Raw genomic sequence first — 42,753 nt, forward strand, 5'->3', positions numbered from 1 at the left:
TTTCTCTGATCGTTCGACAGGAGTTTTCAACGGAAAATTTTTGGTAGAAAAAGAAGCTCAAAAAACAAATGCTTTCCAAAAAAGCAACAATATTTTATTTGTTTTATAATCTTTAAATCGAATATAACCTTCATTCTCGCAATCCGGGCCGTTGTCAAAAACGTACAGACTGTCACGACCGGTAATTTTTCCGGTTTTAGTTAAATAATAGCTCTTCCATTTTCCGTTTTCTTCTTCGGTAACGGCAATTATATTTTCGAATTTACGGGCAATTGTAAAGCCTGTAAATTTGGGTTCGATTTTGATATTACCACCTTTATCTTTAAATCCGGTTAGTGTAGTGTCTTTATCATAAAATGCAAGCCAGATATCGTTGCTTTGGGCAAATACTGAGCAATTTAGAATGAAAAATATAGAAAGGATAATAATCTTTTTCATGAAACGTTTTTATCTGATATGAATTTCTAATTCATTATTTTTTGCTTCTTCAAAACAATCGGAGCATAACATTTTAAAATCGGCCAGGTTTTGAAAAGCATCATTCCATTCTTCTCCATTATCCAAAAGATATTGTTCGCATTCTCCACACCAGGCAATTTGCGGGAGGTCTTCTTCTGCTTCTGAATAGAAAAAACCAACTTTTTCTTTTTGGTCTATTGCCATTGCAATGTGAATACAAGAAAAAGACATTTCTTTTGAGCCGTGTATATCACATATAATTTTCTCGATCATTTTGGTTGTTTTGAATTTAAAAGGCTTTTAATTTCAAATTTAAAGTTATAAACTAAAAAACCTGCAAATGTCTTGTTAAATTAAATCGTTTTTGATGTACGTGAGCGTGAGGGATAGGAGCAGGCTACCGAAGTAGCGCGGATAGCCCGACAGGATCCCGATAAGAGGGCGTATATGCGTAAAGTAAATTTGCCCTCTTATCGGGATGGTGGCACGCCGGGATTCTTTTTTGGTTTCAAGTTTCAAGTTTCAGGTTTTCGTACAACTTGAAACATGAAACCTGAAACAAAAAATAAACCCGACAGATTTTTAAAATCTGTCGGGTTTGAATATGTAATTCTAAATTCTAAAATTGATTTAGTATCTGTAGTATTCTGGTTTGAATGGGCCTTCAACTGGAACTCCAATATAAGCAGCCTGATCGTCACGTAAAGTCTCTAATTCAACACCTAATTTAGCTAAGTGTAAAGCAGCTACTTTTTCATCTAAATGTTTTGGTAACATATAAACGTCATTGTTGTAAGCAGCACTGTTTTTCCATAATTCGATTTGAGCCAAAGTCTGGTTAGTGAATGAGTTACTCATTACAAAACTTGGGTGACCTGTAGCACAACCAAGGTTTACTAAACGACCTTCAGCCAAAATGATGATATCTTTTCCGGCGATTGTATATTTGTCAACCTGAGGTTTGATTTCGATTTTAGATGCACCGTGGTTTTTGTTTAACCAGGCCATATCAATTTCGTTATCGAAGTGACCAATGTTACAAACAACAGTTTTGTCTTTCATTTGCTCGAAGTGCTCTCCAAGAACGATATCTTTGTTTCCTGTAGTGGTAATGATGATATCAGCATTAGCAATTACAGTGTTTAATTTTTTAACTTCATAACCGTCCATTGCAGCTTGTAAAGCACAAATTGGATCGATTTCAGTAACTGTTACAATAGATCCGGCACCTCTGAAAGAAGCAGCAGTTCCTTTTCCAACGTCACCATATCCACAAACGATAACTCTTTTTCCAGCTAACATTAAGTCAGTTGCACGACGAACTGCATCTACAGCAGATTCTTTACAACCATATTTGTTATCAAATTTAGATTTAGTAACAGAGTCATTAATATTGATTGCAGGCATTGGTAAAGTTCCGGCTTTTACTCTTTCGTAAAGTCTGTGAACACCAGTTGTAGTTTCTTCAGAAAGACCTTTAATTCCAGGAACCAATTCCGGGAAACGATCAATAACCATGTTAGTTAAATCTCCACCGTCATCCAAAATCATGTTCAATGGTTTTCTGTCTTCACCAAAGAATAAAGTTTGCTCAATACACCAGTCAAAAGACTCTTCGTCAAGACCTTTCCAGGCATAAACCTGAATTCCGGCAGCAGCAATAGCAGCAGCAGCCTGATCCTGAGTAGAGAAAATGTTACAAGAAGACCAGGTAACCTCAGCACCAAGGGCAATTAAAGTTTCGATCAAAACTGCAGTCTGGATTGTCATGTGTAAACATCCGGCGATACGAGCACCTTTAAGAGGTTGTTCGTCTTTATATTCAGCACGAAGCGCCATTAAACCTGGCATTTCAGCTTCAGCTAATTCAATTTCTTTTCTTCCCCAAGCCGCTAGAGAAATGTCTTTTACTTTGAAAGCCACATAAGGCGTAGTCGTTGTACTCATTTATAGTATATTTGTATTGTAAAATTTTTGCAAATTTAAGGAATAGCTTTTGAATTTTACTAATTTCTGTAAGATTTGTGAAATCTTTAATTTCTTAATCTTTAGAACATTAGTTTGAAAAACGATTTTAACCATATAAGTGATATATGTTCATTTCAAAAAGAATTGTGTGGAATGCTTTTTTAGACCATATAAGTTATATAAGTTCATTTAAAAAAGATTCTTAAACCAGTGCCTTTCCTACGAATTGCTTATATTTACTAATGCATTTTAAACCTGCAGTTATATTTTCTTAAATGACTTATATGGTTTAAATTATACCACGCATAATTTATAATTAACCATTCACAAATTCATAATTAAAAAAAATGCCTCTATTTCAGACTATACAATGCAATGAAAATACCCGAATTTTAATTTGGGAAATAACAGAATCTTTTGACGAACTGAGAAGCAAAGTTGTCTTAAAAGAAAAAACGCAACTGAGATTAAACGGGATGAAATCTGAAATGCATCAGCGTGCCTTTTTGAGTGTTCGGATGCTGATTCAGGAAATGGGTTTTACAGATAAGGATTTGCACTATGATGAGTTTGGGAAACCTTATTTTGATTGTCATAATTATATTTCTATAACACATTCCTATCATTTTGCAGCCATAATTATCAGCAATGAAACGGTTGGAATTGATATGGAATTACAGCGTGAAAAAATCATCCGTATTGGAGATAAATTTACGGACTATGAATGCAAATACCTGCAGCCTGATTTTTCTGAGGAATACATTAAAAAATTAACGGTGATCTGGGGTGCAAAAGAAGCAATCTTTAAAATCAGAAACGAGAAAGGAATAAGTTTTAAAGATCATATTCAGATTGAGCCTTTTTCTTTGGAAGAATCCCAAACTGATGCCAGCCTTCATTTTGATAATCTGGTTAAAGATTTTGAGGTACATTATAAGGAAATACAATCAGAGAATTCTGAAGATAAATTTACTCTGGTTTTTGCTTTTGAAAAATAAATTCAAAATTTCCGCATTAACACAAGGTATGTGATTTCTCGTTTACTCAAATAACATACTTTGCTTGCAGTAACGGGTTAAAAATTTAAACTTCGCTTTCTTTCTTGCGATGCTCAAACATACTCACAAAAAGAAAAGTTCCCATTTTTCTGGCACGTCTTTTAAGGGTTTCTACATTTTCGCCTTCAAAATGTTCTTCTAAAGTCTGAAACCAGTAGTTAAGCCAGATTCCGAATTCGTTTGACGTTATTTTACCCTCAAAATGTTCATCAACTTCATTGTGAACCGCATGCGGATTTCCTTTATATTTTTTTACGGCAAACAAATTGGTTTCCCAAAAATCGGTTAGTTTTTCCAGATGAGCGTCCCAGTCTTTTATCATAGTATTAAAATAAAAGCCGATTTCCTTATCGGCTCTTATTTTAGCATAAAAGGAATGAACCAGAACTTCGATGTCAGCTCTGTTTTCTATTTGCTTTTTCATATTAATGTGTTATTTAAAACGATGAACAAAATGCTGAAAAATACACTTGTCAGGATTAAATTAAAAACTGTTTTATGGCTCATTTGCGCAAGAATTGATGTGTTTGCAAACATATTAGTAAATACAATTATTGCCAATTGAATCATTTGTGTTACTGATGTTCCGTTAGACAATACAAACATTGCTGCGGTTGCGCCTAAACAGCTTTGTCCAATTACTGCCATTGTAGCAGAACCAATGTAACTTTTGTTGAAATTTTCGAATGTTGTGTTATAAAGTGTCATGATATATAGTGTTTTATAGTAGCAAATTTACCACCATAGCACACTAAGGTTTTATGACTTAAATCATAAAGCAAGAACTTTTTTAGCGGTATACTTTTCTGTTTATTATTTTTAAGACACCTTTTTTTTCCAGTGATTTAATAGTCCTGATAACAGTTTCTACACGCAAACCTGTCAGGTCGCCAATCTGTTGTCTGGTAAAATTGATGAGATAACCATTCTGATCTTTTTTAAAATTAAAATAAGCAATTCCGTGGTCAATCAATTTTAATACCCGATGCTCCGGTTCCTGTGTAGACATTTCTGCAGCCATAACCGACTTATAATACAAACGCTGGGCTAAGTTTTCGATTATTTTAATGCTTATCGCGGGATTTTCCTCAAGAAGTTTCATGAAATTTGATTTTGAAAGATACAAAACCTGAGCATCTTCAACCGAAACAGCACTAGCAGGATATTTTTGATTTAAGAATAATGGAGGCTCGCCAAAAGACTGGTCTTTATAAAAAATCCCCTGAATAAATTCCCGTCCGTCATCATTATAATTATTCATTTTTACTTCGCCCGAAACAATCTGATAGTAATGTGTAGGGAGATTCCCTTCTTCAAAAATAATTTCGTTTTTAGGGAAATATTTTTTTACTGCACCGTATTTTTCCAACAGATCAGTTGTAATCATAATTTGTCTTTTTGGTTATCAAAAGCCTTTAGACAAATATAATTCATTCCATATAGTTCTTCTGCATTAAAAAACTTTTACTTTTACGCCCGATTATGAGACCACAAATACCGCATATATATCAGCAGATTGTCAAGGCTAAAAACGAAAGTAAAAAGCTTCTGGCTATACTTTTGGACCCGGATAAAATTGTTTGGGAGAATTTAGAAGACCTTTTGCTTAAGATAAATCAATCTCCGGCAACTCATGTTTTTGTGGGCGGAAGTATTGTTAAGGCTACAATTTTAGAAGAATTAATTGCGGAATTAAAACAAAAAACAAATTTGCCTGTTATTATATTTCCGGGAGATCCTTCGCAGATTTCACCGCAGGCCGATGCTATTTTGTTTTTGTCCCTTTTGTCCGGACGTAACCCTGATTATTTAATAGAGTATCAGGTACAAGCGGCACCAATTTTAAGAAAAACAAATTTAGAGATTATTTCGACAGGATATATTTTAATAGAAAGCGGTAATGAAACAGCAGTGGCAAGAGTCAGTAAAACAGAGCCATTAAATCGTGAAAACCTTGATTTGGTGCTGGCAACTGCACAAGCAGGAGAAATGTTAGGAAATAAATTAATTTATCTGGAAGCAGGGAGTGGTGCAAAGCATTCTGTTCCCGTAGAAATGATTAGGCTAATTGCGCAAAATGTTGAAATTCCGATAATTGTTGGAGGAGGAATTGTAGATTTGCAAGGCATTCAGGAGGCTTACAAAGCAGGCGCAGATTTGGTGGTGATAGGAACAGCATTTGAAAATAACAGCCAATTTTTTGAATCTTAAATTTTTTAAAACCAGTTTATGATAGATTTTTTTCTGGAAAGTTATAAAAATGCTCCTCTTTGGCATATTGCTTTAGAATTCTTGGTATTTGTGTGCGGAATTTTGAGTGTATGGTTTGCCAAAAAAGAAAATATTTGGGTGTACCCAACCGGTTTAATCGCAACCGTTATTTCAGTTTACCTTTTGTATGTTGCCGGCTACATTGGAGATATGATTATTAATGGATATTTTTCTATTATGAGTATTTATGGCTGGTATGTGTGGGCAAAAGGAGGAACAGTTGAAGATAACCTGCCGATTACAAGAACGAATTTTAATGAAAAAATAATCGGAATCCTACTGTTCTTTGTGACCATTTTTGTAGTTTTCGGGATTTATAAATATTTTGATTATGAAATCAAAAATGACAATTATGTCGATATGATTTCGTCAGGGATATTTTTTGCGGGAATGTGGTACATGGCCAGGAAAAAAATCGAAAACTGGACACTTTGGATTATTGGTGATATTATTGTTGTGCCTCTTTATGCCTATCGTGGCTTAGGAATGTTGTCGCTTCAATATTTAATTTTTACAATTTTGGCTATTTCAGCTTATTTAGAATGGAGAAAAATCTTAGACAACAAAAAACATCAATAATAAAAATTGCTTTATTTGGGCCTGAAAGTACAGGAAAAACAACTTTGGCAAAACAACTCGCGGACTATTACGAAACGGAATGGGTTCCTGAGTTTGCACGCGATTATTTGCAGGAAAAATGGGAAGAGAATCAGCATATTTGTGTGGCTGATGACATGCTGCCTATTGCTTTCGGACAAACTGCGCTCGAAAACGAAAAACTTGATACTGCAAAAAAATACCTGTTTTGTGATACTAATTTAATGGTTACAAAGGTTTTTTCTGAAATATACTATGGTTTTTGCGATCCGCTTTTAGATGAAGCTGCATCACAACATGAATACGACCTCGTTTTTTTGACTGATATTGATGTTCCTTGGGAAAAAGATGATATCAGGGATACTCCTGACGGACGCGAAACGGTGTTTTCTACTTTTAAAGAAACTTTAATAAATACACAGAAACCGTTTATAACCCTTTCGGGAAATAAAGAAAGTCGTCTGGCACAGGCTGTATCCATTATCGATAATTTGACAATAGCGAAAGAGAAAGGTTTTACTTCTGCTGATTTTGTTGAAATTTATAAACATGGAGTCTCTTTTGAAAATGTTTTAAGGCAATTAAAAGCTTTTAAGAAAGGTATTGCAAAAAGTAATTTAATTAGTCCGGCTACCATAAATAATGGTATTTTAAGTTTGTCCCAATCTGAGTTTGAAGAGAAAGCAGCTTTTTACGATCTGGAAAAATCAAAATTAAAATTGAAAAAGTTTGTTCCGGCTTCTGGAGCAGCAAGCAGAATGTTTAAGTTTCTGACTGCTTTTTTAAATGATTTTAACATTAATAAAGAAACCATAAACGCTTACAGAAATAGAAAGCAAGACAGTGAACTTCCTATTTTTATAGTGGCAATGGAGAAATTCCCGTTTTTTAAAGCAGTAGATAAAAAGCTAAGAGAGATTTATCCTGATTTTGAATCTTTAGACAGAGATTACAAAAACTATTATTTCATAAAACTATTGTTGTCTTCAGACTATTTTGATTTTGCTAACAAGCCAAAAGCGGTTTTGCCATTTCATGAATATAAGACTCATATTGCCAACCCGATAGAAGAACATTTAAACGAATGTCTTCATTATGCCACTGCAAATCAAATTTCTAATTTGCATTTTACCGTGTCAGAGGCTCATCAGGTTTTATTTGAAGAAGCTGTTACAGCACTTAAAGAAAAAATAGAAAAAGCATCGGGAACCCAAATCAATACGACATATTCCTATCAGAGCAAAAAGACAGATTCTATAACTGTTGATGCCAAAAATAAAATTGTTCGCGATAATAATAATGCTATAGTTTTCAGACCTGGCGGGCACGGAGCTTTAATTGAGAATTTGAATGCACTTGAGGCAGATATAATTTTTATAAAAAATATTGATAATGTAATTCAAAACCATATTGATCAAATTACATTGTACAAAAAAGCATTGGCAGGAATTTTAATTACAATGCAGCAAAAGGTTTTTGGATATTTAAAAGCGATTGAAAAAGACGAAATTCAACAAGACGAAATATCAGAAATTGTTTTGTTTCTAAAAGAACATCTAAATACAGAAATCACTAAGGATTTTAATAAATTTACCATAGAGAACAAAATAATTAAACTTAAAGAATTATTAGACAGGCCAATTCGAGTTTGTGGAATGGTTAAAAATGAAGGAGAGCCTGGAGGGGGACCATTTTGGGTAATGAATAATAAAGGAGAAGTTTCACTCCAGATAGTAGAAACATCTCAGGTAGATTTATCCAATCAGAAGCAAAAGCAGATTTTGACAGAAGCAACTCATTTTAATCCTGTCGATCTGGTTTGCGGTATAAAAAACTATAAGAATGAAAAGTTTGATTTGCAACAATTTGTAGATCAGAAAGCCGGATTTATCGTAGAGAAAAGCGTTGACGGAAAAACAGTCAGAAGTTATGAATTACCGGGTTTATGGAACGGATCTATGGCAAACTGGCTTACCATTTTTGTTGCTGTTCCGCTGATAACATTCAATCCCGTAAAAACGGTTAACGATTTATTAAAACCAGCGCATCAGCCACAATAATGGATATCGAAAAAATCATATCAGAATTAAATTTCAAAGCTGTAAGGAGCAGTGGCGCCGGCGGACAAAATGTAAACAAAGTATCTTCAAAGGTAGTTTTGTCCTTTGATCTGAATGCTTCGCAATCCTTAACTGAAGAAGAGAAATTGCTTTTGAAAACAAATCTCGCAACACGTTTTACTTCAGAAGATATTCTGATTTTAAATTGTGATGAAGACAGAAGTCAGCTTAAAAATAAAGATATTGTTACGAAACGATTTTTAGAACTAATCAAAAAAGGACTTTATGTACCTAAAGTCAGAAAAGCGACTAAAATTCCAAAATCTGTAATCAAAAAAAGGATTAAGGATAAAAAGAATATCTCTGAAATAAAACAATCCCGAAGAAAGCCAAACTTAGATTAAATCCCAAATTCCAAAAAGATTGTTGTGAAACTGAGTTTTTGGAATTTGGAATTTGTTTTTTGGAATTTAACACATTACATTTGTCCTGTCTCAAAGGGGTGCTCCAAATAACGAGCTGAGATCATACCCAAAGAACCTGAGCGAGTAATGTTGCTAAGGGAAAAAACGACAATTGTTAGCGTGCACACTATATCTTGTCGTAAGAAACACATTTATTAATTTAACAAAAGAATAATTCCCCCTTTTATTCGTAAATTTTTTTACGGATGAAAACATTTTTTAAAGGTGCTGAGGTACTAAGTTACAAAGGTTCTAAGTTGAACCGAATATCTATTTTCTTTACTCTGTTTTCTTTATTCTATTCTCTATTCTCTTTTTCACAGGAGCAAGATTCTACAAAAGTGAATTCACTTGATGAGGTTTTGGTTTCTGCGGTTCGTGCTACGACAAAAACGCCTGTTTCGTTTAGCAATATGGACAAAAAAGATATTAAATTTAGAAATCTTGGTCAGGATATTCCAATACTTATGAATTATCTTCCATCTGTTGTTACAACATCTGATGCCGGAGGCGGAATAGGTTACACCGGAATCAGGGTTCGTGGAAGTGATGCGACAAGGGTTAACGTTACCATAAACGGAATCCCGTACAATGATGCAGAAAGCCAGGGAACTTTTTGGGTAAACATGCCCGATTTTGCTTCTTCTGTAGAAAGTCTGCAATTACAACGAGGCGTAGGAACATCAACAAATGGTTCCGGAGCTTTTGGAGCAAGTTTAAATATGCTTACCGATAATTATGCGTCTAAAGCAAATGGAGAAATTTCGAATTCTTTCGGAAGTTTTAATTCTCATAAACATACTGTAAAATTTAGTACAGGTTTATTAAACGATCATTTTGAACTTGCAGGACGTTTGTCAACTATAAAATCGGATGGTTATATTGACAGAGCAAGTTCTGATTTAAAATCTTATTTTCTACAAGGAACTTACGTTGGTAAAACGACTTTAATAAAAGCACTGGTTTTTGGAGGAACAGAAAAAACATATCAGTCATGGAATGGTATTGATGCCGTAACTTTAAATGAAAATCGAACTTTCAACTCTGCAGGAATGTTTACTGATGAGGCTGGAAATACACGTTTTTATGACAATGAAACCGATAATTATCAACAAGATCATTATCAATTGCACTGGAGTGAGTCTGTATCTGATAACTGGAGTACTAATTTAGCATTTCATTATACCAAAGGAAAAGGATATTACGAAAATTATAAGGAAGATGCTGAGATGGCCGATTATGGCCTGCTTCCTGTCGGGTTAATAACAACGACAGATTTGGTGCGCCAAAAATGGTTAGACAATGATTTTTACGGAACCACTTTTTCTGCAAAATACAAAAATGAAAAACTGGATGTTATTTTTGGAGGAGGCTGGAATAAATATGAAGGCGACCATTTCGGAAAAGTAATCTGGGCAAGAAATGCTTCTCAATCAGAGTTGGGGGATCATTATTATGATGATTATTCGGCTAAGACAGATGGTAATATTTTTACGAAAGCAAATTATCAGCTGACAGAAAAATTAAGTTTCTACGGAGATTTACAATTTAGAAGAGTGACTTATAAAGCGAATAGTATTGAAACTGGTTTGGTAGATGATGATTTTAATTTCTTTAATCCAAAAGCAGGTTTGAACTTTGAAATCAATCAAAAAAACACTTTGTATTTCTCTTATGCAAGAGCTAACCGCGAACCAAACAGAACCGATTATGAAGGCGGAAATGTAAAGCCGGAAAAACTAAATGATTTTGAGTTAGGATGGAGATTTAATTCAGAGAAATTTCAGTTAAATTCCAACTTCTATTATATGGCATACAAAGACCAGCTAATTTTAACCGGAAGACTGGATGATGTTGGAGCACCAATTCGTTCAAACAGTGAAAAAAGTTACCGTTTAGGGCTTGAGGTTGATGCAACGATTTCACTTTCAGAAAAATTTATCTTGCGTCCGAACTTTACTCTGAGCAGTAATAAAAATGTTGATTTGGCTGTTGAAGGAGAGAATTATGGAACAAAAGACATTGCTTATTCTCCGTCGGTTATTGCAGGAAATATTATTGTATATAGTCCAATTCAGAATTTACATTTTTCATTATTGCAAAAATTTGTAGGTGAGCAATACATGAATAATATCGAATTGCCGGAAGCAAAACTGGCAGATTATTTTGTAAATGATTTTAATGTTTCCTTCGAAATAAAACCTAAGACTATTTTTAAATCCATTATGGTAACAGGTTTAGTGAATAATTTCTTAGATAAGAAGTACGTTTCAAATGGAGCCATGTGGGATGTATACCCATACTACTATCCTCAGGCCGGAACTAACTTTCTACTGGGATTAACTTTGAAATTCTAAAAAATAAAAAAGCCTGAAAATTTTAAAACTTTCAGGCTTTTTTATTTTTAGTTATAAACATGAATCACGCTTCCGCTTGCTTCTACACGGTATTGTTTCATTGGATATTCTTTATCGCCAATCCCGGTATATAGACTATAGGTGCTTTTGTCACAGGAACACACAGCATTAATTCCGTCAATAGTCATCGCAGTGCAGGAATTTAATGGCTGATTTGGACAGGCAGCATCAAAAGCCGTATAAGTTCCCGGTCCGGTCATCATGACAATTAAACCTTTTGCACCATAATTTGGTACAAAAACAGGATTACTGGGATACAAAAGTTTGTTATAAGCCGGCAGGTTCGTGTTAATATAAGCGCTTACAGAATAATTTGGGATATTCGGATTCTTGCTACTATTGTTACTGTCGCTACAAGATAAAAGTGTACAGACAAGCAGGGTTAAAAGCCAGATTTTTTTCATTATTTTAATATGAATTAGTTAAACAAAATTAAATTATTTACATTTCAATTCTATATGATTAACATATAATTATGTACTATAAAAAATTATAGTATATTTGTAGTAAGAAAATCCCGTCGCGATGGGATTTTTTGTATTTATATAAACGATGAAGTTATGAGTAAAGTATCTTATTATACAGCAGAAGGATTAAAAAAGCTAAAAGATGAATTAGACCACTTGAAAAGTGTAATGCGTCCAAAGGCATCTCAGGATATAGCGGAGGCAAGAGACAAAGGAGATTTATCTGAAAATGCAGAATATGATGCTGCTAAGGAAGCGCAGGGATTATTAGAAATGAGAATTGCTAAATTAGAAGAGGTATATTCAAATGCAAGATTAATAGACGAATCACAACTTGATGTTTCTAAAGTTTTGGTACTTTCTAATGTAAAAATTAAGAACCAAAGCAATGGAATGGAAATGAAATATACATTGGTTGCAGAAAGTGAAGCAGATCTTAAAACCGGAAAAATTTCGGTAACATCTCCTATTGGAAAAGGGTTACTTGGAAAGTCTGTTGGAGAAGTAGCAGAAATCACTGTGCCAAATGGTGTTTTGAAATTTGAAATTCTTGAAATCTCAAGAGATTAATTAATCAAATAAAAGAGCATACAATGTCAATATTTACAAGAATAGTCAACGGAGAAATTCCGGCTTACAAAATTGCCGAAGACGATAAGTATTTGGCTTTCTTAGATGTAAATCCAAATGCAAAAGGACATACACTTTGTATTCCAAAACAGGAAATCGATAAGATTTTTGATATGGATGACGAACAGTATTTAGGACTAATGAAGTTTTCTAAGAAAATTGCAGCTGCTTTGGAAAAAACAGTTCCATGCAAAAGAATTGGAATGGCTGTTGTAGGTTTAGAAGTTCCTCATGCACACGTACATTTGATTCCATTGAATGAAATGGACGAAATGCGTTTTCATAATAAAGTTTCACTTTCTAAAGAAGAATTTGAAGTTTTGGCAAAAAATATTCAGGCGAATTTATAGTTTGTTTTGAGATCATATTAAAAGTGCAGTAAATTGTTTTACTGCACTTTTTTATTTAACTGAATCTGAAAAGTAGTTCCTTTGCCTAATTCAGAATGCAAAACTTTTATTTTTCCGTAATGATATTCCTCAACAATTCTTTTGGTTAAAGAAAGTCCCAGTCCCCATCCACGTTTTTTTGTGGTAAAGCCCGGTTCAAAAATAGTTTTAAATTGATTCTTTGGAATTCCGGTGCCTGAATCTTTTACAGTTATTTTTACATGCTTGAGATCCTGTTCAATTTTAAGTTCCAAAATACCCTTTCCTTTCATTGCATCAATTGCATTTTTAACCAGATTTTCTATAGTCCAGCTGTATAATGTCGGATTGATATAAGCTAAAATCGGGTCTTTTGGGGCCAGATAGGAGAAGGCAACCTGTTTAGAAAAACGCGATTGCAAATATTCGTATGTATTGAATGTCTCTGCAATAATATCATGGGCTCCTAAAACAGGAACAGACCCTATTTTTGAAAAACGGTCCGTAATAGTTTGCAGTCGGTCAACATCTTTTTCAATTTCTACTGTAATAGACTGATCAATTTCTTCGGTTTTTAAAATTTCAATCCAGCCGATTAGTGAAGACAATGGCGTGCCAATCTGGTGCGCAGTTTCTTTTGCCATTCCGGCCCAAAGTTTATTTTGCGTCGCCATTTTAGTGCTTTTGTAAAAATTATAAATCAAAGCACCAAACAAAAATATAATCAGCAATAAAGCAACAGGATAATATTTAAGTTTATTTAGTAATGCCGAATTTCCATAATACAGTTTTTGATATTTTCCGGGAGAATATTCAAAGACAATAGGTTCATTTTCATTTTGCAGCTTTCTCAAAAAAGCCATAGACTTTTTCTCATCCTGCAAAATGGATTCCGGGACATTTCTCGTTGTAAGGATCTTGTCATACATCGTCAGGATTACCGGTATAGAAGTGTTGTTGCTTGAAATCTGAAGTGGCAGTTCAAGATCTGTATTTTCATCAGCATTGATTAATGCGATTTGCGCATTTGCCAAAAGTTTCATTTTTATCCTTTCCTCATTTTTAAAAATCTGGAAAAAGGTATAGGTATTCCAGAGAATTAGAGAAATGATTAAAAAGGAGATGCTGATGATAATCCAACGGGTAGTATTTCTTCTTTCAGAAAAAAACATATATTAATTTTTGAGGTATAAATATAACGAAATAAACACATTTAATATTTTGTAATGCTCCAAAAGATTTTTTGTTTTTAAATCTAAAACTATTTCTTTCGCTTAATCGATTTCTATACTTTTGTAGTTGCCAAAATGAGATTTGGTTAAAAAGGAAAAATTATGATTAGCATTAACCCTAAAGAAATACCAACAGCAAAATTACATGGTTATTTACAAAGTGCCATAGGGCCGAGACCTATTGCTTTTGCCAGTACAATTAGCGAAAAAGGAATTCCGAATTTGTCGCCATTTAGTTTTTTTAATGTTTTTAGCGCTAATCCGCCAATTTTAGTTTTTTCACCTGCAAGACGTGTACGCGACAACACGGTTAAGCACACACTGATTAATGTTGAAGCAACAGGCGAAGTGGTCATAAATGTTGTTAATTATGATCTGGTACAGCAAACATCATTGGCAAGCACAGAATATGCAGAAGGGGTAAACGAATTTATAAAAGCCGGCCTGACACAAATTCCTTCAGATTTGGTAAAACCATATCGCGTAAAAGAATCTCCGGTACAATTTGAATGCAAAGTCACACAAATTATTCCGTTGGGAACAGAAGGGGGAGCAGGAAATTTAGTCTTATGTGAAGTCGTGAAAATGCATATCCACGAATCAGTTTTAGATGAAAACGGAGCAATCGATCAGCACAAAATAGATTTGGTTTCAAGATTAGGAAGTAACTGGTATTCAAGATCAAGCGAAGGACTTTTTGAAGTGCCTAAACCACTAACCACCTTAGGAGTTGGAGTAGATGTAATTCCGAATTTTATCAAAGAAAGCCCCGTATTTAACGGAAATGATCTTGGAAAATTAGGTAACATTGAAGCCTTGCCTACAATGGAAGAAGTTAGTATATTTGTGAAAGAAAATTTTTCTGTAAAAGGAGTTTTGAGCTCCGATGACCAGGAAAAAATACACCTGGAAGCTAAAAAATATCTGAATAATGATGATGTTGAGTCGGCCTGGAAAGTGCTTTTAGCAAAAAAATAAGAATAGAATCAAATAATTAATATAGAAAGAAGATGGAAGTTATAGGAAAAGTAAAAGTGGTTAACCCTGAGCAACAAGTTAGTGCCTCATTCAAAAAAAGAGAATTGGTTGTTACTACAGATGAGCAGTACCCACAACACATTTTAATCGAATTTACACAGGATAAATGCGATTTATTGAGTAGCTATAAGCAAGGAGAGGCAGTAAAAGTTTCTATCAATTTAAGAGGAAGAGAATGGGTTAACCCACAAGGAGAAACCAGATATTTTAATAGTATTCAGGGTTGGAGAATCGAAAGAGTAGGTAACGAAGCACCTTCACAAACACCTCCAATGCCAGCAGCAGAAGCTTTTGCTCCGGCTACAAACTTAAACGAAGACGAACCGGACGATTTACCGTTCTAAGAGTTTAAAAAAACAATATAAAAATTCCAAATTCCAATTCATTACTGTGTTTTGGGATTTGGAATTTTGTTTTTGAGCAATTAGTCATTTCTAAGAATTGGAATTTAGAATTTCAATATTGGAATTTTAAATTAATTATTGATTATTTTAAAAAATGCATTATTTATCAAAAGACTTATTTTTTCCGGCAGTTTCAGAAGCAGATGAAGAAGGGATTCTTGCCATTGGAGGAGATTTAAGTCCGGAGCGTTTACAGCTGGCATACAAAAGCGGTATTTTTCCCTGGTTTAATGAAGGAGAACCTATACTTTGGTGGTCACCGGATCCGAGGATGGTTTTGTTTTTAGACGAATTGATTGTCTCAAAAAGTATGCGTGCCGTTTTGAATAAAAAAATATTTAAAGTTACTTTTAATCAAAACTTTAAAGACGTAATTTCGAATTGCCAAAAAATAAAACGCGAAGGACAGAACGGAACGTGGATCTCTAACGATATGATTGATGCGTATTGTAACCTTCACGAAAAAGGAATTGCAAAATCAGTTGAGGTCTGGCAGGATGAGGTTTTGGTCGGCGGTTTATACGGAATTGATTTAGGGCATGTTTTCTGCGGAGAAAGTATGTTTTCTAAAGTTTCAAATGCATCAAAAGTAGCTTTCATTGCTTTGGTTGAATATTTAAGAAAAGGAAATTATAAATTATTGGATTGTCAGGTTTATAATCCTCATTTGGAAAGTTTGGGCTGTTGCGAAATTGACCGTGAAGAGTTTATGTCTATTTTAAAAAGTGAGTAAAATGAATACCATTCATGTTGTAAAAGAAATTTATATCTACCCGATAAAAAGTCTGGCAGGAATAAGCTGTCAAACAGCTTTAGCAGAAGAAATGGGATTTGAAAATGATCGCCGATGGATGTTGATTAATGAAGATAATCTGCATGTTACGCAAAGAGAATACCCTATAATGAGCCAGTTTTATCCGCAGATTTCAGAGGGTAAAATAAGTATCACTTTTGAAAATGATAAACATGAATTTTCTATAGATGAAGATTTGAAAATTCCAATAGAAACCAATGTCTGGGAAGATAAAACAGAAGTTACGGAAGTAAGTAAATCAACATCTGAATGGTTTAGCAAACATCTAGGTTTTGCATGTAAATTAGTCAGAATCAATAAAATTGGCGACCGTAAACACGAAAGTTCCAGATCTAAGGAAACTTACAATGTAAGTCTCGCCGATGGATACCCTTATTTACTTGTTGGGACAAAAAGCATGGATTTTCTTAATGATAAACTAGATGAAAAAATCACGGTTAAAAGATTTCGCCCAAACATAGTAATCAGTACTGAAAATCCTCATGAAGAAGATGATTTCAATACTTTTAAAATAGGAGAAATTCAGTTCAAAAATGTAAAACCCTGCGGAAGATGCATTATGGTTAATAATGATCCGGAGAAGGCAGTTGTAAAAAAAGAACCTCTGAAAACATTAAGTAAATACAGAAATGTAAATAATTCTGTTTTATTTGGGACTAATATTGTGAGCTTAAATTCAGGTATTATTAGTGTAGGGGATGCAGTTGTTTTTTAAAAAGTCAGCTTTTTAAAATTCCAGTTTAAAGTATCAAAAAGAAGCAGTTCATTTTTTAAAGCTGGTAATTCTAAAATAAGTTTTAAGGTTTCGTGTGCCATCATATTGCCGATAATTCCGGGCAAAGTTCCTAAAACACCATTCAGGTTACAATTTGGAACATCTTTCGGATCCGGCATTTCAGGGAATAAATCACGCAGGTTTTTACCTCCGTTATGATTAAAAACAGCAATTTGTCCTTCAAATTTCAGGATACTTCCGTAAACAAGCGTTTTACTCAAATCTACACAAGTATCATTGACTAAATAACGGGTTTTGAAATTATCAGAACCGTCTACAATTATGTCAAAACCCTGAATAAGCAGAGAAGCATTTTCTACAGTCAGTTTTTCCTCAAAAGCAATTACGTTTATTAACGGATTTAACTTCATAAGCACCTTTTTGGCTGTAGAAGCTTTAGAAAAACCAACCTGATCTTCTGTGTATAAAATCTGGCGATGAAGATTATGGATTTCGATAGTATCAAAATCTACAACACCAATAGTTCCAACACCTGCAGTTGAAAGATATTGCAAAACCGGACAACCTAAACCTCCTGCGCCAATAACCAGTACTTTTGCATTTTTAATTTTTTCCTGACCTTCATCTCCAATTTCAGGAAGTATGGTTTGCCTGTTGTAACGAAGGAATTCCTTGATAATGCTCATTATTTTAGTCTTAAAGTTTGAAAGTCGAAAGCTCAAAGTCGAAAGCGTATTGTATTAAGTGAAAGACTTTATGACTTTAGACTTTCAAACTTTCGACTATATGCCTCGTGCCAGTCTTTCCAGACAGGTTCATAGCCTGCGTTTTTTATGATTTGTGAAATTTCAGCAGCTGAGCGTTCATCACTGATTTCAAATTGTTCCAGAGATTGCGGATCCACAACATAGCCGCCGGGATTTGTTTTAGAGCCTGCACTCATGCTTGTAACGCCAATAGGAATGATATTATTCCTGAATTTTTCATTTTCCCTTGTTGAAATCGAAATTTCCAAATCTTCATTCCACAAACGATACGCACAAATGAGCTGTGTCAGATCTTTGTCATCCATAATAAAATTAGGTTCGATAATTCCTTCGGCTGGACGTAACCTTGGAAAAGAAACCGAGTATTTTGTTCTCCAGTATTTTTTCTGAAGATAATCGATATGGAGCGCATTAAAAAAACTATCCGTACGCCAGTCTTCCAAACCTAACAAAACCCCTAACCCAATTTTATGAATTCCGGCATTTCCTATTCTGTCGGGCGTATCTAATCGATAATCAAAATTTGACTTTTTGCCTTTCGTATGGTATTTTTTATAAACTTCCTGATGATATGTTTCCTGATAAACCAAAACAGAATAAACACCGGCTTGGTGTAAACGCTGATATTCTTCAACCGAAAGTGGCTGCACTTCAACTGAAATAATCGAAAACTGATTTTTGATAAGTTCAATAGCGTTTATAAAATAATTGATGTTTACAGCATAATTGGCTTCTCCGGTAACTAATAAAACATGATCGAAACCGCTATTTTTTAGTGCCTCGGCTTCAAGTTTTATTTCGGCATCAGAAAGTGTTTTTCTTTTGATTTTATTATCCAAACTAAAACCGCAATAAGTGCAGATGTTTTGGCATTCATTGCTTAAATACAACGGCGCATACATTTGAATGGTTTTACCAAAACGTTTCATTGTAAGTTCATGACATTGCTGTGCCATTTGCTCTAAATAAGATTGTGCGGCAGGCGAAATCAGTGCTAAAAAATCATCAAGATTTCTTTTGTTTTTAGCGAGAGCCCGCTCAACATCTTTTGATGTGATTTTATATATTTTGGTTTGAATTTCATCCCAGTTATATTGCTCAAAAATAGATTTGAATGTGTTCATTTTATTTTTTTTCACGCAGATTTAGCTGATTGTGCAGATTAAATTTTATTGACTACCCGATTAATATTGTCCAAAATATTTGTACAATTAAAATTGACTAATAGGCCAAGTTTTTTATTTGTTAATTTTAAATAGGTTGTTAGTTGTTTGTAATGAACTGGCTTTAATTCTTCTACAGATTTTAATTCAACAATGACTTTGTCTTCAACCAATAAATCCAATTTAAATGTAATATCCAGATAAGCATCATCATATTTTACCGGAATTTCAAGTTGTTTTTGAACTTTAAGATTATCCTTTTGTAATTGATAATATAGAGCACTTTCATAAATGGATTCAAGTAAACCGGGACCTAATTTATTGTAAACTTTGAATATTGATCCTCTTACCTTATATTAAATTTCATTTTCTGACATAGTATTTTTTTTGTTCAAAAATAAAGAAATTTCTTTCTTTTTATAGTTGGATTTTTCATACAAATCTGACAGACAATGCATATTAATTTTCTTAAATCTGCATAATCAGCTAAATCTGCGTGAAACAAAATTTTAGTCATATAAAAACGATGTAAGTGGACTCGAAGCCACGGCATAATTATGCTGATTGGCAATTTTAGCTTCAAAAGCTTTTCTTCCGGCAATAACCGCTTCTTTAAAAGCTTCTGCCATTAATTCCGGGTTTCCTGCAGCGGCAATAGCCGTATTTACGAGAACGGCATCTGCACCGATTTCCATAGCTTTAGCAGCATCAGAAGGAGAGCCAATTCCGGCGTCTACAATTACCGGAACATTGCTTTGTGCTATGATTATTTCTAAAAAATCAATGGTTTTTAAACCTTTGTTACTTCCAATTGGTGAACCCAAAGGCATTACCGCAGCAGTCCCTGCTTCTTCTAAATGTTTGCACAAAACAGGATCGGCATGAATGTAAGGCAGAACAATAAAACCTAATTTCACCAGTTCTTCTGTAGCTTTTAAAGTTTCGATTGGGTCCGGCATTAAATATTTTGGATCGGGATGAATTTCCAGTTTTAACCAGTTTGTTTCTAACGCTTCACGCGAAAGCTGAGCTGCAAAAACTGCCTCTTTTGCATTTCTTGCACCCGAAGTATTAGGTAATAAATTAATTCCGGGATGATTCAGGTGCGATAAAATGACATCCGTTTCAGTTTCTAAATCAATTCGTTTTAAGGCAACGGTAACCAATTCACTTTTTGAAGCCAGGATTGCTTTTTCCATTTCCAGATTTGAACCAAATTTTCCGGTACCGAGAAACAACCGGGATTCAAATGTCTTATCTCCCATATTAAATGCTGATGTTTGCATAGAGTTTTTCTTTGAGTTGTGTGATTAATTTTCCTTTTTCCGGATTATTAGTAATTAAACCGGAAACGGCAATTCCATGAATGCCCGTTTCCATTAATGGATCTATATCCTTTAATGTGATTCCTCCAATAGCATAAACAGGAATATTTATTTTATTTTTTTTTAGCTTTTGAATAATTCCAAAATATCCTGATAATCCTAAAATCGGACTCAGTTTTTCTTTTGTAGTAGTATATCTAAAAGGCCCTAGACCAATATAGTCACAGCCATTTTTGACATGATCAGTGATATCTTCATAGGTGTTTGCAGTTGCTCCGATGATTTTTGTACTGCCTAAAATTGCTCTTGCCTCGTCAATTTTCATGTCAGTAAGACCTAAATGTATACCGTCTGCAGCAACTTGCTGAGCGAGATATAGATTGTCATTTACAATGAAATTGGCTAAGTATTTTTCGCATAAAACTTTTGCAGCTTCCGCTAAAGCAAATGTGTCTTCAGGAGTTTGATCCTTGAAGCGCATCTGAATCCAGTCGCATCCATTGTCAAGTGCCGCATGAATGTTGTACAATTGAGATTCGATAGTATTTCCCTGGGAAATGTATTGCAGTTTGTTATACATAATGATATCCGATTAAAGTTGAAGTTGAGCTCAGGTATTTTTCGATATAATTTTTAGCATTCGTGCAGGCTTCTGTGATAGGTTGATTGAGGGCTAAATTGGCAGTAATAGCAGACGATAAAATACAGCCAGAGCCATGTTTTTCAAAACAGTTTTTTTCTGATGGCAGCAAATTGATGATTTCATTTTTTAGAAACAGCTGATCCTTGCCCGGTTCAGTTGCATTATGCCCGCCTTTTAAAAGAATTGCTGTACTGATTTCGTTTTCTATCCAGAGATTCTCTGATATAAAACCCGGAAACAACTGTTCGATTTCATTATAGTTAGGCGTAATCAAATCAACTTTAGATAGAATCTTATGTAAATCTAATCTGTCCTCTATGGTTAAAAATTCAAAATTGGTGGTCGATTTTAAAACAGGATCCCAAACAATTTTTGTGTTTGGAGATTCTAATTTAACAAACGAAAGAATCCGGTTGAGATAAGCCAAAGAAGGAACAATTCCAATTTTAACAGCGCTGATTTTGTAGTTTTGAAATAGCGTTTCAATAGACCGGATAACGAAACTCAAATTAGTCCATTCCATTTCAAAAAACGCATTTTCTGTCTGGATTGTATTTGCGGTTATGATTGCAAATCCGGTTACCTGATGCTGCTCAAATGTTTTTGCGTCAGCAAGAACCCCGGCACCTCCCGAAGGATCCAGGCCAGCTATAGAGAGTACGTATGGGCGATTTTTTGACATAATTTGAATTGTTTTATTGGATTTTCATTATTCCAGACAGCTCCTAAAAGAGCGATATCATCAAAGCCATTTTCAAGTGTTTCTGCAATATTTCCCGAATCAATTCCGCCTAAAGCGACAACTTTTGTCCTGAAGTTTGTTCTTGATTTTAAAGCTTCAAAAAGATTGTTTTTTGGGAGATAATTTTCTTTGGAAATGCTTTTAAAAACCGGGCTAAAAAAAGCGTAATCAAATCCATTTTCTATCGAATTGAAATCTTCAATAGAATGCGTTGAGGTTGAATCATACCGGTAAGGTTTTGGAAATCCTGCAGTAGAGTTGTGAATGTGCTTTCTTTCTTTTTCAGAAAAATGAAATCGGTTAATTCCAAAATCTTCTGCTAATACATGATGGTTATGTAAAACAAGTTTATTTCTGTTTTTCAGTTTAATCTGATGAATAAACTGCACCATTTCCATTTCAGAAAAGTCAGGTTTACGGATATGAAGCAAAGGCAATCCTTCTTCAAATAAAGAATAAATTATCTTAATTTCATCTGCAACAACAAAAGGATTTGTAATTACGATCATTTTTTGAAAGTATTAAGATTTGGGTATTAAGTATTAAGACAAAAGTTGGAATGAAATGTCTTCTGATTAGAAATCTTAATACTTAATACTATAATCTTGATTCTACATTAAATATAAATTTCTTTCCCCTGTTCAATAAACTCTTCTGATTTCTCCTGCATTCCTTTCTCTGCAGCAGCAACATCCCTGATTTCCTGAGATATTTTCATCGAGCAGAATTTTGGTCCGCACATGGAGCAGAAATGTGCCACTTTTGCACCATCGGCAGGAAGCGTTTCATCATGAAATTCTCTTGCAGTATCGGGATCAAGTGCCAAATTAAACTGATCTTCCCAACGGAATTCAAAACGGGCTTTGCTCAGTGCATTGTCACGGTATTGCGCTCCCGGATGTCCTTTTGCTAAATCTGCAGCATGGGCTGAAATTTTATAGGTAATCACACCATCCTTTACATCTTTTTTATTCGGCAGTCCAAGATGTTCTTTTGGTGTTACATAACACAACATTGCGCAGCCGTACCAGCCAATCATTGCCGCACCAATTGCTGATGTAATGTGGTCGTAACCCGGAGCAATATCAGTAGTTAATGGCCCTAAAGTGTAGAATGGAGCTTCATGGCAATGTTCCAGTTGTTTATCCATATTTTCTTTGATCATGTGCATTGGTACGTGCCCCGGACCTTCAATAAAAACCTGAACATCATGTTTCCAGGCAATTTTAGTTAATTCACCAAGCGTTTCCAGTTCGGCAAACTGAGCTGCATCATTTGCATCGGCTATAGAACCCGGACGCAAACCATCGCCCAAAGAAAAAGCAACATCATATTGTTTCATGATTTCGCATATTTCTTCAAAATGGGTATACAGGAAATTTTCCTTATGATGAAATAAACACCATTTTGCCATAATTGATCCGCCACGAGATACGATTCCGGTAACACGATTTGCGGTAAGATGGATGTATCTTAATAAAACTCCGGCATGAATCGTAAAATACGAAACGCCTTGTTCTGCCTGTTCAATCAGAGTATCACGGAAAATTTCCCAGGTTAAGTCTTCTGCAATTCCTTTTACTTTTTCCAATGCCTGATAAATAGGAACTGTACCAATCGGAACAGGCGAATTACGAATAATCCATTCCCTGGTTTCGTGAATGTTTTTTCCTGTCGAAAGATCCATAATCGTGTCAGCTCCCCAACGGCAAGCCCAAACGGCTTTTTCTACTTCTTCTTCGATGCTCGAAGTCACCGCACTGTTACCAATATTAGCATTGATTTTTACAAGGAAATTACGTCCGACAATCATCGGTTCGCTTTCGGGATGGTTAATGTTGTTTGGAATGATAGCTCTTCCGCAAGCCACTTCAGAACGTACAAATTCCGGAGTAATTTTGCTTTTTGGTGTATTGGCCCCAAAACTGTGTCCGGCGTGTTGGCACTGCATCGCTTTTGTCTGCTCGTTTAAAAGATCAATACGCTGATTTTCACGAATGGCAATATATTCCATTTCAGGAGTGATAATGCCTTGTTTGGCATAGTATAACTGTGTTACGTTGGCACCTTTTTTAGCCCTTTTTGGCTGGTGCAGATATTCAAAACGAAGATGGTTCAGATTTTCATCCTTTAATCGGGCTAATCCATAATCAGAAGTTATTTCATTTAAAATTTCGACATCATTTCGGTCCAGAATCCAGCTTTCGCGTAAGCGTGGTAAACCTTTTCTAATATCAATTTCAATATTGGGATCAGTATAAGCACCGGAAGTATCATAAACGGTTACGGGTGGATTTTTTTCAATTCCCCCGTTTGAAAGTTTAGTGTCACTTAATTTGATTTGACGCATGGCGACTTTTATGGGATGAATTTCTCCATCAACATATATTTTTTCCGAATTAGGGAATGGTGTTCTTGAGATTTGTTCTTCGTTAGTCATAAGAAAAGAAGTTATAAGTTGTGATTTACTGTAGAGACGCACTGCCGTGCGTCCATGTATATATAAAATTGGAATTTGGTTCTGAATCTTCTGAATTGGAATTTATTTCTATCCACCTTGCGTGGCAGAAATAATCAGAATTTCATCAGTTTCCTGTACGAGGAATTCGTTCCATTTGATTTTTGGAACAACGGTATTGTTAATAGCAACGGCGATTCCGTTTTGTTTGTGCGGAATTTCGAGATCGAGCAATGACTGAACGCTAAGTGATTCAGCATTGAATTGTTTTACTTGTTGGTTGATTTTTAGTTCCATTCCTTTTAAGTTTAGTGTATAGTTACACGATAGGAATGGCTACAAAATTACGCGTAGACGCGCGCATAGAAGTCATCTTACTTTTCCCTACGCTAGTATGAACTAGATCAGGTTCAGAGGGTAAAATCTCAGCCTGCATGTTGCAGACACCCCTAAAGTGTGAAGCAAATGTAATGAATTTTGTTTAAAAGTTTGAAAAACTTTCAGATTTCATGTTTTACTAACCAGAAACCTGGAACCTGAAACAAAAAATCACTTCGTTCTTGTCCAGCAATCTTCAATATGGTCATTGACCATTCCGGTTGCCTGCATGTGAGCATAAATAACGGTTGAGCCTACAAATTTGAATCCACGTTTCTTTAAATCTTTACTAATTTCATCCGAAAGTGGAGTAGTGGCAGGAACATCTTTTAAGGTTTTTGGATTATTGTTAATAGGTTTTCCATCGGTAAATTTCCATATATAATCTGAAAAAGTACCAAATTCTTCCTGTATTTTTATGAAGGCTTGTGCGTTTGTAACAGCCGCACGGATTTTTAATTTGTTGCGGATGATTCCCGTATTTTCTAATAGCTCTTCGATTTTTTCTTCCGGATAATTGGCAATTTTTTTATAATCGAAATAATCAAAAGCAGCTCTGAAATTTTCTCTTTTGTTCAAAATAGTAATCCAGCTCAGTCCGGCCTGAAAAGTTTCAAGGATTAAAAATTCAAATAAAGAGGCATCATCATACACCGGAACTCCCCATTCTTCGTCATGATATTTTTTGTATAAATCGCTGGCAGAACACCAGCCGCATCTTATTTTATTTTCGCTTTCCATTACTTTCCAATTTTCCAGTGATAGCCTTTTACTGAAGGGATGTATGCTTTATTTCCGATGATTATTAAGTCAGTATAGATTTTCTTATTATATCTGATTCCGATAGCTTCTCCGGAAGTATACATTTTATTGGCTTCAAATTTGAGTTTCATTTTGGCGTCTGTAAATCTTGCATCAGAAATTCTTTCTACAAACCACGTTGATTTCCATTTTACTTCAATTTCATCTTCCGCCGTTTTGGTAATGCTTTTTATCATCTTTATTCCGTCAGCAGGAATATTATGATCTTCAATAAGTTCTTTTTGTGTTAAAGTCTCTCCGGTTTTGCAATCTGCCAGGAATTTTTTAAAATAAGTAATTCCCAGAAATTTTTCATTTCCGATTTCCCGTTCTATAATACTGTCAATCGTAGTTTCTGTATTTTCAGGAATAATCTCCGTCTTACTAATTTTATCTGTGATTGAATTTTTATAAGCTTTTACAGTTTCAATTGTGCTTTCTGAAATAGTTTCTATTTTGTTTGAAATACCGTCAGTAACTTCCAGTATTTGCTTTTTAGAATTTTTAGAACAACTTGTAATCAGGCATATTACCAGGGCTGAAAAATAGATTTTATAATTTTTCATTATTTTAAATCTTCTTTGTCTGTATGAAGATGATCTTTTTCCAGATATTTTTTTATCAGATGATGTCCGGCATAAATAAGCGGTGTCAATAAAATCGCAACCGAAAGTTTAAAAATATATCCCGTTAAACCGGATGAAATATAAGTATCAAAATCAATTTTTCCCGGTAAGTAAAAAGCAATTCCAAGTACAATAAAAGAATCGAATAATTGTGAAATTACTGTTGATCCGGTTGTTCTGAGCCATATCTTTTTTTCTCCGGTACGTCTTTTAAAAAACCAAAATATCCAGACATCTATTAATTGCGATACTATAAAAGCGATTAAACTTCCAACAATAATCCACATACTCTGACCAAAAACGGCCTGAAATTGTTCGTCATTTACAGGACTAATCCCTTTTGCGGCCGGAATCACAATTGCCATAAAAAGAATAAGAAAGGCGTAAGCAATCAGGCAGGCTGTAATAAAAGAAAGCTTTTTTACTCCTTTTTCACCAAAATACTCATTGATTAAATCAGTTGTCAGAAAAACAATTGGCCAGGGCAATATTCCTATACTCATTACAAAAGGGCCAATCTGGATTAATTTTCCACCTATTAATTCGGCAACGACTGCGTTGGTAATAAAAATTCCTGCAAGAATAACGAAGACAATTTCTCTTTTGGTTTTAAACATATTTCTTTTTGGTAAATGAAGTTTCAAATTTAAGTTATTTCTATTTAAGTTGAAGATTCACTATATAAATAAAGTGGGTTTCAAAATAATAAAATGGTAAATTTGAGTTTAGATAATTAAATTGTCAATCAGAAAATAAATAATATTTTATAATGAGCACTATCACTTCCATTAACTCTCAATCAGGTTCTCAAAATCCGTTGCTTCAGGAATGGGGCGGACCTTACGGAGGAGTTCCTTCTTTTGATGAATATAAAGTTTCAGATTTTAAACCTGCAATAGAAATTGCCATTCAGCAAAAATTAGAAGAATTAGATAAAATTGCAAATAATGATGAGCTGCCTGATTTTGATAATACCATTGCAGCTTTAGAACTTTCGGGTAAAAACATCACTAGAATTCGCGAAATCTACGAAATCTTCAGTTCAAATATTTTTACTCCCGAATTCGGAATTGTAGAAACTGAAATGTCTCCAAAATTATCGGAACTGAATGATAAAATGTATCAAAACCACAAGCTTTTTTCAAGAATAGAAGCGATATATAATTCAGAAGGATATAAAAATCTGAATAGCGAACAACAACGTCTGGTTTGGTGGTATTATACAAATTTTGTGCGCGAAGGAGCAAAATTAAATAACGAGAATAAAGAAAAAGTTGGAAAGATCAATCAGGAATTAGCACTTCTTTTTACCAGATTTAGCCAGAATTTATTAGCCGAAGAGCAAAACCAGTTTATAGAATTAAAATCAGAAAATGATTTTGACGGTTTACCGGAAGAAATTAAAAATGCGGCTATTGCTGAAGCCAGACTGAGAAAAATTGATGCTTTGGGATGTGTTATAAATACCCGTTCATCTATTGAACCATTTCTGACGTTTTCTAATCGTAGGGATTTAAGACAAAAAGCTTTTGATATTTTTGTAAAAAGAGGCGATAACGGTAACGAAAATGATAATAATGAATTACTTGTTTCTATTTTAAAATTACGAAGCGAGAAAGCATCATTATTGGGCTATGCGTCATTTGCAGAATGGAGTTTGTCTAATAAAATGGCAAAAAGCCCGGCCGAAACATTAGCTTTAATGGAATCGGTGTGGAAACCGGCTGTTGATAAAGTACATCATGATGTTGCAGAAATGCAAAAAATTGTGGATGCCGAAGGTGGTGATTTTAAAATTCAGCCCTGGGACTATCGTTATTATGCAGAAAAAGTCAGGAAATCAAAATACGATTTAGACCAGAACGAGGTAAAGCAATATTTGCAGCTCGAAAACTTAAGAGAAAGTATGTTTTGGGTTGCAGGCGAATTATTTAATTTAAGTTTTAAGCAAATCGATACTATTCCCGTTTTTCATAAAGATGTTCGTGTCTGGGAGGTCAATAGTGACAGAACCGGCAAAACGATTGGATTATGGTATTTTGATCCTTACGCAAGAGCAGGGAAACGTTCAGGCGCCTGGATGAGTTCTTATCGGGATCAGCAGAAACTAAGTGAGACACTTCCGATTGTTTCTAATAACTGCAACTTTATAAAAGGAAATACAAACGAACCTGTTTTGATTTCGTGGGATGATGCAACTACTTTATTTCATGAATTTGGCCATGCACTCCACGGATTGTGTTCTAATGTAACATATCCGAGTTTATCGGGAACGGCTGTGGCAAGAGACTATGTTGAGTTTCCGTCTCAGTTGTTAGAACATTGGCTGGCAACTCCCGAGGTGCTGAATAAATTTGCTTTACATTATAAAACAAATGAACCATTGCCTAAATCATTAGTAGACCGAATAGAAAAAGCAGCCAATTTTAATGAAGGTTTTGCAACCGTAGAAACGATTTCAAGTTCTTTTGTGGATATGAAACTTCATTTACTTACAGAAAATGTCAATCCCCATCAATTTGAAGCGGATACTCTTAAAGAGCTAAATATGCCTTCTGAAATTGTTATGCGCCATCGAATTCCTCAATTTGCACATATTTTTTCCGGTGATGGATATGCGGCAGGATATTACAGTTATTTGTGGTCTGATGTTATAAATGCAGATGCTTATGAAGCTTTTTCAGAAGGGAAAGGACCATTTGATAAAGAAGTTGCAGAAAGGCTTTATAATACCGTTTTTAGTATAGGGAATACTATTGACGCAGAAGAATCGTATGAAAACTTCAGAGGAAGGGCTTTTGAATCTGATGCCTTAATGCGCGCCAGGAACTTTCCAATAGTACAGAATTAACAAAAATAAAAAAGCCCGAATAAATAAATATCCGGGCTTTTTATATTGAAATAATAATATATTAACCTAAAGTAACTCTTTTGAAACCTGTAATTTCAACATTGTATCCTTTAACGTAATCACCAACTTTTTTACTGTCGTCTTTGATAAAGTTTTGATCTAATAAAGCTTTCTCTTGGTCTAAAGTCGTGTTGTCAGAGATGAAACGTTGAACTTTTCCTGGGATAATTTTGTCCCAAATTTGCTCTGGTTTACCTTCAGCTTTTAATTCAGCTTTAGCATCTTCTTCAGCTTGTTTTAAAACTTCTTCAGTTAATTGAGAGAAAGAAATATATTTAGGAACATTTTTTAAAGTTTTACCTAAACGTTTTGCTTCTTCATTATCTTTTTCGATAACAGCAATACGAGCAGCAAGTTCAGATTCAACGAAAGCAGGATCAAAATCTTTGTAAGATAATGTATCAGCTCCCATAGAAGCAACTTGCATAGAAACATCTTTAGTTAAAACATCAGCGTTAGGAATTGCAGCAGAAATTGCAGTTAATGCAGCAATTTTGTTAACGTGAACGTAAGATCCAACAAAAGCACCTTCTAAAATTTCAAAACCACCGATTTCGATTTTCTCACCGATAACTCCAGTTTGCTCGATTAATTTTTCAGCAACAGTAATTCCGTTGAAATCAGAAGCTAAGAATTCTTCTTTAGAAGAGAAGTTGATAGCTCTTTCTACTAAATCTTTAGCCAAAGTTACGAAAGCCTCATTTTTACCTACGAAGTCAGTTTCGCAGTTTAAAGTGATGATAGCTCCTTTAGTGTTGTCTGCATTGATGAAAGAAACAGCAGCTCCTTCAGAAGACTCACGGTCAGAACGGTTAGCAGCAACTTTTTGTCCTTTTTCTCTTAGGACTTGTATAGCTTTATCGAAATCTCCATCAGCTTCAACTAAAGCTTTTTTACAGTCCATCATTCCGGCACCTGTAGATTGTCTTAATTTATTTACGTCTGCAGCAGTAATTGTTGCCATAATATTTTGAATTTTAATGTTAAAAGTAAAAATTCCATCTTTTAAATTCTAAACTCCAATTTTATTAAATTATCAACATAACGTTTTTAATTTGTGTTTGGATTTTAGAATTTAAAATTTGGAATTTAAAATTTGATTTATTCTTCAGTTGCAGGAGCAGCAGCTTCAACAGCCGGTGCAGCTTCAACAGCTGGTGCAGCAGTTTCTTCTGAAGCTTCAGTTTCTTTTTCAGAACCTCTGTCAGAAAGACCTTCGATTACAGCAGCAGTTACTAAAGATAAAATTTTGTCAATTGATTTAGAAGCATCATCATTTGCAGGAATAACGTAATCAACCTCTCTTGGGTCAGAATTCGTATCAACCATTGCGAAAACTGGAATGTTTAATTTTTGTGCTTCTTTTATTGCGATGTGTTCAGCTTTGATATCTACTACGAACAATGCAGCTGGTAGTCTAGACATGTCAGCGATTGAACCTAAGTTTTTCTCTAATTTAGCACGTAGACGATCAACTTGCAAACGCTCTTTTTTAGAAAGAGTCATGAAAGTACCATCTTTCTTCATTTTATCAATAGAAGACATTTTTTTAACTGCCTTTCTGATAGTTACGAAGTTAGTTAGCATTCCACCAGGCCATCTTTCAGTAATGTAAGGCATGTTTGCCGCTTTTGCTTTATCAGCAACGATGTCTTTTGCTTGTTTTTTGGTAGCTACGAATAAAATTTTTCTACCTGATGCAGCGATTTTTTTCAAAGCTTCGTTAGCTTCTTCAATTTTAGCTGCAGTTTTATATAGATTGATAATGTGAATACCATTACGCTCCATATAAATGTAAGGGGCCATGTTTGGATCCCATTTTCTAGTCATGTGTCCGAAGTGAACACCTGCTTCTAGTAAGTCTTTTACTTCTATTTTGTTTGCCATTTTTGTACTAGTTTACGTTCTGTTGATTAGCAATGCATAAATGGCGGTTTCCCAGGCTTTATACATTTAGATGCTAAACTATATCCTACCTCGATAGGAGAGCAACAATAACTGTGTTTTTTAATTTCAATAAATAATTGATAATGTCTTGTCCCATCTGAACAAGACAGGTAATATTAACGTTTAGAGAATTGGAATCTCTTACGAGCTTTCTTCTGACCGAATTTCTTACGTTCAACCATTCTTGGATCTCTTGTTAATAAACCTTCTGGTTTTAGGATAGCTCTGTTTTCAATGTTCACTTCACACATAACACGTGCTAATGCCATTCTAACAGCTTCTGCCTGACCAGTTGAACCACCTCCGTAAACGTTTACTTTTACATCAAAGTTACCAGCGTTTTCTGTCATAGAAAGCGGTTGTAAAACTTTGTATTGTAAAGTTGCAGTTGGAAAGTAAGTTGCGAATTCTTTTTTGTTTACAGTGATTTTTCCTGTTCCTTCAGAAACATATACACGTGCAACAGCGGTTTTTCTTCTACCGATTTTGTGAATAACTCCCATTACTTAAGATCGTTTAGGTTAACAGTTCTAGGTTTTTGAGCTCCGTGAGTATGCTCACCACCTACAACAACATTTAGATTTCTAAAAAGTTCAGCTCCTAATTTGTTTTTAGGTAACATTCCTTTTACAGCTTTTTCTACTAATAATGCAGGGTTTTTAGATTGCAATACTTTAGCAGTTAAAGTTCTTTGTCCTCCTGGGTAACCTGTATGACGCATGTAAATTTTGTCATTCATTTTTGTACCTGTAAGGTTAATTTTTTCTGAGTTGATAACAATTACGTTATCTCCACAGTCAACGTGCGGTGTGTAACTTGGCTTGTACTTACCTCTTAAGATCATCGCAACCTTTGAAGCAAGACGACCTAAGTTATGCCCTTCAGCATCAACAACAATCCACTCTTTTGTTACAGTGGCTTTGCTAGCTGAAATTGTCTTGTAGCTTAATGCGTCCATAATATTATTTTAATTAAACATTCCATCCCCAATAAAGGGGATGCAAAAGTACAATTAATTATTTTAAAACCAAATACCTTAAAAGATTATTTTAACTGCTGATTTTCAGGTGTTAATTTTTCATCCAAAACAATAAAAAAACCATCTTTACAAAATTAAGTAAAGATGGCTGGCAATAGGCTTATAAAAAATTAATTTATACTATAAATATATTTGCTATATCTACAACTTGTTGTGTAGTAAGTGGTTCGTCATACGCTTCAGATCCCGCTGCGGCACCAAATAAGGTTGCGGTATTATAACCTGCCTGCATTGTAACTCCTTCTCCGTTATAAACAGCCTGCGTAGCTTCCGGCATTCCGGCTCCTCTCTCGCTGTTAGAAATCCATCCTTTTAGACCACGTAGTCGTCGTACTTCAGACGCATGTCGTGCTTCGACAGAATGTATTTGTAATGCTGCAGTTAATAAATCGGGTGTAGAAATAAGATTTGCTGCCTGACCTTTATAAGCTCTCACACCCGTATCTTCAAATGCCTGTGCTAATGCTAAAAAGGTCGGATAATCTCCAAAAGGATCAAAGGCGCCTCCAACAGTAAAATCAAAAGTGGGTTTTGGAACAAAATTGGGGCTCATGGTTCCGCCAAGTCCCGCAATTAAAAATTTTACGTGATCTGCTTCATGATCTGCTATTTGCTGAAATACTTTTAAATCACGTCCTCCGTTTTCTGATGCCGGTATTACTCCCGAATCTAATGCCATGGCATAAAATTCATTTTCAAGATATTCTAAGGTGAGGGCAAATTGCAAAGCTCCGATTGGAGTTGCCGGAGTTGCAGTAATGTCTTGTGCCATTGCTTTATTTGCTAATGCAGATAAACCAAATGGAATAGATGCTAATGCTAAATTTTTTCCAAGATTTCCAAATTGTGAAAAACTGTCTCTTCTTGAACCTGTGGCAGCCATAACACCTTCGTTGGTAAATGACTCTATAAATTTTAAGATATTCATAATTTCTAGTTTTAAAAAAATGGATTAATATTAAGGTAAATATTTAGCTGTAAATTCTGTTGTAATAAAGCCGCCTGCAATTGCTAATATTTTAGAAGGATCTTTTGCGTCATCAAGTCCGGTATTCATATTTACAATATCGTCTCCGGCAAAATCTTTAGAATTTGGATTAATCAAACTTCTGATTGCTGATGCATGTCTGGCCTCAACAGAAACAATTTTTCCGGCCAGCAATAGATAATCAGCATTTTTTATCAGTTTTCCTGCGCCATTGTAAGCTGCTACACCGGTATCTTCAAGAGCTTTGGCGGTTGCAAGTACATCTGCACGACTGTTAAAGTTTAATGAACCATAATTAAAAGCCAGGGTTGGTAATAGTTGTGAACTGGGATCAGGTAATCCTCCGCTTAATGCTGCTTTAAAAAAATCTCTGTGAACTACTTCGTGATGATATAAATCGGTAAGTACCTGTTTTTCTATTTCATTAAAGGTGCTGTTAAAGCTTGATGCATTTACAACTTTAGTATAAAAATCAGCTTCCAGCTGCTCCAGAGCATATGCATAAGTGAGCACACCAAAATCCCCTGCTCCCAAATCAAATTTTCCGTTTTTAATTCCCGGCAGCATATTATCTACAACTGGGTCGTCATTATCATTGTCGCTGCAGCCGGCCATAATTAGCCCGGCCCCAACGAGAGTCAGCCCGCTAAGTTTGAGAAAATTCCTTCTGTTGTTCAGAGAAGCATCTACTTCCTGAATCCTTACTTCGTTTTTCATAATTAACAATTTTTACGTGGTTATTAATAGCAATTACATCTTCATGTATTAGTTTACTTACGGGGTTTTGTAAGAACTGGTTTCAGAAATTGGCTTTATTTTAAAATTTCTTTATAATTCCCTTAAGAAACAGATGAAACATGATAAAATTTTAATGCAGTCTTTGATGAATTTTGTTGTAATTTCACTAATTCTACTATATTTGTACTAATTCCATAAATATGATAGAATGAAAGCTAAAGCAACTTTAAAACAAATCGCGAAAGAACTTAATGTTTCTGTATCAACAGTTTCTAAAGCGCTTAATGATAGCCCTGAAATTAGTGAGCAGACTAAGATCAAAATTAAGGAGTATGCTAAACTGAAGAATTACAAGCCGAATGTTATTGGTCTGAATCTGAAGAATCGTAAAACGAAAACTATTGGAGTTATTATACCTAATATATTAAACTCATTTTTTGCAAAAGTTTTTAGCGGAATCGAAAAGGTAGCGGATAAAAAAGGATACAATGTAATTACTTGTATTTCTAATGAATCTTTGGAAAAAGAAATCCATACACTTGAAATGCTTAGTAACGGAACGATTGACGGTTTTATATTGTCAGTTTCCGAAGAAGCACAAAAATTACAGGAATACAATCATTTTTCAGCGATTATTAGTGACGGAACTCCAATTGTAATGTTTGACAGAATTGCTGATGAAGTAGAATGTGATAAAGTTGTGGTTGATGATTTTGATTCGGCCTTAAACTCAACTCAGCATTTAATTAATCTGGGATGTAAAAACATTGCACTGATTTCTTCAGTTGATAATTTAAGTGTTGGTAAATTGAGAGCCAACGGATATCTGAAAGCATTAAAAGATAATAATATACCGGTAAACGAAAAAATTATTCTTCGTACCGATTCTGAAGATGACATGAAAGCTAAAATTGATGCCATTTTTGATCATAAAATTGACGCCATTTTTGCTTTGGATGAAAATGATTCAGTTGCCGCTTTAAGAGTAAGTCTGAAAAAAGGATTCAGGGTTCCGGAAGATATCTCCATTATTGGTTTTGCTGACGGAATTTTAGCTTCAAGACGTTTATCACCAAGTTTAACCACAGTAAGCCAGCACGGAATCGAAATTGGAGAAGTGGCAGCCAAAAGGTTAATCAAAAGACTGGAAGAAACCGAAGAAGAAACTTCAGATTACGAAACAATCGTTATTAAAACAGTTTTAAAAGAACGAGAATCAACAAGAAAAAAATAGATAAAAAAAATCCATTCAGTTTGAATGGATTTTTTTATGATGCAAAATTAAAACTTTAGACTCAGTGTTTAATTTTTTTGTAATAACCAATTTGTAACATCTTTGAAAACATCATCCCAGTGATAACTGCTTTCCAGTTCTTTTCCATTTGAATCAAATTCCCGTTTTTCATAATTGTGACCATAATCCGGATAAGCCTTGATTGTGATTTTTTTATAAGGAAGAAGAAAAGGCAATAAATCATTATGTGTTGATCCTATGTCATTTGTGCCATAAATTATTAACATTGGATTTTTAAACTTTTTAAAGCTTTCATAGCTTAAATGCCTATTATAACTTGCCCAATTGTTGAAATCTATATCATTTTTAAATTCTTTACTATCTTTTTCTATGTTTGTATATTCACTTATTAATTTATCAATTTTGTTTTGACTTGTTGCATCATCATCATTTTTAAAACACTCAATTCTCTCCCTTAAAATAGATTCTGTGATTCGATTAAATGGATCAGCTGACATGCAAACTAATTTAGATATTTTGTTATTATTCTCAGCAGCTTTAGCGGCGACACGATATCCTTCAGAATGACCGACAACAAAAATAGAATCTTTTTTAACGGTATTGTTTTTATGTAGAAAAGCTATAACTGATTTTACCTGATTTACCCTATAATTTAGATTGTCATTTTTGATGTAATCTTCCGGAATCTTTCCATCTGCTTTACGATATCCATTAGAGTCTTTTTCGTAAGAACCGATTAATGGAATACCTTTTCTGGCAATAACTACAAAATTGTATTTTTTCAGATATGGTTTAATATCAAAAGGAATAATTGTATTTACTTCTTTATCATCATAAAAAATTAGCGGTAATGGCTTTGACCCTTGAATAAATAAAATAGTAGGCTTAGGTAAGTTAGAATTATTTATGGTAGTTAAAAAACAAATGGAATCAGTTTTTGTTTTTAGAAAATTTTCCGTGTAACAAACTTTTTTTAAATAGGTTTCCTTATTTTGAGAGATTGATATTTGACTTAAAATTAATATAAAAATACTTACAGTTAAACGTTTAAACTGAGTCATAAATTTTCAATAAATTGATTTAAAAATTCTTCTGCTTATATTCATAAAAAGAAAGAAATAAATTACAATAATAGTGAATAATAAATTAATCCTCTAGGTGTATTTTGTTAAAAATAAAATAATCTTAAATAAAAAAATCCATTCACTATGAATGGATTTATAATCTTATATGTAGAAAGAAAATTATCTGCTTCAAACCAATCTTGATACAATTCAACATCTTAAGAAAATTAATTTCAAAAGTGTCTTCTGTTTTGTGTCGATTATTGGTTAATACTTTTATCTTAAATCATAAGGAAATTTAGGATTTTTAAATTTCTTTAATTTTTCAAAAGGTACAACAAATGATTCTTCACAGGATCTTGCGGCTCTGTAAAAAATTGGGGTAAATTCAATTCCTTTTTCAGTGTAACTCCAGGAAGGAAAATCCCAATATTCTTCATCGGTATAATCACACGGATCTTCGTCTGTGTTTTTTGGTTTTTCAAAATGTTCCTGAGAATTAATTACAGCAAGTAATCTTGGTGCAAAAAAAGTACTTCTATATTTAGAAAACGCCGAAAAATCACTTTCTTTTTCTGTAGTTGCACTTTTGTCAAAAGCAATTATGTCATCAATCTCATAGTTTTTTCCACTATTCAAATCAATGAGGTAACCGCTTCCTCCAAAATCCGGGTGCGCGCCTCCGCAGTAATAAGACGAAAATATTTCAAAACCCAGTAAGTTTGTATTTAAGAAGTTGATAGTTGTACTGCCTTCAATTCCCTGACCGTTACTATATTCAAAACTTGAAGAACAACTAAGCTGGGCTAATGTGCTTTGAATATGTATTTCTTCCAAAATTGGATTAATTACAGCTTTGTTTTTTTCTGAAAAATTAGTTCCAAGCCGAAAGAAATCAGAACTGCAATGTTTCTCCGAATACCAGACAATTTCTTTGTTGTTGTAAATCGTGGTTTTCTGTTTTTTAAACTCAAGGAATTTGTATTTCACCAGATTTAAACGTTTATCATCAAATCTGATTTTGATATTTGATTTGTAATTGTCAAAATTTACAGGTTCAAGATGAACAGCCAGTTGTTTTTCCTTTGCATCATACCAAAAACCATCGAAATTATTACCCGATTTTTTCAGGTAAAATTTCTCAGTGATATTATCACCCGGTTTAAAATAGAAAGTAAAATTATTGCTGTCTTTTAATTTTCCTTCCAGTTTAATGTCTTTTAATGAATTTCTATAGAAATAAACAGCATTTAGACTCGTTTCATTATCTGATTTATAAACCTGAACAGTCATGAAAATTTTACTTTTACCTAAAGTTCCTTCCAGATAATAAGTATTGTCCTGACATACAGCAAAAAGCGAATGAAAAAGAAAAAATAATAAAATAAGTTTTTTCATATTCTGCTTTTAATGCGCTTCCAGCCAGTCTTTTCCTAAACCAAGTTCAACTTCCAGTGGGACTGCCATTTTAAAAGCATTTTCCATTTCATGTTTGATCATCGGCTGGATTTTTTCGAGTTCATCATTATGAACATCGAACACAAGCTCATCATGTACCTGAAGCAGCATTCTAGATTTCCAGTTTTCTTCTTTTAATTTTTTATGAATATTGATCATCGCAATCTTAATGACATCGGCAGCACTTCCCTGAATGGGTGCATTTACAGCATTTCGTTCAGCAGCACTTCTTACTACCGCATTGGCAGAATTGATGTCTTTTAAATAACGACGACGCCCTAAAATGGTCTGTACGTACCCTTTTTCGCGTGCAAATTCTATTTGCTCATTAATGTAAGATCTTAATCTTGGATATGTTTTGTAATAGGCTTCAATCAGGGCAGCACTTTCACTTCTTGATAATGAGGTTTGATTACTTAATCCAAAAGCAGAAACGCCGTAGATGATTCCGAAGTTTACTGTTTTTGCATTACTTCTTTGCTCACGGCTAACTTCTTCCAGTGGTACATCAAAAACTTTGGCAGCAGTTGCTTTGTGAATATCTTCTCCGTTCTGGAAAGCAGCAATCATATTTTCTTCACCGCTTAAGGCTGCGATAATTCTTAATTCGATCTGAGAGTAATCGGCAGAGATCAACGTATGATTTTCATCTCGCGCCACAAAAGCTTTACGGATCTGGCGGCCTCTTTCGGTACGAATCGGAATATTCTGCAAGTTCGGATTGTTAGAACTCAAACGTCCGGTTGCAGCAACAGTTTGCATATAATCCGTATGTACACGCAAAGTCTTTTTATCTACCTGCTCAGGCAAAGCCAGAATATAAGTACTTTGCAGCTTAACCATTTGGCGCCAGTCCAGAATTTGTTTTACTATTGGATTATCGTTGGCCAGATAAGTCAGAACTTCTTCTCCGGTGGCATATTGACCCGTTTTGGTTTTCTTTTGTTTTGCTCCTCCGATTTTAAGTTTATCAAATAAAATGTCTCCTAATTGTTTTGGAGAAGCGAGGTTGAATTTCTCGCCGGCCGTTTCGTATATTTTTTCTTCTAAGGATTTAATTTCAATATCCATTTCTTTGGACATTATACTTAAAAATTCCACATCAAGACGAATTCCTTCGGTTTCCATGTCGGCTAAAACGCTTACTAACGGGATTTCGATTTCGTCAAACAACTTTTTAGTTTCCGTTTTGTCTAATTCAGATGTAAAAATCTCTTTTAATTGTAACGTAACATCAGCATCTTCGGCAGCATATTCCTTGATTTCTTCAAGAGCAACGTCACGCATGGAGATTTGATTTTTACCTTTTTTTCCAATTAAAGTTTCAATAGATTTTGGAGAATATTTCAGATACGTTTCAGCCAAAATATCCATATTATGACGCATATCCGGATTAATCAGATAATGTGCAATCATGGTGTCAAAAAGTTTTCCTTTTACCGTAACGCCGTAATTTGATAAAATCTTCAGGTCATATTTTAAGTTCTGACCAATTTTTTCGATGTTTTCATTTTCAAAAAACGGAACAAATTTTTCAATCAAAACCTGAGCTTCTTCCTGGCTTTCCGGAAACGGAACATAATATCCTTTTCCTTTTTCATAAGAAAATGAAATTCCGACCAATTCTGCATGTAAAGCATCAAGGCCTGTAGTTTCAGTATCAAAACATACGGCAGTTTGTTTTTGCAGATTTTGCAAAAGCAGTTTTATACCCAAGTCACCTTCAACAGCCTGATAGGAGTGAGTCGTAGTTTCGAGAGTTTCATAAAACGAGGTTCTTGCCTGTTCCGGGTTTTCATTGTCAATTGTTGCGCCTCCAAAAAGATCAAATTGATCTTCGTTTTTAGGCTGTGGTTTTTTGTATAATTTGGCATCAGATGCCGGGCTTGCGGTTTCGGTTGTTCCGCCAATTTTAAACAGATTATCAAATTGTTCCGCCATTCTTCTGAATTCCAGTTCCTGAAAAATAGCATCTGTTTTTTCAATATCAGGACGTGTCAGCTCATAATCTGTCTCATTAAAAGTGACATCGCAGTCTATAATAATTGTTGCCAGTTTTTTAGAAAGTATCCCTTTTTCTTTATTGGCTTCAATGTTTTCTTTCATTTTACCTTTCAACAAATGTGTGTTTGCCAAAAGATTTTCCATTGTCCCAAATTCTTTCAGGAATTTTTTTGCCGTAACTTCTCCAACTCCCGGAAGCCCCGGGATATTATCGACAGCATCGCCCATCATTCCAAGAAAATCAATTACCTGTTCCGGTCTTTCAATTTCGAATTTTGCCAAAACTTCAGGAATTCCCCAAATTTCAATACCATTACCCATACGGGCCGGTTTGTACATGAATATATTTTCAGAAACCAATTGTGCAAAATCCTTATCCGGCGTAACCATATAGACTTTGTAGTTTTGTTTTTCTGCCTGTTTGGCGATAGTACCGATTAAATCATCAGCCTCACAGCCATTAGATTCAATAATCGGAATATGCATTGCATTTAATAAATCCTGAATATATGGAATAGCAAGTCTGATCGCTTCGGGAGTTTCATCGCGATTTGCTTTGTATTCGGTGTACATTTCTGTTCTTACGTGACTCCCTCCTTTATCAAAAGCAACTGCCAAATGATCCGGCTTTTCTCTTTTGATTACATCCAGAAGAGAGTTCATAAAACCCATAATTGCAGATGTATCCATTCCTTTAGAATTAATTCTTGGATTTTTTATGAAGGCATAATAACCACGAAATATTAATGCATAGGCATCAAGAAGAAAAAGACGTTTTTGAGTTGACATAAAAAAAAATTTAGTCCGTAAAAATAAACAATTGGGTTTTAAAAAGATTCTGTTTTGCGAATTAAAATAGTTAAGTTTTGTAACAAAAAGTATCTGTCATATTATTAAATAAGTTTCGTTATGCTTTTTTTAAGCTGTAACGTATTTCAACGAACCTGTATAGATTATGCGTTTTTGTTAATATGCGGTTAATTTTTTTATTGTAAGCCATTTCTTCATTTGGTCTTCATTTTTCAGGGATACTTTTGACCTGTAAATAATAAGTATAATTTTAATATTAGAAATCATGAGAAATTTTTTGATGGTACTCGTAGCAGTTTTAGGAACAGGTGCAATGGTTCATGCATTTCCTCCTGTGAAAACTAATCCTGCAAAAGAAGTAAAAGCAACAAAAGAGCCAAAAGCTAAATCTGATAAAAAAGCCAAAGCAGATAAAAAGCAGGCATCGAAAACTGAAACTGCAAAAGTGAAAAAATAAGGATCATTTTTTATTTTGTTTTCGAAGCATTGTAAGGAGACAAAAACAGAAAAAGGTAATTATAAAAATGCAGATGGGAAAAAGCTGATAAAGAGATTTATCGGCTTTTTTTGATTCGTTAATTTTTTAATAACAGGCAACAGGGATTTTTATAATTGCTTAATTTTAGTTGCTCATAGAATTTATAGTTATGAATATTTTAATTGTTGAAGATACCAGAGAACTTGCTGTAGAAGTGCATGACTTTTTGTGTAATACAGGATATGTGTGTAAGATTGCGCATAATTGTGAAGATGCTTTAGACGAAATTGCCAGTAATGATTATGATGCCATGTTGCTCGATCTAGGTTTACCTGACGGAGATGGTTTTGAGGTTTTGAAAGCCGTTAGAAAAACAAAATCAAAAATGGCCGTAATTGTAATAACCGCGCGCGGAGAGCTGGACGACAGAATAAACGGTCTTCATCTTGGTGCCGATGATTATCTGACTAAACCTTTTGCACTGACAGAACTGAGCGCACGCTTGTTTGCTGTTATTCGCAGAATGCATGGTTTTACTATGAATGATTTATTAATACATGGTTTTTCATTGCAGTTGCAGGATTACAGAGTAAGTTATAGCGATGTCCCGATTAATCTGACCAAAAAGGAATTTGATATTTTTCAATATTTAGTATTGAATAAAAATCGAGTAATTACCAGATTGCAGCTAACAGAGCATATCTGGGGAGATATTCTCGAAGTAAATTCAGATTCTAATTTTATCGATGTCCATGTTAGAAATCTCAGAAAAAAATTAGACAAGCATACTGATATCGGCTGGTTTGAAACCGTTCGTAATGTAGGATACAGAATTAATGAATAAATAAATTATTTGTGAAAATAAAACATCAATTAGCCATTTTTAATGCACTAACAAGATTGTTGGTGATTTTGATATTATGGCTGACACTTCCGATTTTGGTCGAAAATGTGGTTTACCGGCATATAAATAATAGTTTATTAGAAAAACAGAAAAAATTTATTGACCATCTGGATCAAAATGAAATTAATGATTTTATTGAAAATTCTGATGATTCAACAGATACGTATTCTCAGTTTTCAACACTGCACAGCGAGTTTTTGGTACTTTCAAAAGTAGATGTCAAATCACGTCAGAAAAAAACAACTTTTAGCAATGACTACAGGATTATTGAAGGGGAACAAAATGAGTATCGTATTTTACAACACTATTTTACATATGAAAATCAGGATTACCAACTGGAAATAGGAAGCAGTCTTAGTGAAATAAAAGACCTCACCTTCATCATTCGGTTTTTTATTCTGATTGTTTTTGTAGTCATTCTTTTAATTACTTTTTTGGCAGATACATTCTATATTGAATATTTGCTGAAGCCTTTTTATAAAATAATCGATACTAAAATTAGACGTGTTAACCAGCCGGAAGCTTTTGATCATACTCCGATAAAAGCAAAATCACGTGATTTCAGAGAACTTGATCTGGTTTTAAACCAAATGATGGATCGTATAGCTGAGCTTTTTAAAAAGGAAAAACAATTTATTTCAAACGTTTCGCACGAGCTTCTTACACCAATTGCATTGCTCAAAAATAAGTTAGAAAATTTATTGCAAAATAATTCTTTGGATGATACTGCTATAGATAAAATAGCCAGTTCGCTCAGGACATTAGATATGCTGAAAAAAATCATAAATAATTTATTGTTGATTTCCCGAATCGAAAACAATCAGTATACAACTGATGAGGATATCCATTTTTATGAAATCATAACAGACATGCAGGAAGATCTTCAGGACAGAATTGAAGACAAGGGAATTGGTTTTTCTAACGTGATGACGCATGATTTTAGTTTTAAGGGAAACAAAACCCTTATTCATATTCTGATTTATAATCTCATTATCAATGCTATAAAATATAATCGGGAAAAAGGAAAAATTACAGTTGCTGACGGATTTTCAGATTACCAGTATTTTATATCTATTGAAGATTCCGGAATTGGAATGGATGCTTCTCAAACGGAAAAAATATTTAACAGGTTTACCCGAATAAGCTCTGATCAGGACGGGCAGGGGTTAGGGCTTGCTATTGCTGACAGTATTGCTTCTCTTCATCATATAGAAATTAAGGTTGTTTCAAAAATTAATGAAGGCACAAAATTCACTCTTTTGTTTCCTGAA

Annotated in this window: 45 protein-coding genes, 2 pseudogenes and 1 riboswitch; of the genes and pseudogenes, 18 read left to right on the forward strand and 29 right to left on the reverse strand. The window is 34.3% G+C overall.

Annotation, left to right across the window (positions count from 1 at the left end; genetic code table 11):
- A pseudogene (locus tag DCO46_RS12330) lies at nt 1–97 on the forward strand (SufD family Fe-S cluster assembly protein); the annotation flags it as partial.
- Here the strand turns inward: DCO46_RS12330 and DCO46_RS12335 are convergent.
- From DCO46_RS12335 to ahcY, 3 genes are all read right to left on the reverse strand, one after another.
- Complete coding sequence (locus DCO46_RS12335; protein ID WP_243416305.1) at nt 58–438, reverse strand: hypothetical protein; 381 nt, start codon at nt 436–438, stop codon at nt 58–60. The pseudogene DCO46_RS12330 and the gene DCO46_RS12335 sit on opposite strands and share 40 nt — an antisense overlap.
- Before the next feature lie 9 nt (nt 439–447).
- Nucleotides 448–732 (reverse strand): hypothetical protein, encoded by a 285-nt coding sequence (locus DCO46_RS12340; RefSeq protein ID WP_116752832.1) that lies wholly within the window; start codon nt 730–732, stop codon nt 448–450.
- 357 nt (nt 733–1,089) lie between these two features.
- Nucleotides 1,090–2,406, reverse strand: coding sequence for an adenosylhomocysteinase (gene ahcY / locus DCO46_RS12345; RefSeq protein WP_116752833.1), 1,317 nt, complete (start codon nt 2,404–2,406; stop codon nt 1,090–1,092).
- A 368-nt stretch (nt 2,407–2,774) separates the two neighbouring features.
- On the opposite strand from ahcY, the gene DCO46_RS12350 reads away from it, so the two are divergent.
- Entirely contained in the window at nt 2,775–3,425 is a 651-nt protein-coding gene (locus tag DCO46_RS12350) for a 4'-phosphopantetheinyl transferase family protein (RefSeq protein WP_116752834.1), read from the forward strand.
- A gap of 85 nt (nt 3,426–3,510) precedes the next feature.
- On the opposite strand, the gene DCO46_RS12355 is transcribed toward DCO46_RS12350, so the two are convergent.
- The 3 genes from DCO46_RS12355 to DCO46_RS12365 form a co-directional block, all read right to left on the reverse strand.
- Nucleotides 3,511–3,909: a group III truncated hemoglobin gene (locus DCO46_RS12355; protein ID WP_116752835.1), complete on the reverse strand. Its 399-nt coding sequence runs from the start codon at nt 3,907–3,909 to the stop codon at nt 3,511–3,513.
- A complete protein-coding gene (locus tag DCO46_RS12360) occupies nt 3,906–4,193 on the reverse strand; it encodes a hypothetical protein (protein WP_116752836.1) in 288 nt (95 codons plus the stop codon). The genes DCO46_RS12355 and DCO46_RS12360 overlap by 4 nt, the downstream gene beginning before the upstream one ends.
- An 82-nt stretch (nt 4,194–4,275) precedes the next feature.
- Nucleotides 4,276–4,872, reverse strand: a complete 597-nt coding sequence (locus DCO46_RS12365) for a Crp/Fnr family transcriptional regulator (protein WP_116752837.1) — start codon at nt 4,870–4,872, stop codon at nt 4,276–4,278.
- 95 nt (nt 4,873–4,967) lie between these two features.
- Here DCO46_RS12365 and DCO46_RS12370 point away from each other — a divergent pair, with 95 nt between their 5' ends.
- The 5 genes from DCO46_RS12370 to DCO46_RS12390 all read left to right on the forward strand — a co-directional run bounded on the left by DCO46_RS12370 (nt 4,968) and on the right by DCO46_RS12390 (nt 11,234).
- Entirely contained in the window at nt 4,968–5,696 is a 729-nt protein-coding gene (locus DCO46_RS12370) for a geranylgeranylglyceryl/heptaprenylglyceryl phosphate synthase (protein ID WP_116752838.1), read from the forward strand.
- An 18-nt stretch (nt 5,697–5,714) separates the two neighbouring features.
- The gene (gene pnuC / locus DCO46_RS12375) at nt 5,715–6,335 is read left to right on the forward strand and encodes a nicotinamide riboside transporter PnuC (protein ID WP_116752839.1); all 621 of its coding nucleotides are present in this window, start codon (nt 5,715–5,717) and stop codon (nt 6,333–6,335) included.
- The gene (locus DCO46_RS12380) at nt 6,299–8,413 is read left to right on the forward strand and encodes a DUF4301 family protein (protein ID WP_116752840.1); all 2,115 of its coding nucleotides are present in this window, start codon (nt 6,299–6,301) and stop codon (nt 8,411–8,413) included. The genes pnuC and DCO46_RS12380 overlap by 37 nt, the downstream gene beginning before the upstream one ends.
- Nucleotides 8,413–8,817: an alternative ribosome rescue aminoacyl-tRNA hydrolase ArfB gene (gene arfB / locus DCO46_RS12385; RefSeq protein ID WP_116752841.1), complete on the forward strand. Its 405-nt coding sequence runs from the start codon at nt 8,413–8,415 to the stop codon at nt 8,815–8,817. The genes DCO46_RS12380 and arfB overlap by 1 nt, the downstream gene beginning before the upstream one ends.
- 266 nt (nt 8,818–9,083) lie before the next feature.
- Nucleotides 9,084–11,234 carry a TonB-dependent receptor gene (locus tag DCO46_RS12390; protein ID WP_116752842.1) on the forward strand — a complete coding sequence of 717 codons (2,151 nt, stop codon included), beginning with the start codon at nt 9,084–9,086 and terminating at the stop codon, nt 11,232–11,234.
- 47 nt (nt 11,235–11,281) lie between these two features.
- On the opposite strand, the gene DCO46_RS12395 is transcribed toward DCO46_RS12390, so the two are convergent.
- Complete coding sequence (locus DCO46_RS12395; RefSeq protein ID WP_116752843.1) at nt 11,282–11,698, reverse strand: hypothetical protein; 417 nt, start codon at nt 11,696–11,698, stop codon at nt 11,282–11,284.
- A 156-nt stretch (nt 11,699–11,854) separates the two neighbouring features.
- On the opposite strand from DCO46_RS12395, the gene greA reads away from it, so the two are divergent.
- Nucleotides 11,855–12,331, forward strand: coding sequence for a transcription elongation factor GreA (gene greA, locus DCO46_RS12400; protein ID WP_116752844.1), 477 nt, complete (start codon nt 11,855–11,857; stop codon nt 12,329–12,331).
- A gap of 23 nt (nt 12,332–12,354) precedes the next feature.
- On the forward strand, nt 12,355–12,741 hold the full coding sequence (locus tag DCO46_RS12405) for an HIT family protein (RefSeq protein ID WP_116752845.1): 387 nt from the start codon (nt 12,355–12,357) through the stop codon (nt 12,739–12,741).
- Between the two features lie 38 nt (nt 12,742–12,779).
- Here DCO46_RS12405 and DCO46_RS12410 read toward each other — a convergent pair whose 3' ends face one another.
- Nucleotides 12,780–13,931 (reverse strand): sensor histidine kinase, encoded by a 1,152-nt coding sequence (locus DCO46_RS12410; protein ID WP_116752846.1) that lies wholly within the window; start codon nt 13,929–13,931, stop codon nt 12,780–12,782.
- 162 nt (nt 13,932–14,093) lie between these two features.
- On the opposite strand from DCO46_RS12410, the gene DCO46_RS12415 reads away from it, so the two are divergent.
- From DCO46_RS12415 to DCO46_RS12430, 4 genes are all read left to right on the forward strand, one after another.
- Complete coding sequence (locus DCO46_RS12415; protein WP_116752847.1) at nt 14,094–14,969, forward strand: flavin reductase family protein; 876 nt, start codon at nt 14,094–14,096, stop codon at nt 14,967–14,969.
- 32 nt (nt 14,970–15,001) lie between these two features.
- Entirely contained in the window at nt 15,002–15,373 is a 372-nt protein-coding gene (locus tag DCO46_RS12420) for a DUF3127 domain-containing protein (protein WP_116752848.1), read from the forward strand.
- 154 nt (nt 15,374–15,527) lie between these two features.
- Nucleotides 15,528–16,166, forward strand: a complete 639-nt coding sequence (gene aat / locus DCO46_RS12425) for a leucyl/phenylalanyl-tRNA--protein transferase (RefSeq protein WP_116752849.1) — start codon at nt 15,528–15,530, stop codon at nt 16,164–16,166.
- Between the two features lies 1 nt (nt 16,167).
- Nucleotides 16,168–16,962: an MOSC domain-containing protein gene (locus DCO46_RS12430; RefSeq protein WP_116752850.1), complete on the forward strand. Its 795-nt coding sequence runs from the start codon at nt 16,168–16,170 to the stop codon at nt 16,960–16,962.
- Here DCO46_RS12430 and DCO46_RS12435 read toward each other — a convergent pair.
- The 12 genes and pseudogenes from DCO46_RS12435 to DCO46_RS12490 form a co-directional block, all read right to left on the reverse strand.
- Nucleotides 16,959–17,669: a HesA/MoeB/ThiF family protein gene (locus tag DCO46_RS12435; protein ID WP_116752851.1), complete on the reverse strand. Its 711-nt coding sequence runs from the start codon at nt 17,667–17,669 to the stop codon at nt 16,959–16,961. The genes DCO46_RS12430 and DCO46_RS12435 overlap by 4 nt on opposite strands.
- A 68-nt stretch (nt 17,670–17,737) precedes the next feature.
- Nucleotides 17,738–18,874: a 2-iminoacetate synthase ThiH gene (gene thiH / locus DCO46_RS12440; protein ID WP_116752852.1), complete on the reverse strand. Its 1,137-nt coding sequence runs from the start codon at nt 18,872–18,874 to the stop codon at nt 17,738–17,740.
- Between the two features lie 38 nt (nt 18,875–18,912).
- Nucleotides 18,913–19,290 (reverse strand): annotated as a pseudogene (locus DCO46_RS12445) (GxxExxY protein).
- Between the two features lie 132 nt (nt 19,291–19,422).
- A complete protein-coding gene (locus tag DCO46_RS12450) occupies nt 19,423–20,199 on the reverse strand; it encodes a thiazole synthase (protein WP_116752853.1) in 777 nt (258 codons plus the stop codon).
- Nucleotides 20,180–20,818, reverse strand: coding sequence for a thiamine phosphate synthase (locus DCO46_RS12455; protein WP_116752854.1), 639 nt, complete (start codon nt 20,816–20,818; stop codon nt 20,180–20,182). Before DCO46_RS12455 ends, DCO46_RS12450 begins: the two co-directional genes overlap by 20 nt.
- A complete protein-coding gene (locus tag DCO46_RS12460) occupies nt 20,811–21,563 on the reverse strand; it encodes a hydroxymethylpyrimidine/phosphomethylpyrimidine kinase (protein WP_116752855.1) in 753 nt (250 codons plus the stop codon). The genes DCO46_RS12455 and DCO46_RS12460 overlap by 8 nt, the downstream gene beginning before the upstream one ends.
- Entirely contained in the window at nt 21,530–22,132 is a 603-nt protein-coding gene (locus DCO46_RS12465; protein ID WP_116752856.1) for a thiamine phosphate synthase, read from the reverse strand. The genes DCO46_RS12460 and DCO46_RS12465 overlap by 34 nt, the downstream gene beginning before the upstream one ends.
- A 107-nt stretch (nt 22,133–22,239) precedes the next feature.
- Nucleotides 22,240–24,063, reverse strand: coding sequence for a phosphomethylpyrimidine synthase ThiC (thiC, locus tag DCO46_RS12470; protein ID WP_116752857.1), 1,824 nt, complete (start codon nt 24,061–24,063; stop codon nt 22,240–22,242).
- A gap of 108 nt (nt 24,064–24,171) precedes the next feature.
- Nucleotides 24,172–24,378 (reverse strand): sulfur carrier protein ThiS, encoded by a 207-nt coding sequence (thiS, locus tag DCO46_RS12475; RefSeq protein ID WP_116752858.1) that lies wholly within the window; start codon nt 24,376–24,378, stop codon nt 24,172–24,174.
- 67 nt (nt 24,379–24,445) lie between these two features.
- Nucleotides 24,446–24,542: riboswitch (TPP riboswitch) on the reverse strand.
- Between the two features lie 88 nt (nt 24,543–24,630).
- Nucleotides 24,631–25,200: a DNA-3-methyladenine glycosylase I gene (locus DCO46_RS12480; RefSeq protein ID WP_116752859.1), complete on the reverse strand. Its 570-nt coding sequence runs from the start codon at nt 25,198–25,200 to the stop codon at nt 24,631–24,633.
- Nucleotides 25,200–25,826: a hypothetical protein gene (locus DCO46_RS12485; protein WP_116752860.1), complete on the reverse strand. Its 627-nt coding sequence runs from the start codon at nt 25,824–25,826 to the stop codon at nt 25,200–25,202. Before DCO46_RS12485 ends, DCO46_RS12480 begins: the two co-directional genes overlap by 1 nt.
- Nucleotides 25,826–26,503 carry a queuosine precursor transporter gene (locus DCO46_RS12490; protein WP_116752861.1) on the reverse strand — a complete coding sequence of 226 codons (678 nt, stop codon included), beginning with the start codon at nt 26,501–26,503 and terminating at the stop codon, nt 25,826–25,828. Before DCO46_RS12490 ends, DCO46_RS12485 begins: the two co-directional genes overlap by 1 nt.
- Nucleotides 26,504–26,655: 152 nt before the next feature.
- Here DCO46_RS12490 and DCO46_RS12495 point away from each other — a divergent pair, with 152 nt between their 5' ends.
- Nucleotides 26,656–28,737 carry a M3 family metallopeptidase gene (locus DCO46_RS12495; protein ID WP_116752862.1) on the forward strand — a complete coding sequence of 694 codons (2,082 nt, stop codon included), beginning with the start codon at nt 26,656–26,658 and terminating at the stop codon, nt 28,735–28,737.
- A 61-nt stretch (nt 28,738–28,798) separates the two neighbouring features.
- On the opposite strand, the gene tsf is transcribed toward DCO46_RS12495, so the two are convergent.
- The 6 genes from tsf to DCO46_RS12525 form a co-directional block, all read right to left on the reverse strand.
- Entirely contained in the window at nt 28,799–29,761 is a 963-nt protein-coding gene (gene tsf / locus DCO46_RS12500; RefSeq protein ID WP_116752863.1) for a translation elongation factor Ts, read from the reverse strand.
- Between the two features lie 137 nt (nt 29,762–29,898).
- Nucleotides 29,899–30,684 (reverse strand): 30S ribosomal protein S2, encoded by a 786-nt coding sequence (gene rpsB, locus DCO46_RS12505; protein WP_116752864.1) that lies wholly within the window; start codon nt 30,682–30,684, stop codon nt 29,899–29,901.
- A 176-nt stretch (nt 30,685–30,860) separates the two neighbouring features.
- Complete coding sequence (gene rpsI, locus DCO46_RS12510; protein ID WP_116752865.1) at nt 30,861–31,247, reverse strand: 30S ribosomal protein S9; 387 nt, start codon at nt 31,245–31,247, stop codon at nt 30,861–30,863.
- On the reverse strand, nt 31,247–31,702 hold the full coding sequence (rplM, locus tag DCO46_RS12515) for a 50S ribosomal protein L13 (RefSeq protein WP_116752866.1): 456 nt from the start codon (nt 31,700–31,702) through the stop codon (nt 31,247–31,249). Before rplM ends, rpsI begins: the two co-directional genes overlap by 1 nt.
- A gap of 196 nt (nt 31,703–31,898) precedes the next feature.
- Nucleotides 31,899–32,711: a ferritin-like domain-containing protein gene (locus DCO46_RS12520; RefSeq protein ID WP_116752867.1), complete on the reverse strand. Its 813-nt coding sequence runs from the start codon at nt 32,709–32,711 to the stop codon at nt 31,899–31,901.
- A 30-nt stretch (nt 32,712–32,741) separates the two neighbouring features.
- Nucleotides 32,742–33,488, reverse strand: a complete 747-nt coding sequence (locus DCO46_RS12525) for a ferritin-like domain-containing protein (RefSeq protein WP_116752868.1) — start codon at nt 33,486–33,488, stop codon at nt 32,742–32,744.
- Nucleotides 33,489–33,717: 229 nt separating this feature from the next.
- Between DCO46_RS12525 and DCO46_RS12530 the strand changes: the two genes are divergently transcribed.
- Nucleotides 33,718–34,743 carry a LacI family DNA-binding transcriptional regulator gene (locus DCO46_RS12530; protein ID WP_116752869.1) on the forward strand — a complete coding sequence of 342 codons (1,026 nt, stop codon included), beginning with the start codon at nt 33,718–33,720 and terminating at the stop codon, nt 34,741–34,743.
- Between the two features lie 68 nt (nt 34,744–34,811).
- Here the strand turns inward: DCO46_RS12530 and DCO46_RS12535 are convergent, their stop codons facing one another.
- From DCO46_RS12535 to polA, 3 genes are all read right to left on the reverse strand, one after another.
- Nucleotides 34,812–35,825, reverse strand: coding sequence for a hypothetical protein (locus DCO46_RS12535; protein WP_116752870.1), 1,014 nt, complete (start codon nt 35,823–35,825; stop codon nt 34,812–34,814).
- A gap of 279 nt (nt 35,826–36,104) precedes the next feature.
- Complete coding sequence (locus DCO46_RS12540; RefSeq protein WP_116752871.1) at nt 36,105–37,226, reverse strand: hypothetical protein; 1,122 nt, start codon at nt 37,224–37,226, stop codon at nt 36,105–36,107.
- Nucleotides 37,227–37,235: 9 nt separating this feature from the next.
- On the reverse strand, nt 37,236–40,079 hold the full coding sequence (polA, locus tag DCO46_RS12545; protein ID WP_116752872.1) for a DNA polymerase I: 2,844 nt from the start codon (nt 40,077–40,079) through the stop codon (nt 37,236–37,238).
- A 286-nt stretch (nt 40,080–40,365) separates the two neighbouring features.
- On the opposite strand from polA, the gene DCO46_RS12550 reads away from it, so the two are divergent.
- The 3 genes from DCO46_RS12550 to DCO46_RS12560 form a co-directional block, all read left to right on the forward strand.
- The gene (locus DCO46_RS12550; RefSeq protein ID WP_116752873.1) at nt 40,366–40,557 is read left to right on the forward strand and encodes a hypothetical protein; all 192 of its coding nucleotides are present in this window, start codon (nt 40,366–40,368) and stop codon (nt 40,555–40,557) included.
- A gap of 190 nt (nt 40,558–40,747) precedes the next feature.
- Nucleotides 40,748–41,422: a response regulator transcription factor gene (locus DCO46_RS12555; protein ID WP_116752874.1), complete on the forward strand. Its 675-nt coding sequence runs from the start codon at nt 40,748–40,750 to the stop codon at nt 41,420–41,422.
- Between the two features lie 11 nt (nt 41,423–41,433).
- The coding region (locus DCO46_RS12560; protein WP_133244607.1) for a sensor histidine kinase at nt 41,434–42,753 on the forward strand (1,320 nt) is incomplete at its 3' end.

Source organism: Flavobacterium sp. HTF (genome assembly GCF_003105115.1).
In the GTDB taxonomy this organism is placed as follows: domain Bacteria; phylum Bacteroidota; class Bacteroidia; order Flavobacteriales; family Flavobacteriaceae; genus Flavobacterium.

What these genes read in the sequence shown, in the direction of transcription:
- tsf (WP_116752863.1), bottom strand. Translation starts at nt 29,761, where the DNA reads ATGGCAACAATTACTGCTGCAGACGTAAATAAATTAAGACAATCTACA.
- DCO46_RS12430 (WP_116752850.1), top strand. Translation starts at nt 16,168, where the DNA reads ATGAATACCATTCATGTTGTAAAAGAAATTTATATCTACCCGATAAAA.
- DCO46_RS12380 (WP_116752840.1), top strand. Translation starts at nt 6,299, where the DNA reads ATGGAGAAAAATCTTAGACAACAAAAAACATCAATAATAAAAATTGCT.
- DCO46_RS12480 (WP_116752859.1), bottom strand. Translation starts at nt 25,200, where the DNA reads ATGGAAAGCGAAAATAAAATAAGATGCGGCTGGTGTTCTGCCAGCGAT.
- pnuC (WP_116752839.1), top strand. Translation starts at nt 5,715, where the DNA reads ATGATAGATTTTTTTCTGGAAAGTTATAAAAATGCTCCTCTTTGGCAT.
- ahcY (WP_116752833.1), bottom strand. Translation starts at nt 2,406, where the DNA reads ATGAGTACAACGACTACGCCTTATGTGGCTTTCAAAGTAAAAGACATT.
- DCO46_RS12465 (WP_116752856.1), bottom strand. Translation starts at nt 22,132, where the DNA reads ATGATCGTAATTACAAATCCTTTTGTTGTTGCAGATGAAATTAAGATA.
- DCO46_RS12415 (WP_116752847.1), top strand. Translation starts at nt 14,094, where the DNA reads ATGATTAGCATTAACCCTAAAGAAATACCAACAGCAAAATTACATGGT.
- DCO46_RS12490 (WP_116752861.1), bottom strand. Translation starts at nt 26,503, where the DNA reads ATGTTTAAAACCAAAAGAGAAATTGTCTTCGTTATTCTTGCAGGAATT.
- greA (WP_116752844.1), top strand. Translation starts at nt 11,855, where the DNA reads ATGAGTAAAGTATCTTATTATACAGCAGAAGGATTAAAAAAGCTAAAA.
- aat (WP_116752849.1), top strand. Translation starts at nt 15,528, where the DNA reads ATGCATTATTTATCAAAAGACTTATTTTTTCCGGCAGTTTCAGAAGCA.
- thiS (WP_116752858.1), bottom strand. Translation starts at nt 24,378, where the DNA reads ATGGAACTAAAAATCAACCAACAAGTAAAACAATTCAATGCTGAATCA.
- arfB (WP_116752841.1), top strand. Translation starts at nt 8,413, where the DNA reads ATGGATATCGAAAAAATCATATCAGAATTAAATTTCAAAGCTGTAAGG.
- DCO46_RS12555 (WP_116752874.1), top strand. Translation starts at nt 40,748, where the DNA reads ATGAATATTTTAATTGTTGAAGATACCAGAGAACTTGCTGTAGAAGTG.
- DCO46_RS12495 (WP_116752862.1), top strand. Translation starts at nt 26,656, where the DNA reads ATGAGCACTATCACTTCCATTAACTCTCAATCAGGTTCTCAAAATCCG.
- DCO46_RS12450 (WP_116752853.1), bottom strand. Translation starts at nt 20,199, where the DNA reads ATGCAAACATCAGCATTTAATATGGGAGATAAGACATTTGAATCCCGG.
- DCO46_RS12340 (WP_116752832.1), bottom strand. Translation starts at nt 732, where the DNA reads ATGATCGAGAAAATTATATGTGATATACACGGCTCAAAAGAAATGTCT.
- DCO46_RS12525 (WP_116752868.1), bottom strand. Translation starts at nt 33,488, where the DNA reads ATGAAAAACGAAGTAAGGATTCAGGAAGTAGATGCTTCTCTGAACAAC.
- DCO46_RS12530 (WP_116752869.1), top strand. Translation starts at nt 33,718, where the DNA reads ATGAAAGCTAAAGCAACTTTAAAACAAATCGCGAAAGAACTTAATGTT.
- DCO46_RS12540 (WP_116752871.1), bottom strand. Translation starts at nt 37,226, where the DNA reads ATGAAAAAACTTATTTTATTATTTTTTCTTTTTCATTCGCTTTTTGCT.
- thiH (WP_116752852.1), bottom strand. Translation starts at nt 18,874, where the DNA reads ATGAACACATTCAAATCTATTTTTGAGCAATATAACTGGGATGAAATT.
- DCO46_RS12355 (WP_116752835.1), bottom strand. Translation starts at nt 3,909, where the DNA reads ATGAAAAAGCAAATAGAAAACAGAGCTGACATCGAAGTTCTGGTTCAT.
- DCO46_RS12435 (WP_116752851.1), bottom strand. Translation starts at nt 17,669, where the DNA reads ATGAGCATTATCAAGGAATTCCTTCGTTACAACAGGCAAACCATACTT.
- DCO46_RS12455 (WP_116752854.1), bottom strand. Translation starts at nt 20,818, where the DNA reads ATGTATAACAAACTGCAATACATTTCCCAGGGAAATACTATCGAATCT.
- DCO46_RS12410 (WP_116752846.1), bottom strand. Translation starts at nt 13,931, where the DNA reads ATGTTTTTTTCTGAAAGAAGAAATACTACCCGTTGGATTATCATCAGC.
- DCO46_RS12460 (WP_116752855.1), bottom strand. Translation starts at nt 21,563, where the DNA reads ATGTCAAAAAATCGCCCATACGTACTCTCTATAGCTGGCCTGGATCCT.
- DCO46_RS12365 (WP_116752837.1), bottom strand. Translation starts at nt 4,872, where the DNA reads ATGATTACAACTGATCTGTTGGAAAAATACGGTGCAGTAAAAAAATAT.
- rplM (WP_116752866.1), bottom strand. Translation starts at nt 31,702, where the DNA reads ATGGACGCATTAAGCTACAAGACAATTTCAGCTAGCAAAGCCACTGTA.
- DCO46_RS12420 (WP_116752848.1), top strand. Translation starts at nt 15,002, where the DNA reads ATGGAAGTTATAGGAAAAGTAAAAGTGGTTAACCCTGAGCAACAAGTT.
- DCO46_RS12370 (WP_116752838.1), top strand. Translation starts at nt 4,968, where the DNA reads ATGAGACCACAAATACCGCATATATATCAGCAGATTGTCAAGGCTAAA.
- thiC (WP_116752857.1), bottom strand. Translation starts at nt 24,063, where the DNA reads ATGACTAACGAAGAACAAATCTCAAGAACACCATTCCCTAATTCGGAA.
- DCO46_RS12395 (WP_116752843.1), bottom strand. Translation starts at nt 11,698, where the DNA reads ATGAAAAAAATCTGGCTTTTAACCCTGCTTGTCTGTACACTTTTATCT.
- DCO46_RS12350 (WP_116752834.1), top strand. Translation starts at nt 2,775, where the DNA reads ATGCCTCTATTTCAGACTATACAATGCAATGAAAATACCCGAATTTTA.
- polA (WP_116752872.1), bottom strand. Translation starts at nt 40,079, where the DNA reads ATGTCAACTCAAAAACGTCTTTTTCTTCTTGATGCCTATGCATTAATA.
- DCO46_RS12390 (WP_116752842.1), top strand. Translation starts at nt 9,084, where the DNA reads ATGAAAACATTTTTTAAAGGTGCTGAGGTACTAAGTTACAAAGGTTCT.
- DCO46_RS12360 (WP_116752836.1), bottom strand. Translation starts at nt 4,193, where the DNA reads ATGACACTTTATAACACAACATTCGAAAATTTCAACAAAAGTTACATT.
- DCO46_RS12550 (WP_116752873.1), top strand. Translation starts at nt 40,366, where the DNA reads ATGAGAAATTTTTTGATGGTACTCGTAGCAGTTTTAGGAACAGGTGCA.
- rpsI (WP_116752865.1), bottom strand. Translation starts at nt 31,247, where the DNA reads ATGGGAGTTATTCACAAAATCGGTAGAAGAAAAACCGCTGTTGCACGT.
- rpsB (WP_116752864.1), bottom strand. Translation starts at nt 30,684, where the DNA reads ATGGCAAACAAAATAGAAGTAAAAGACTTACTAGAAGCAGGTGTTCAC.
- DCO46_RS12335 (WP_243416305.1), bottom strand. Translation starts at nt 438, where the DNA reads ATGAAAAAGATTATTATCCTTTCTATATTTTTCATTCTAAATTGCTCA.
- DCO46_RS12405 (WP_116752845.1), top strand. Translation starts at nt 12,355, where the DNA reads ATGTCAATATTTACAAGAATAGTCAACGGAGAAATTCCGGCTTACAAA.
- DCO46_RS12535 (WP_116752870.1), bottom strand. Translation starts at nt 35,825, where the DNA reads ATGACTCAGTTTAAACGTTTAACTGTAAGTATTTTTATATTAATTTTA.
- DCO46_RS12485 (WP_116752860.1), bottom strand. Translation starts at nt 25,826, where the DNA reads ATGAAAAATTATAAAATCTATTTTTCAGCCCTGGTAATATGCCTGATT.
- DCO46_RS12520 (WP_116752867.1), bottom strand. Translation starts at nt 32,711, where the DNA reads ATGAATATCTTAAAATTTATAGAGTCATTTACCAACGAAGGTGTTATG.